Here is a 55,648-nt window from a genome sequence, read left to right as displayed (position 1 = left end):
GGCGAAATCGATCGACATGTCCGCGTCGATCAGATGCGCCGTCGAAAACGGCCAGCTACGCACCAGATAGTACAAATGCGTCGAGCAGTGCGAGAAGAGCGCCTGCCCGTTCGACATCAGGAAATTAAAGACGCCGTATTGCGTGATGCCGCGCGTGAGTTCGGCGAGCGCATCGAAAAGCTCTTCGAGCGGCGGCTGTGAGCACGGAAAAGCGCGGCGCAGACCTTGCAGCAGTGTGCAGAATGCGAGCTCGCTGTCCGTCGTGCCGACCGGCTGGTACACACCGGTGAGTTCGGGCGAATGGCCTTTGAGATCGCCGTTGTGCGCGAAGATCCAGTGCCGGCCCCACAACTCGCGCATGAACGGATGGCAGTTCTCGAGCAGGATGTGCCCCTGCGTCGCCTTGCGGATATGCGCGATCGTGTTCTTCGACTTGATCGGATAACGCTTGACCATGTCCGCGAGCGGCGAACTGGCCGACGACTGATGATCGATGAACAGCCGGCAGGCCTTGTCCTCGAAGAATGCGATGCCCCAGCCGTCGGCATGATGATCAGTGACGCCGCCGCGCGCCGCGAAACCGGTGAACGAGAACGTCACGTCGGTCGGTTCGGCGCAGTTCATTCCGAGAAGTTGGCACATGATGCTGGGGCGGGCGGCTTGTGGCCTGTTGTTACAATACGTCCGACAAGCATATCACCGAGGCCGAGCCGAAAAAAACGCGCATCCGCTCACAAACGCGCGCGTTGTGGAATTTCCACGGCGATTTTTTCCTCTCCTTGCGTGGACTTGCGACATTCCAACGTTTCCCCGTCATCACGCCATGTCCGCTACCTCATCCTCGCCCAATTCGCTCACGATCGCGCGCCCCGACGACTGGCATCTGCACGTGCGCGACGGCGCGACGCTCGCGGCCGTCCTGCCGCACACGGCGCGCCAGTTCGGCCGGGCGATCATCATGCCGAACCTGAAGCCGCCCGTGACGACGACGGAGATGGCCGCGGCTTACCGCGAGCGCATCCTGGCCGCGCTGCCGAAAGAGGGCGCCGGCGCGCGCTTCGAGCCGCTGATGACGCTCTATCTCACCGACAACACGCCGCCCGACGAAATCCGCCGCGCCAAGGCGAGCGGCTTCGTGCATGGCGTGAAGCTGTATCCGGCGGGCGCGACGACCAATTCCGACGCGGGCGTGACGGATCTCGGAAAGTGCGCGACGACGCTCGAAGCGATGCAGGAATCGGGCATGCCGCTTTTGGTGCACGGCGAAGTGACCGATGGCGACATCGACGTTTTCGATCGCGAGAAAGTGTTCATCGATCGCGTGATGACGCCGCTGCGCCGCGATTTTCCGGCGCTGAAGGTCGTGTTCGAGCACATCACGACCAAGGATGCGGCGGACTACGTGCGCGAGGCCGAAGGACCGATCGGGGCAACGATCACCGCGCATCATCTGCTCTACAACCGCAACATCATGCTGGTCGGCGGGATGCGCCCGCATTATTACTGCCTGCCGGTATTGAAGCGCGAGACGCATCGCGTGGCGCTGGTCGAGGCGGCGACGTCGGGCAATCCGCGCTATTTCCTCGGCACGGACAGCGCGCCGCATCCGAAAGGACTGAAGGAGCATGCGTGCGGCTGCGCGGGCTGCTACACGGCGCTGCATGCGCTCGAGCTCTACGCCGAAACCTTCGACAAGGCCGGTGCACTCGACAAGCTGGAAGGCTTCGCGAGCTTCCACGGCGCGGACTTCTACGGTCTGCCGCGCAGCAAGGAATCGGTGACCCTCGAACGCGGATCGTGGACGCTGCCCGCCGAATTCACCGCGGGCGACACGACGATCGTCCCGCTGCGCGGCGGCGAGTCGATCAACTGGCGCTTCGCGGACGCACACTAAGCACGCGAACGTGAGCGCGGGTTTCGCCGATATCGACTGGGCGCGGCCGTGGCTCGCGTCCATCGAAGCGCGCGGCAGGCGCTGGCAGACGGCGGCACTTGTCGGGTATGACGAATATCTCGCGGTATTGAACGAAGACGCGGCGGCGGCCTCGCCTGTCACGGGGCGGGGCAAGCCGCTCGCGTTCATCGCGCAGGAAGAACTGCCGGCCGGCGCTTCTTACGAAGGTCACATCGCGCAGACGGGCCGCGTGCCGACGCGCCACAATCTCCACGATTTCTTCAATGGCTCGATGTGGTTCGCGTATCCGCGCATCAAGGCGGCGCTCAACGCGCGACAGGCCGAGCAGATCGATGCGCTCGGCATCGGCCCGACGCGCGGCGGCGTGCGCGACGCACTCACGCTCTTCGACGAGAACGCTGTGCTTTTCGCATGCGCCGATGCATCGCTTGCCGACGCGCTGCGCGGCTTCGGCTGGCGCACCCTGTTCGCCGACGAGCGCACGGCGTGGGGCACGCGCTGCGAGGCCCGCATCTTCGGACACGCGTTGCTGGAGAAACTCGTCGCGCCGTACAAGGCTTGCACGGGACACGCATGGATCGTCGACGTTCCCGCCGACTATTTCTCGCTCGACGATGCCGCGCGCCGCGCGCTGCTCGACGAACGTGTAGCGCAACGCCTGAGCGCCGGTCCGCTCGACAGCCGCGCCTTCGCGCCGCTGCCCGTTCTGGGCGTGCCGGGCTGGTGGGAGGCGAACGCATTGCACGATTTCTATGACGACGTTTCCGTGTTTCGCCCCGGCCGCCGATTCCGCGGATGTTAAAATCGTAAGTTGCAAAGCGGGCCAGGCAATCGCGGCTTCGACGGTTTCGGCCGGAGAGGGCGAGGAAAGTCCGGACTCCACAGGGCAGGGTGATGGCTAACGGCCATCCGTGGCAACACGCGGAACAGGGCAACAGAAAGCAAACCGCCGATGGCTTCGGGCGCAAGTCCGGAGATCAGGTAAGGGTGAAACGGTGCGGTAAGAGCGCACCGCGGACGTCGCGAGACGTTCCGGCACGGTAACCTCCACCCGGAGCAATTCCAAATAGGCAGGCGTGCATCCTCGCGATGCAGGACGGGGCCCCCGTTCGTCTGCGGGTAGGAAGCTTGAGCGCGTCAGCAATGGCGCGTCTAGAGGAATGATTGCCACGCGCGTCTGCTTTCGGGCGGCGCGTGCACAGAATCCGGCTTATCGGCCCGCTTTGTAATCGTTCAAAAGAGAAGAGCCGGCGTCTCGCGACGTCGGCTCTTTTCGTTTCGGCTTGCGAGCGGCTTACGCTTCGACGATGTCGAACGAATGCGTGAGCTCCGCCGTCTTCGCGAGCATGATCGACGCCGAGCAGTACTTGTCGTGCGACAGATTGATCGCGCGCTCGACGGTCGCCGGGTTCAGGTTCTTGCCGGTCACGGTGAAGTGAAAGTGGATCTTCGTGAAAATCTTCGGGTCTTCGCTCGCGCGGTCGGCCTTCAACGTGACCGAGCAGCCCTGGATTTCCTGCCGGCTTTTCTTCAGGATCATCACGACGTCGTAGGCCGTGCAGCCGCCGGTGCCGAGCAGCACCATTTCCATCGGGCGCGGCGCGAGATTGCGGCCGCCGCCTTCCGGCGCGCCATCCATATTGACGAGGTGGCCGCTTCCTGTTTCCGCGGCGAAGGCCATGCCGTCTTGTCCCATCCAGCTAACTTTGCATTCCATGCTCAGGCTCCAGCTGCTCAGCGCTTCGTTATACAGAGGCTTCATTGTAGCGGTTCAAGGATTTTCCATAGGTCGCTGCTTACGAGCATCTACCGGTTGACGAAGCGAAAATCGACGTGGCGCTTCCTTCGACGACGATGAAGGCCTCAGTCGAGGAGGACTTCTAACGCGACCAATCGCCGAAGCTATGGCTGATTATTTTGATAAGCGATTGAATTTAATGAATAATTTATCGGCGAGTGGATCGATGTGAAATTTCAAATTATGAGATTCGCTTTCACCATGCAAATCTTCTTGCCTTGCAGCATGACCGTGCCTATACTCGTTCCTGTCTCCTCCACCTCCTCCTTTGGTGGATTAAGCCCGAGCCAAGTTGCTCGGGCTTTTTTTCGTCCATCGCGCCGGCAGACGCAAATCTTTGACGCGGGCGCCACATTCCCTTTATAATTCAAAGTTCTCTTCGCCACACGCCCGCGGAGAGAGGCTTGTGAGAGCCTGCACGCGTCGGGTTTTGCTGCTTTTGGCTACCTGAGCGCTCATATAAGCAGGGCCGAACAAGGCACAGTTCAAGGGCAATTCAAATTTTTGGATCGATCATGAAGACGTTTTCCGCAAAAGCCGAAGAGGTGACGCGCGAATGGTACGTGATTGACGCGACGGATAAGGTTCTCGGCCGTGTCGCCAGCGAAGTGGCACGCCGTCTTCGCGGCAAACACAAGCCTGAATTCACTCCGCACGTCGACACCGGTGATTTCATCATCGTCGTCAATGCCGGCAAGCTGAAGGTCACCGGCAACAAGACCACGGACAAGAAGTACTATCGTCACTCGGGCTACCCGGGCGGCATCTACGAAACGACGTTCGGCAAGATGCAAGAGCGTTTCCCGGGCCGCGCGCTCGAGAAGGCTGTCAAGGGCATGCTTCCGAAGGGTCCGCTCGGCTACGCGATGATCAAGAAGCTGAAGGTCTACGCCGAAGCAACGCATCCGCACACGGCTCAACAGCCTAAAGCGCTCGAGATCTAAGGGGAGCCCACATGATCGGTAACTGGAACTACGGTACGGGCCGCCGCAAGAGCGCCGTCGCTCGTGTCTTCATCAAGTCGGGCAAGGGCGACATCGTCGTCAACGGCAAGCCCATCGCCGACTACTTCTCGCGTGAAACGTCGCTGATGATCGTGCGCCAGCCGCTCGAACTCACGAACCACGGCACCACGTTCGACATCAAGGTCAACGTGTCGGGCGGCGGTGAAACGGGTCAGGCCGGTGCGGTTCGCCACGGCATCACCCGCGCGCTGATGGACTACGACGCAACGCTCAAGTCGCAACTGTCGAACGCTGGCTTCGTCACCCGCGACGCGCGTGAAGTGGAACGTAAGAAGGTCGGTTTCCACAAGGCACGCCGCCGCAAGCAGTTCTCGAAGCGTTAAGCGCTTCTCGCCGGGCCGGTTCCGGCGAAGCTGCGAAAGCCGCCCGCACTTTCATGTGCCGGCGGCTTTTTCGTTTTGGCGCGCGCGGCCGCAAACGCGTCGAATTTTCATTTAGCCCATTGATTCTATGGACATTCGGCACGATATTGAGATCAGCCCTACAATAGCGGTTAGAAGCTTAATTGGAGAGTTCGAATGAGCGCTGTCAGCGACACCCCCACGACCGAAATGCCGATGCCGTTCGTCTTCACCGACGCGGCTGCGGAGAAGGTCAAGCAATTGATCGACGAAGAAGGCAATCCGGATCTGAAGCTGCGCGTGTTCGTGCAAGGCGGCGGATGCTCGGGTTTCCAGTACGGTTTCACGTTCGACGAAGAAGTCAACGAGGACGACACCGTGATGGACAAGGCGGGCGTGCAGTTGCTCGTCGACTCGATGAGCTATCAGTATCTCGTCGGCGCGGAGATCGACTACAAGGACGACCTCAACGGCGCCCAGTTCGTCATCAAGAATCCCAACGCCACCACGACTTGCGGTTGCGGTTCGTCGTTCTCGGTCTGAGCACGAATCAATCGATGTGAGCGAATCGGAGCCTGCGGGCTCCGTTTTGTTTTTGGGCGCGACTTCAGTGCGGATAGATGGCGCCGAGCACGCGCGGGCCAGCCGCGCCCGTCACCGCGGGCAAGTTGCCCGCCTCGCGCGCGACGCAGCGCATCGCAAGCCACGCGAAGGCAAGCGCTTCCACCTGCTGAGGCGGGACGCCGAGCGCGTCGGTCGTCATCACGGGCACGCCCGCGACGCCGTTGTCTTCGAGCGCCTGCTGGAGCATCTTCATCAAGACCGGGTTGCGCGCGCCGCCCCCGCACACGTACACGGCGCGCGTGTCCGATGCGTGACGCGCGATTTCACGGGCGACGGTCGTCGCGGTGAGGGCGGTGAGCGTCGCCTGGACATCGGCGGGCGCGAGGATCGCGAACGCCGCGAGCTTGGCGTCCATCCACGCCGGATTGAACAGATCGCGGCCCGTGCTCTTCGGCGGCGCTTGTTCGAAAAACGGTTCGTCGAGCAGCGCGTTCAGCAGCCGCTGGTTCATCCGGCCTTGAGCCGCGAACTGTCCGCCATCGTCGTACGCGCGCTGCGTGTGGCGCAAAGCCCATTCGTCGATCAGCGCATTCGCCGGGCCGCAATCGAAGCCGCGCACTTCGCCGTTTGCCGCGAGAATCGTAATGTTGCTGATGCCGCCCAGATTGCACACGACGCGCGTCTCGTTCTTCTCGCCGAATACCGTAGCGTGAAACGCCGGCACGAGCGGCGCGCCCTGGCCGCCGGCGGCGACGTCGCGGCTGCGGAAATCGGCGACCACGTCGATGCTGGTCATCTCCGCGAGCAGCGCGGGATTGTTGATCTGACGCGTGTATCCCTTTTCCGGCCGATGCCGCACCGTTTGCCCATGCACGCCAATCGCACGCACCTTTGCCGCCGAGTAGCCGCTCATGCTCTGTAGCTCGTGGCAACAGACGGCGTAGCGCGTCGCGAGCGCATTCGCCGCGAGCGCCTCGCGTTCGAGCTCGTTGTCGCCGGGCGACTGCAGTTCGAAGAGCGCATCGCGCAAGCCTTTCGAGAAGGACACATGCGCCTCGCCGAGCACGACGGGCGGTTTTCCCGTCGCGAACTGCACCGCGACGCCGTCCACGCCGTCCATGCTGGTTCCGGACATCAAACCGAAGTACACGCCGTCCGCCTTGCCGGTTTCGATTACCTCGGTTTTCTTTCCCACGCTGCTCTCCTCTTCGATGCCGTGTTGCCGGTTCGCCCGATAAGCGGCGATTATCCGCGTTACGGAGCGAATCGTTAAGATGCGTCTGGCGCTCATCCGTATCGCGCGGCGCATTCCGAATGGGCCGAACGAGCGTAAAAAGGCCCGATTCGAAACGAAACGGCGCGAGCGGCCGCGTCATCGCGTAAAATCCTGAGCCTGAACAAGCAATTGCGCGCGATTTCATCATTTTCCGCGCGCCGCTTTCCTGACGCGATACCTCCGCCGGCCACGCCGGTTCGCAGCGCCGGCCCGCCGAAGCGCTCGTCATCGAACCCTTTTGACTTCACAAGCCGCAAGCATGACCACTGATTCCAACGCGCCCAGCTTTCCGATCACCGACGACGTGAAAAACGCGCTCGCCATCGCCAAGCGCGGCTGCGACGAACTGCTGATCGAAGAAGAGTTCGCGCAGAAGCTCGCCAGAAGCGCCGCCACGGGCAAGCCGCTGCGCATCAAGCTCGGTCTCGATCCGACCGCGCCCGATATCCACATCGGCCATACGGTCGTGCTGAACAAGATGCGCCAGTTGCAGGACCTCGGCCATCAGGTCATTTTTCTGATCGGCGATTTCACGTCGCTGATCGGCGATCCGTCGGGCCGCAACGCGACGCGTCCGCCGCTCACGCGCGAGCAGATCGAGACCAATGCGAAGACGTATTTCGAGCAGGCGGCGCTCGTGCTGGATCGCGAAAAAACCGAGATTCGCTACAACAGCGAATGGTCGATGCCGCTCGGCGCCGACGGCATGATCAAGCTGGCGTCGCGTTACACCGTCGCGCGCATTCTGGAGCGCGAGGACTTTACCAAGCGTTTCCAGAGCGGCGTGCCGATCTCGATCCACGAATTTCTGTATCCGCTGATGCAGGGCTACGACTCTGTCGCGCTGAACGCCGACCTCGAACTCGGCGGAACGGACCAGAAATTCAACCTGCTCGTCGGCCGTGAATTGCAGAAGCAGTATGGCCAGGAGCAGCAGTGCATTCTGACGATGCCGCTGCTCGAAGGCCTCGACGGCGTCGAGAAGATGTCGAAGTCGAAGAACAACTATGTCGGCATCAGCGAGAAGCCGACCGAGATGTTCGGCAAGCTGATGAGCATTTCGGACGTGCTCATGTGGCGTTACTTCGAACTGCTGTCGTTCCGTCCGATGAGCGAAGTGGAAGCCTACCGGCGCGAAGCCGAGGGCGGGCGCAATCCGCGCGACTTCAAGGTGATGCTTGCGCAGGAAATCGTCGCGCGCTTCCACTCGCAGGCGGATGCGGAGCGCGCGCTCGACGATTTCAACCACCGCGCGAAAGGCGGCGTGCCGGACGATATTCCGACGGTGACGCTCGCAGGCGCGCCGGTCGCGATCGGCCAGTTGCTGAAGCAGGCGGGCCTCGTGCCGTCGACGAGCGAAGCGCTGCGCAACATCGAGCAGGGCGGCGTGAAGATCGACGGCGCGACCGTCTCCGACAAGGGACTGAAGATCGAGGCGGGCGAGTTCGTCGTGCAAGTGGGCAAGCGCCGCTTCGCGCGCGTCACGCTGACCGCGTAAATCGATGATCGCGCTCATTCAGCGTGTGAAGCGCGCCGATGTGCGCGTGGGCGAGCGCGTGACCGGCGCGATCGACGCGGGCCTGCTCGCGCTCGTCTGCGCCGAACGCGGCGACAACGAAGCCGCGGCCGACAAGCTGCTCGCGAAGATGCTCGCATACCGCGTGTTCAGCGACGCCGCCGGCAAGATGAACCTTTCCGTCTCGAACATGGACGGCGCGGGCCGCGCGGGCGGCGTCTTGCTGGTCTCGCAATTCACGCTTGCCGCGGATACGTCGAGCGGCCTGCGCCCGAGCTTCACGCCCGCCGCGCCGCCGGATGAAGGCAAGCGGCTGTTCGAATACTTCGTCGAACAGGCACGCGCGAAACATCCGGTCGTCGAGACGGGCGAGTTCGGCGCGGACATGCAGGTCTCGCTCGTGAACGACGGGCCCGTCACCTTCTGGCTGCAAGTGCGGCCCTGATCTGGTATGCCTATGACGACACAGGTCTTTTTCATTCGACACGGCGAAACCGACTGGAATCGCATCAAGCGCATTCAGGGGCATATCGACATTCCCTTGTCCGGGCACGGGTTCCTGCAGGCCGAACAGCTCGGGCAGCGTCTTGCGCGCGAAGGCCGCATCGATGCGGTCTATTCGAGCGATCTGCAACGCGCGCGGCAGACAGCGCGGCCGTTCGCGGATGCGCTCGGGCTCGACGTGCGGTTGTCGGAGGGATTGCGTGAACGGTTCTACGGCGCGTTTCAGGGCCACGACAGCGACGAAATCAGCGACAAGTTTCCCGCTGAGTACGTCGAATGGCAGACGCGCGATCCCGGTTTCTCACCGCCGGGAGACGGCGAATCGCAGCGCGTGTTCTATCACCGGGTCGTGCATGCGATGGAGCCGATCTTGGCCGCGCATCAGCAGGGACGCATCGCGGTCGTCGCGCACGGCGGCGTGCTCGATTGCATCTATCGATTCGCGATGAAGCTGTCGCTGCAGGAGCCGCGCAACTGGCCGCTGCTCAATTGCAGCGTCAATGTGGTGGACTATGAGAACGGCGGCGCGAGGGTCGTCTCGTGGGGCGACATCACGCATTTGTCGACCGATACCGACGACGACAACTTCCGCAAGCGCGCCTAGCCGTTGCTGGTATCCCAAAGATCGCGAATCGGGCCCGCGTCCGGCGCAGCAATGCCGAAGTGCCGGTACGTGAGCATCGTCGCGACGCGTCCGCGCGGCGTGCGCTGCAAAAAGCCCTGCTGAATCAGATACGGCTCCAGCACGTCTTCGATCGTATCGCGCTCTTCGCCGATGGCCGCCGCGAGGTTATCCACGCCGACCGGCCCGCCGTCGAACTTGTGCAGGATCGCTTCGAGCAGCTTGCGGTCCATCAGGTCGAAGCCGACGGGATCGACGTCGAGCATCTTCAGCGCTTTATCGGCGACGTCGGCGGTGATCATGCCGTCCGCTTTCACTTCGGCGTAATCGCGCACGCGGCGCAGCAGGCGGTTCGCGATACGCGGCGTGCCGCGCGAGCGCTTCGCGATTTCCAGCGCGCCCTCCGGCACGATCTCAGCCTTCAACAGCGAGGCCGAGCGCGCCACGATGCGCGCCAGTTCGCTCGCGTTATAAAACTCCAGCCGCGACACGATGCCGAAGCGGTCGCGCAACGGATTCGTCAGCATGCCCGCGCGCGTGGTCGCGCCGACGAGCGTGAACGGCTGCAAGTCCAGCTTCACGCTGCGCGCGGCCGGCCCTTCGCCGATCATGATGTCGATCTGATAGTCCTCGAGCGCCGGATACAGAATTTCCTCGACGACCGGCGAAAGCCGGTGAATCTCGTCGATGAAAAGCACGTCGTTTGCTTCGAGATTGGTGAGCAGCGCCGCGAGATCGCCCGCGCGCTCCAGCACCGGCCCCGACGTCTGCCGCAGATTCACGCCCATTTCCCGCGCGATGATATGCGCGAGCGTAGTCTTGCCGAGACCCGGCGGCCCGAACAGCAACACGTGATCGAGCGCTTCGGAACGACGCTTGGCCGCTTCGATGAAGATTTCGAGCTGGCCGCGCGCCTTTTCCTGCCCGATGTACTCATCGAGCTTGTGCGGACGCAGCGCGCGCTCGAATGCTTCCTCGTTCGGCGAGACGGGCGTGGCCGAGATGACGCGTTCGGCGGCGAGTTTGTCGGTTTCGATCATTTTGCGATTGTACAGCGAGGTTTCTCGCGGGGAATCTGGCCGAACGGCCTAGGCCGTCGCGCACCTGATTCGCAAGCGCGGCTTCTTCGCGACCACGTCCCCCGACGTTGTCCGCTCGCGGGCGCTCGTTGAAGAGATCATCGCGCGAATGTGATTTTATGTTAAAAATCAATCGATTGCCTGCTTTTCGGCTACTACTGCGTTGAGGCTGTCCAGTAGAATCCTCCTTCGTAGAAAGACTGGCGAGCGGGCATTCGGAAATGCGATCTAGCGGGTAGGTCGGTAGCCTTGCCGCCGCATATACCGAACAGACTTAGTAGTGCCAAGTACTGCGACGGGTCGCCATCGCCTCACCTGCAACGCCCGCCGCCAACGGGCCCAGTTACGTTTGTTTCGACATGAAGCGCCAAGTCATACACGTTTTCAACGGCTTTCACAGCCTTTACGGTGGCAGTGAGCTCGAGGCACTCGCACTCGCCGATCAACTGCGCGCACAGGGCACTGTGAAGCTGTGGGCGATTTCCGCTCGCAGTTCGGCCCGACTTCGCGAGCAGTACGGGATCGAGCGTATGACGCTCGGGCATGCGGGGCGTCTGCGCTTTGGTTCCGAAGCTGGATCGAGCGGTCGCGCGGGAGCCGATACTTACGTGTTCGTCGGTGCGCACTGGCGTAACAAACTTTGGCCGTATGTCATTCCCGCACCTCGGCGGCTCATTTACGTGTTCAACACGTTCCATCCGAAGATTCTTTCGCTGACGTCGCAACATCCGATGCTGTTGCGGTGGCCGAAGACGGAATATGTCTTCATCTCCGATTTCCAGAAGATCCTGCTCGACACGCCCGGTGTCGTTCATCCATCGCCGATCGACGTCGCTTGCTTCACACCCGCCAAGAAGGTCGCCAACGCAAGCCCGGTGATCGGTCGGCTGAGCCGCGACTTCCTCGGTAAGCACGATTTGGAGGACTTGGCGCTCTATCGTGAGTGGTCGGGCGATGGTGTTCAAGTGAGGTTGCAAGGTGCCACATGCCTTGCCGATCGAATCGCGCCCGGCGCGCATCTCGAACTCATGTCTGAAGGCGCGATGCCCGCAGCCGATTTTCTCCGCACGCTCGACATCTTTTACTACCGCACCGGTAGTATGGTCGAAACTTTCGGACGCGTCGTGGTGGAGGCGATGGCCTGCGCATTGCCTGTGGTCTGTCATCGGCGGGGCGGCTACGCGGACACCATCCGCCACGGCGAAAATGGTTTCCTCTTCGATACGACGGAAGAAGCACGGCAGATAGTGCGCGAGCTTCTGCTCCGGCCGGACTTGCGTGCACGCATCGGCGCCAACGCGCGACGTACGGTGGAAGCACTGTATTCGTGCGGCGAGCTGGCACGCCGCTCGCAGTTCTATCACGGCCACGCAATCGCTCAGGAGGTCGCCTGAGGCGAGCGCACACGTGTCATTGACGTTTTCCAATCGGCCGAGCCCGCGACGTGCGTCCTCTTGGCCACTGATGTTCGCACGATGTTCGGCGGTGCTCTCAATCGCCGCCATACCGGTTTCTACCGCGGGCGTCAATCTTGCGACCGGCATCTTGCTAGCCTTTGCACTCTGCTCGCCTGAGGCATGGCGGGCGCTGCCCGGGCTCGTCAAGTCGCCGGCAGTCGTAGCCGCCGTGGCGCTTTTCGTGGCGCTCGGCGCAAGCCTCCTCTACACGCCGGCGGACATGAGTGAAGCGGTCGACATCCTGCTCAAGTATCGCAAGCTGCTGCTTCTCCCTGTTCTCCTCCTCGTTTTTCAGGGGGAAGAGTGTTTGAAGTGGGGCCGTGCGGCCGTCTGGGCGCTCTTTGCCACGCTTACCCTCGCGATGGTGCTGACCTACACGAATTTCTTCGGCTGGACCGCCGTCGGTCCGATGCACGGGACTCAAGGTCCTGTAAGCAAGCCGTGGGTTTTCAAGGATCACATCTCGGGCGGGCTGATGATGGCCTTTCTCGCGTATCTGTCGATGGCGCTCAGCGAAGCTGCGGCCAAGCCTGCCTGGCGCCGGCTGCTCTATCTGAACGCGCTCCTCGCGCTGGTCAATGTGCTGCTCGTGCTGCAAGGTAGAACAGGCCAGGTCGTGGCAATCGTCTATATCGTGGTGTACATGGCGCGATGGCTGACGCGACTGCATAGGGAGCGCGTCGATCGCGTGCGTGCCGGCGCGACGCTCATTGTTTTGATGGTCTGCACGACGCTCGCGTATCACGCATTCACGGCCGGGGATTCGCGTCTAGCCCATACAGGCCGGGAAATCGCCAGCTTCCGACAGAGCAATGCGGTCACGTCCGCAGGCGTGCGATTCGAGTTTTACCGCCGAAGTATCGAGCTATTCGCGGAGCGGCCGGTCGCCGGCTACGGCGTCGGCAGCGTGCTGCCCGAGTTCGAGCGTTTCGCAAAGAACCAAACGGGTGGGGACGCCGTCATGGCCAGCAATCCGCACAATGAATTTCTGTTGATGGGTGTGCAGCTTGGCTCGATAGGTATCGCGCTTTTTCTCTGGTTACTCATCGCGCTTTATGGAGAATGCCGGCGGATCGATCCACTTGCGCAGACCATCGTTTTTGGGTACCTGATCGCGTTTTGCGTAGGTTGCCTCGCCAATTCTCTGTTGCTCAATTTCACCGAAGGTAATCTCTTCGTCTTGCTGAGTGGGATTCTGATCTACAGCGGACGCTTGGAGTCGATAAAAAAGACAAGCTGACGCTTGTCGTCTGATGCCGGCGAGCAGTCATCTCGCCACATCCGTCAGTTGCATCGATCTTGCGCGATCGAATGCGTGGTCGAACGCAGCCTATACGAGCGCTTCACGTTCCGCTCGTTTGTCCAGGCCGCGTCTCAAGCGTCACGCTTTCGACAGCGCCTTCAGCGCGAGCTTGATGCCCTCCGACACGCCCGTTCCGGCTGGTACGTTCTTGATCGCGGCGAGCGCTTCCTTCTCGGAGTAGCCGAGCGCGAGCAGCGCGTTGAGGATGTCCGATGCGTGATCGGACTGCGACACCGTGCTCGCGATCGCGCCGAGGTCCGCGCCGAGCTTGCCTTTCAGTTCGAGCAGCAGGCGCTCGGCCGTCTTCTTGCCGATGCCCGGCACGCGCGTCAATCGCGCGGCGTCCTGCGTCGTGACCGTCTGCGAAAGCTCGTGCACGCTCATGCCGGAGAGCACCGCGAGCGCCATGCGCGCGCCGATGCCGCTGATCTTCAGCAACTCGCGGAACGTCGAGCGCTCCTGCGCGGTGAGAAAGCCGTACAGCAGATGCGCGTCCTCGCGCACGATCAACTGCGTGAGCAGCACGACCTTTTCGCCCGCATTCGGCAGGTTGTAGAAGGTGCTCATCGGCACGTCGATTTCGTAACCGACGCCGTTGCAGTCGACGAGCAGATGCGGCGGATTTTTTTCCAGCAAAACGCCGGCGATGCGACCGATCATGGTTGGATATTCGTAGAAAAGATTGAGCCGCGCGGCTATCCGATGAGACGCCCGCGCCGCACGCGCAAGCCCTTCTTCGCGAGCCCCGGCGCGATTCCGCCCAGCGCCGCGAGACCCGTGCCGCCGTGCGCGTGACAGATGGCCATGCCGAGCGCGTCGGCGGCGTCGGTGCCGGGCACGCCAGAGAGGCTCAGGAGACGCACGACCATCTGCTGCATCTGTTCCTTGGTCGCGCGTCCGTAGCCCACGACGGCCTGCTTCAGTTGCAGCGCGGTGTATTCGGCCACCGGCACGCCGCTCGCGACGAGCCCGCAAATCGCGGCGCCGCGCGCCTGCCCGAGCAAAAGCGTCGATTGCGGATTCACGTTGACGAAGACTTTTTCGATGGCCGCCTGATCCGGATTGTGCTGCGCGATGAGCGTCGAGATGCCGCTGAAAATGGTGTTGAGGCGCGAAGGCAGATCCGCGTCGGCCGTCTTGATGACGCCGCTCGTCACGTAGTTGAGCGTGTGCCCCGTCTTGTCGATGATGCCGAAGCCCGTCACGCGCAGGCCGGGGTCGATGCCAAGGATTCTCATTCGTCGTGTCGTGCGTGCCGGCTTTTGCGGGCGTTCAAATCAAAAAGGCCTGTTTGCGCCTTCCGAAGCGCAAACAGGCCAATCTTAAATGAACCTACCGCGATTAATGACGGAAATGGCGCGTGCCCGTGAAAATCATCGCGATATTGTGCTCGTCGGCGGCGGCGATCACCTCGTCGTCGCGCATGGAGCCGCCCGGCTGGATCACGCAGGTCGCGCCCGCGTTCACGACGACATCGAGGCCGTCGCGGAACGGGAAGAACGCATCCGACGCCACCGCCGAGCCGTTCAGCGTCAGCCCCGCGTTCTGCGCCTTGATGCCCGCGATGCGCGCCGAGTCCACGCGGCTCATCTGGCCCGCGCCGACGCCCATCGTCATGCCGTTCGCGCAGAACACGATCGCGTTCGACTTCACGTACTTCGCCACGCGCCACGCGAACATCAGATCGTCCATTTCCTTCGGCGTCGGATGGCGCTTCGTCACGACACGCAGTTCGTGCGGCTGCACGTTCTTCGCATCGAGCGATTGCACGAGCAGACCGCCGCCGACACGCTTCAGGTCGAACGCGTTGTGGCCGTCGCCGAGCGCGATCTGCAGGAGACGCACGTTCTGCTTCGCCGCGAACACGGCGCGCGCCGCCTCGCTGAACGAAGGCGCGATCAGCACTTCGACGAACTGCTTGGCCACGGCCTGCGCCGCCGCTTCGTCGACTTCACGATTGAACGCGATGATGCCGCCGAACGCGGACGTCGGGTCCGTCTGGAATGCCTTCGAGTACGCTTCGGCCGCGTTCGCGCCGACCGCCACGCCGCACGGATTGGCGTGCTTGATGATGACGCACGCGGGCGCATCGAACGTCTTCACGCATTCCCACGCGGCGTCCGAGTCGGCGATGTTGTTGTACGACAGCTCCTTGCCCTGCAACTGCTCGTAATTGGCGAGCGCGCCGGCGGGAACGGACAGATCGCGATAGAACGCCGCGCTCTGATGCGGGTTCTCGCCGTAGCGCAGGTCCTGCACCTTGTCGAACGCGAGATTGAACGTCGAGGGGTACGTGTTGCGGTTCGAATGCTGCAGCTCTTCGGTCAGGCTCGTCAGATAGTTCGTGATCGCGCCGTCGTACTGCGCGGTGTGCGCGAACACCTTCGTCGCGAGACGGAAGTTCGTCTTGTAGCCGACGGAATTGTTGTTCGCGCGCATTTCATCGAGCACGGCCGAGTAATCCGCCGGATCGACGACGACGGTCACATCGCGGTGATTCTTCGCCGCCGAGCGCAGCATCGTCGGGCCGCCGATGTCGATGTTCTCGATCGCGTCTTCGAGCGAGCACTCTTCCTTCGACACCGTCTGCACGAACGGATACAGATTCACGACCAGCAGATCGATGGTCGGAATGTCGTGCTTTTCGAGTGCCGCCATGTGCTCGGGCAGGTCGCGGCGCGCGAGAATGCCGCCGTGAACCTTCGGATGCAGGGTCTTCACGCGCCCGTCGAGCATTTCCGGAAAACCGGTGTAGTCGGCCACCTCGGTCACGGGCAGGCCCGCGTCGGCGAGCAATTTCGCCGTGCCGCCGGTCGAGAGGAGCTTGACGCCGAGCGCCGACAGCGATTTCGCGAAATCGACGATGCCGGATTTGTCGGAGACGGAGAGGAGCGCTTGCTTGATCATGATGAACACTGAAACCGAAAAGGGAAACCAGGCCGGACCAAGGCGCGCGCCTCAGTCCGATGAATCAAATCAATCCGTGCTGCTGAAGCTTCTTGCGTAACGTGTTGCGGTTGATGCCGAGATACTCGGCCGCGAGCGATTGGTTTCCGCCCGCCTGCTCGAGCACCACCTCGAGCATCGGTTTTTCCACGCACGAAATCACCATGTCGTAGACGTCGTGCGGGTTGGAGCCGTCCAGGTCCTGAAAGTAGTTGTCGAGGCTCTGGCGGACGCATTGTTCGATGTTATGTCTGCTCATGCGGCAATCAGTCGGTCTGTCGTGTTGTTGAGCCCGCCGCACGATTCTTCCCCGTCCGCGTTCTCGGCGTCACCGGACTCGTCCACATAGACGAGACGGTCCGACAACGCCTTTTGCGCGTCAAAGAATTCGTTGACAGCGAGCAATTGTTCTTTGGTCGTGTCCAGCGTATTCATCCGGTGCCGGAAGGTGTTGGCGCCGGAAAGGCCGCGAGTGTACCAGCCGATATGCTTGCGCGCAGTCCGAACGCCCGTGAATTCCCCATAAAAGGCGTAGTGATCCTCGAGATGCTCGTTCATCACTTGCTGGATCTCGTCGATGCGCGGCGGCGGCATGCGCTCGCCCGTCTGCAGAAAATATTCGATCTCGCGAAACAGCCACGGACGGCCCTGCGCCGCGCGGCCGATCATGATGGCGTCGGCGCCGGTCGCGGCGAGCACCTCGCGCGCTTTTTCGGGCGTGGTGATGTCGCCGTTCGCGACGACCGGAATCTTCACCGATGCCTTCACCGCCGCGATGGTTTCATATTCCGCGTCGCCCTTGTAGAGATCGGCGCGCGTGCGGCCGTGGACCGTGAGCATCGAAATGCCCGCTTCCTGCGCGATCCGCGCGATGGTGAGCGCGTTCTTGTTCTCGCGATTCCACCCGGTGCGAATTTTGAGCGTGACGGGCACCGCGTCCGGGCCCATGCCGACCGCCTGCACCACCGCCTCGACGATGCGCGCGACGAGCGGCTCGTTCTGCAGCAGCGCCGAACCGGCGGCCACGTTGCACACTTTCTTCGCCGGGCAGCCCATGTTGATGTCGATGATCTGCGCGCCGTTCGCGACGTTGTGGCGCGCGGCTTCGGCGAGCATCTGCGGATCGGCGCCGGCGATCTGCACCGAGATCGGCTCGACCTCGCCCGCGTGGTTGGCGCGGCGCATGGTCTTCTCGCTTTTCCACAACTGCGCGTTCGACGCGACCATCTCCGACACAGCGTAGCCCGCGCCCATGCGCTTGCAGAGCTGCCGGAACGGGCGGTCGGTGACGCCTGCCATCGGTGCGACGAACAGGTTATTGCGCAGAACGTGTGAACCGATTGTGGGCATGAAGGCTAAAAGATCCGCGCTGCCGATGCCGGCGAAAGCCGCGTCAGGCGGATGCAACGTTGCTGAAGGGGAAACAGCTATTTTAACGCGAACAGCGTGCTGAAATTAAGAGCAATCGCATGCAAGTCATTAAATCTTCTATGAAAGAACGGGCGTTCATAGAGGATAAGTGCCTGAACTTGCAGTAGACGATTGCCCTTTTTGCGTGCTGGATCAGCGGCGCTGGCCGAACATCATCTGGCGGGCGAGCGCGGTTTTTACCGGCGGGAGAAATTCGAGCGCGGTGAGCGCGAGGCCGCGCATCGCCGCGAACGGCGGGAAATCGACCGTGAAGATGCGCGCGAGCGTGTCGGTGGCGCCGATCGTCAGACGACGGTCCAGCGCGCGGCGCTGAGCGAAACGAGCCAGCGCGAGCGGGCGCGGTCCGTCGGCGGACAGTGCGTCGGTGAGCGCGAGCGCATCGCGCAGGCCGAGATTCAGACCCTGGCCCGCGACGGGATGTAGCGTCTGCGCGGCATTGCCGATTGCGACGGTGCGCCGCTCGACGAGCACGTCGAGCGCGCTCAGCCCGAGCGGGAACGCGGCGCGCGACGCGATTCGCGTGAAGCGGCCCATGCGCGTGCCGAAGGCGCCGCCGAGCTCGGTGAGGAAAGCGTCGTCGTCAAGCTGCATGCGGCGGGCGGCTTCATCGGGCGAGGAGCACCAGACGAGTGCGTAATCCGCGTGACGCTGGCCGCCGCAGGGCAACAGCGCGATCGGCCCTTCGCTGGTGAAGCGCTCCCACGCGACATTCGCGCGCGGATCAGACACGCTCACCGTGCCGACGATGGCCGTCTGCCCGTAATCTCTCGCGCGGCGCTCGTCGGACTGCTCGCCTTTCTGATAAAGCCCGCCTTCGGCGTTCACGAGCACTTTCACACGGATCGCGCGCTCGCCGCTCCGGGATTGCAGCGGCAGCGTGACGCCGTCGTTGTCCTGCAGCGGCGTGAGCGCGGACGTGTCGGTGAGCCAGTCGACTTTGGTGGCGCGGACCGCGTCGGCGAGCGCGCCGACGAGCGAGCCGTAGCGCACCACATAGCCCAGTTCGGGCAACTCGTGCTCGTCGTGTTCGATCAGCGTGCGGCCGAAGTGCCCGCGCTGTGACACGTGGATGCGGCGGATCGGCGTGGCGTCGCCGGGAAAGCCGAGCGGCTGGAGCATCACCCGGCTGCCGTGCGACAGCGCGAGCGCGCGCGGATCGTTGATGGCGGCTTCGGGCGTGCGCGCGTCGATCAGCGCGATGGACAGCCGCGAAGTCGCGCTGCGCCGCGCGAGCCAGCCCGCGAGCGCGAGCCCGACCGGTCCCGCGCCGACGATGGCGATGTCGAAATCGAAATGCGGCTCGATGCCGTGAACGTCGCTCATGGTCAGTTTGAGTTCGATTCGCGCATCAGCGCTTCGATTTCATCGGCGGCGACGGGCACTTCGCGCGTGATCAGCTCGCAGCCGTTTGCCGTGACGATGGCGTCGTCCTCGATGCGGATGCCGATATTCCAGTACTGCTCCGGCACGTCTTCGGCGGCGCGCACGTAGAGACCCGGCTCGATCGTCAGGGCCATGCCGGGAACGAGCGTGCGCCAGGCTCGCGCGCCTTGCTCGTCGAGCGGACCGTCGGCTTCGCGATATTCGCCCGCGTCGTGCACGTCCATGCCGATCCAGTGTCCCGTGCGATGCATGTAGAAGCGCGCATAGGCCCGTTGCGCAAGGACGTCGTCGACGCCGCCGAACTTCGCCTTTTCGAGGATGCCGGTGTCCAGCAAGCCTTGCGACAGCACTTTCAGTGCGGCCTGATGCGGCGCGTCGAAGCTGACGCCGGGCCGCGTGGCGTCGACGGCAGCGGTCTGGGCGGCGAGGACGATATCGTAGAGTTCGCGCTGCGCCGGGGTGAAACGGCCGCTCGCGGGAAAGGTGCGCGTGATGTCGGAAGCGTAGCCGTCGAGCTCGCACGCGGCGTCGATCAGAATCAGGTCGCCATCGCGCGCGATCGCGTTGCCGGCCGGATAGTGCAGCACGCAGGCGTTCGCGCCCGCCGCGACGATCGATCCGTACGCGGGGGCCTGCGCGCCGTGGCGGCGGAACGTGTAGAGCAGTTCGGCTTCGATCTCGTACTCGCGCATGCCGGGGCGGCATGCGCGCATCGCGCGACGGTGCGCCTCGGCCGAAATCGATGCCGCGCGGCGCATGATGGAGATTTCGTGCGCGTCTTTCACCAGGCGCATTTCGTCGAGAATCGGCAGCAAATGCGCCGCGCTGCCGGGGGCGCGCACGCCGGTGCGGCTTTGCGCGCGCACGGCGGCGAGCCAGCCGCGCACTTGCGCATCGAGTTCCGCCGAGGTGCCGAGCGCGTAATGCAGCGCGGGCTTGTCGGCGATCAGGCGCGGCATTTCCTCGTCGAGTGCGTCGACGGGCAACGCAGCGTCCAGACCGAACGCGTCGCGCGCGGCGTCGGGGCCGTAGCGGAAGCCTTCCCACGTTTCGCGCTCCGCGTTCTTCTCGCGGCAGAAAAGGATCGACGCGGGCTCGCCGTCCTTCGCGCTTGCGTTCAGCACGAGCGTGGCGTCGGGTTCGTTGAAGCCCGTCAGATAGTAGAAATAGCTGTCGTGACGGAAAGGGTAGTCCGTGTCGCGGTTGCGCATGACTTCCGGCGCGGTCGGCACGATGGCGATGCCGCCGCCACGCGCGCGCAGTGCGGCGAGCACGCGCTCGCGACGCGCATGGTAGATATCGACGGCGATGGGACTGGCGAGTTCGGTCGGTGAGTTCATGCGCCGATTGTAGCGCCGGCTTCGCGATGACGGCACTCGGCCATTCGGCCTAATGGCGCGGCGGACGACCGCGCCGCATACTCATTCGCCAGCGGGACGGTTGCGCACGCTGCCCGCGATCAGATCGAAGCGGAACAGTCGGCATTCGAGCGCGCCGTTGAACAGCGGCGTTTTCGTCGATTCGCGCAAGCGCAGCAGGCCCGGCAGCTTGCGGTCGGACGTGAGCACGTAGGCGCGCCATCCGGGAAAGCGCTGCTTGAGCGCGTTGCCGAAGGAGACGAAGAACTCGGTGTCGGCGGGATCGGGCTGCGCGCGGGCGAAGGCGTCGTCGTCTTCGCGGCGGGAACGCGCCGTATCGCGGATCTCGCCGCGCGGGCCGCGTCCGCGCACTTCGATCCGCTCACCGTACGGCGGATTGGCGAGCAGGATGCCGGGTGCGTCGGTCGGCGGGACCATGTTGCGGGCGTCGACCTGCTTGAGCGAGAGATCGGTGATGCCGGCGCGGCTCAGGTTCGCGCGCGCTTTTTCGAGCATGTCGCCCGAGATGTCGCTGCCGAAAATGTTCAGCTCGGCTTGCGACGCGCGCGCGGCGCGGCGCTGTTCGAGCGCGGCTGTCTTGAGCTTCTGCCACATGCCCGAATGAAACGGCTTCAGCTTTTCGAAGCCGAAACGACGGTCGTTGCCCGGCGCGATGTTGAGCGCCGTTTGCGCCGCTTCGGCGAGGAAAGTGCCGCTGCCGCACATCGGATCGAAGAGCGGCGTGCCGGGCGTCCAGCCGGTGAGACGCAGGATGCCCGCCGCGAGATTTTCGCGCAGCGGCGCGGCGCCCTTGTCCAGACGCCAGCCGCGTTTGAAGAGCGGCTCGCCGGACGTGTCGAGATAGAGCGTGCACTCGTTCACCGTGAGGAACGCGAATACGCGGACGTCGGGCTGCGCGGTGTCGATGCTCGGGCGCGCGCCGGCGACATCGCGCAGGCGGTCGCAGACGGCGTCTTTCACGCGCAGCGTCGTGAATTCGAGGCTTTTCACCGGCGACTTGATCGCGGTGAGATCGACTCGCATCGTCTGGCTGGGCGTGAACCATTGCTCCCAGCGTTGGCGATGCGTGAGTTCATAGATGTCCTGCTCGCTGCGATACGGGCCTTGCGCGACTTTCAGAAGCACGCGGCTCGCGATGCGCGAATGCAGATTCGCCGCCATGCCCGCGACCCAGCCGCCCCGGAAGTGCACGCCGCCGGGCACTTGAGCGCCGACGATCAGCGATCCGCCACCCGACAGCGGCGCGTTCGCCACATACCGTTCTCCGATCTCCGTGAGCTCGGCGGCGAGCGGCGCTTCGAGACCGCGCGGGCAGGGGACAAACCAGTCGAAGAGAGGGGAGGACATGAGCTGCTTTTTCGGACGAGTAAAGGCGGTATTGTACGCGGGGTGGCACGGCGGGCATGTGCTGTTGCTTCATCGTCGGAAAAAGAAAGCGCCAGCTCCCTTGCTGTGCGGAAGCTGGCGCAACGGTTCGGCAGCGTCGAACCGAAGCGGCGATTACTCCACCGCCTTCATCATCTCTTCCACCACCTTCTTCGCGTCCCCGAACACCATCATCGTCTTGTCCATATAGAACAGTTCGTTGTCGAGGCCGGCGTAGCCCGCCGCCATCGACCGCTTGTTCACGATGATCGTCCGTGCCTTGTACGCCTCCAGAATCGGCATGCCGGCGATCGGCGATTTCGGATCGGTCTTCGCGGCCGGATTCACCACGTCGTTCGCGCCGAGCACCAGCACCACATCCGTCTGACCGAACTCGCTGTTGATGTCCTCCATCTCCTGCACCATCTCATAGGGGACTTCGGCTTCGGCCAGCAGCACGTTCATGTGCCCCGGCATCCGTCCGGCAACCGGGTGAATCGCGTACCGCACGTCGATGCCTTTCTCGACGAGCTTGTCCGTCAGCTCCTTCAGCGCATGCTGCGCGCGAGCCACGGCGAGGCCATAACCCGGCACGATCACCACGCTTTCGGCATTGCCGAGCATGAACGCGGCATCGTCGGCGGAACCGGATTTGACCGGACGCTGCTCCGCCGATCCACCCGCCGTCGCACCGCCTGCCTCGCCCCCGAACCCGCCGAGAATCACGTTGAAGAACGACCGGTTCATCGCCTTGCACATGATGTACGACAGAATCGCACCGGACGAGCCGACCAGCGACCCGGCAATGATCAGCATCGGATTGTTCAGCGAGAAGCCGATGCCCGCCGCCGCCCAGCCCGAGTACGAGTTGAGCATCGACACGACCACCGGCATGTCCGCGCCGCCGATCGGAATGATGATCAGCACGCCCAGCGCGAACGCGATGATCGTCATGATGATGAACGGCAGCCACGACTCGGTGAGCATGAAGATCACGCCGAAGCCGACCATCGCGATGGCGAGCAACAGGTTGATCAGATGCTGCCCCGAATACGTGACCGGCGCGCCCTGAAACAGCCGGAACTTGTACTTGCCCGAGAGCTTGCCGAACGCGATCACCGAACCCGAGAACGTGATCGCGCCGACGAACGTGCCGATGAACAACTCGACGCGATTGCCGTACGGAATCGGCTCGCCGAGCGGCGCGAGTCCGAACGCCGCGGGTTCGGCAACCACGCCATACGCAATGCACACCGCCGCGAGACCGATCAGCGAGTGCATCGCCGCGACGAGCTCGGGCATCTTGGTCATCTCGACCTTCGCCGCGATATACGCGCCCGCGCCGCCGCCGATGATCAGCGCGACGAACAGCAGCGACAGCCCGAGCGCCAGATTCGCTTCGAGATACGCGGCCTGCTTCACGATCAGCGCGAGCGTGGTGAGAATGGCGATCGCCATCCCCGCCATGCCGAACGTGTTGCCGATGCGCGCGGTCTTCGGATTGGACAAGCCCTTCAGCGCCTGGATGAAGCATACCGAGGCGACGAGATACAGGAGAGTAACGACGTTCAGACTCATTTACGCGCCCTCCTTGCTCGTGATCTTCTTCGGTTCCTTCTTCTTGAACATCTCGAGCATTCGCCGTGTGACGAGAAAGCCGCCAAACACGTTCACCGCCGCGAGCAGCACCGCGAGCGTGCCGAAGAACTTGCCCGCCGCGCCGACCGTGAGGCCGACCGCGAGCATCGCGCCGACGATGACGATCGCCGAGATCGCGTTGGTCACGGCCATCAGCGGCGTGTGCAGCGCGGGCGTGACGTTCCACACCACGTGGTAGCCGACATAAATGGCCAGCACGAAGATGATGAGGTTGATCACCGTGTGATTGATGACATCCATGATTTTTCTCCGTGTCAGGCCGCGGCACGCGCGACTTGACCGTCGCGGCACTGGAGCGTGGCCGCGACGATGTCGTCCGCGAGATCGATGTTGAGCGTGCCTTCCTTCGTCAGAATGAGCTTGAGGAAGTCCAGAAGATTGCGGGCGTAGAGCGCGGAGGCATCGGCGCCGACCATCGAAGCGAGATTCGTGTGGCCGACGATATGCACGCCGTGCTTCATCACCACCTGATCGACTTCGGTGAGCGGGCAGTTGCCGCCTTTCTTGCCCTCGAACTCGGGTCCGCGTCCGGCGGCGAGATCGACGATCACGCTGCCCGGCTTCATGTGCTTGACCGTTTCGACGGAAATGAGCGTCGGCGCGGGACGGCCGGGGATCAGCGCGGTCGAGATCACGATGTCCGCCGCCTTCGCACGTTCGTGCACCTGCGCCGCCTGCCGCGCGAGCCAGCTTGCGGGCATCGGTCGCGCGTAACCGCCGACGCCAACCGCCGCCTCGCGTTCCTCGTCGGTTTCGAAGGGCACGTCGACGAACTTCCCACCAAGTGATTCGATCTGCTCCTTCACGGCGGGACGCACGTCGGACGCTTCGACGACCGCGCCGAGACGCTTGGCCGTCGCAATCGCCTGCAGGCCCGCGACGCCCGCGCCGAGCACGAGCACGCGCGCCGCTTTCACGGTGCCGGCGGCGGTCATCAGCATCGGCATGAAGCGCTGGTAATACTGGCAGGCCATCAGCACCGCCTTGTACCCGGCGATGTTCGCCTGCGACGAGAGCACGTCGAGACTTTGCGCGCGCGTCGTGCGCGGAGCGGCTTCGAGCGCGAACGCGGTGACGTTCGCGGACGCGAGCCGCGCGGTGTTCTCGGTGTTGAAGGGATCGAGCATGCCGATGAGCACGGCGCCCGGCTTGAGCATCGCCAGTTCGCTTTCGCTCGGCGATTGCACCTTGAGGACGATCTCGGCGGAAAAGGCCGTCGCGGCATCGACGAGATCCGCGCCCGCCTGAGCGAACGCATCGTCGATATAGCTTGCCGGCAAGCCCGCGCCGCTCTGGACAGAAACGCGATGTCCTTGGGCGACGAGCTTTTTGACCGTTTCGGGCGTAGCGGCGACGCGCGCCTCGTTCGCCCGCGTTTCAGCAGGCACTCCGATGTGCATCTTGTAATCCTCCTGTCTTTGTTGCTCCCGTCACCCGGTCAAGGGATCAGGAAGGCTTAAGGCTGAGTTTTATTTCAAATGCTGGAACTGACGGCTATCGCAACTGTAACCGAAGATTGCACGCGCAAGAATCCGATCCGGAACTTGTTATGCATGTCAGTGCGTCAGCGCTTACCCTTAGGACGCTCGCGCGGGATCGTCGCCGGGACGGTAAAATATCTCACCATGAAATCAGATACTTGGGCCCCCCACGTTACGGTGGCTGCGATCGTCGAACGGGACGGGCGCTTTCTCGTCATCGAAGAGCACACATCGGCAGGGCTGCGAATCAACCAACCGGCCGGTCACCTCGAAGCGGGCGAAACGCTCGTCGAAGCGGTGATCCGGGAAACGTTCGAGGAAACGGCGCATCGCTTCGAGCCGGAAGCGCTCGTCGGCGCGTATATGACGCACTTCGCGCGGCCGGGGCGCGACGTCACGTATCTGCGCTTCACGTTCTGTGGCAAGTCGCTCGGAGAAGCGGCCGGTCGTTCGCTCGACGAAGGCATCGTGCGCGCGATGTGGCTCACCGCCGACGAGTTGCGGTCGTCCGTGGACCGGCACAGGACGCCGCTCGTGATGAAGTGCGTCGACGATTACCTGTCCGGGCGGCGCGTGCCGCTCGATTTCATTCATACGCATTCGGTCGCGCCGGTGGTGCGGGCGTGATATCCCTATGAGCAAGCAAAAAGTAGTGGTGGGCATGTCGGGCGGCGTGGATTCGTCGGTGACGGCATGGCTTCTGAAGGAGCAGGGCTACGACGTCGTCGGCCTCTTCATGAAGAACTGGGAAGACGACGACGACGGCGAATATTGCTCGACGCGGCAGGACTGGATCGACGTGGTGTCGGTGGCCGATCTGATCGGCATCGATGTCGAGGCCGTCAACTTCGCCGCCGAATACAAGGACCGCGTGTTCGCGGAGTTCCTGCGCGAATATTCGGCCGGCCGCACGCCCAATCCGGACGTGCTCTGCAACGCCGAAATCAAGTTCAAGGCATTTCTCGACCACGCGATGTCGCTCGGCGCGGAAACCATCGCGACGGGGCACTACGCGCGCGTGCGCGAGCATGACGGGCTGTTCCAGTTGCTCAAGGCCACTGATTCGACCAAGGATCAGTCGTACTTTCTGCATCGGCTGAATCAGGCGCAACTGTCGAAGACGCTGTTTCCCCTCGGCGAAATCCCGAAGACGAAAGTACGCGAGATCGCCGCGCAGATCGGTCTGCCGAACGCGAAGAAGAAGGATTCGACCGGCATCTGCTTCATCGGCGAACGGCCGTTCCGCGACTTTCTGAACCGCTATCTGCCGACCAAGCCCGGTCCGATGAAGACCGCCGACGGCAAGACGGTCGGCGAGCATATCGGGCTCGCGTTCTACACGTTCGGGCAGAGAAAGGGCATCGGCATCGGCGGCGCGAAGGACGGCAGCGGCGAACCGTGGTTCGTGGCCGGCAAGGACATGGCGACGAACACGCTCTATGTCGTCCAGGGCCACGATCATCCGTGGCTCCTGTCGCCGACGCTCGTCGCGGGCAACACGAGCTGGGTCGCGGGCTTCGCGCCGGAAGAGGGCGTGGCGTGCGGCGCGAAGACACGCTATCGGCAACAGGATGCCGCGTGCCGTTTCGCGAATGAGGACGGCGGCCGTTTCGCCCTTCATTTCGACGACGCGCAGTGGGCCGTGACGCCGGGTCAATCCGCCGTGCTGTACCAGGGCGATGTGTGTCTGGGCGGCGGCATCATCGAGCACGCGGCGGCGGGGCAGGAATCACTGCGGGCGGTGGCACTCGCCGCCGCGCGTTAGCCTCGCCGGCAAGCCATCGCGCGACGAGCCCCGATCCCGGTCGGGGCTTTTTATTTGTCACCGGTCCGATAAAAACTTTTTTGATACAAGCGCTTGACCGTCTATCTAGCGGTAGATAAATTACGCACAACGAATGCAGGGACAATGCCCGAAATGGACAAGAACACGGTACGCGAAGCGCTGCTGGACCATGCTCAGACGTTCTTGATGACGCGCGGCTACAACGGATTCAGCTATCGCGACCTGTCCGGGCGGGTCGGCGTGAAGACGTCGAGCATCCACTATTACTTTCCGACCAAGGAAGATCTCGCGCTCGAGGCGGTGAACGCGTACAGCGCGGACGTGATGTCGTCGATCTACGCAATCGACAGTTCCGCGACGGCTGACAAGAAACTCGATAGATATACCAAGCTGTTCGGGCGGATCATCGGCGACGGCAATCAGATCTGCCTGTGCGGCATGCTCGCGGCGGACATCGAATCGTTGCCGGAGAAGGTGCGGCACGCGGTGCAGTCGTTCTATAAGGCCAACGAGAACTGGCTCGCGAAAGTGTTGGCCGAGGGTGAAGCGCAGGACACGCTCGATGCCGGCGGGAAACCCGAGGCCGCGGCACGCACCTTGTACGCCGCATTCCAGGGAAGCTTGCTCGCAAGCCGTCTGTTTCAGACGCGCGCCCGGCTGGAAGAAGTCGCAGATGCGTTTCGGCGGTAGATAAGCCTGTGGATAACCTTGTGAAAAACGAGTGCATTCGGTTGCGATTATCTACCGTCGAGTAGATAGATTTTGGCGAATTCAGGCAGTTTTCGTACCTGCTGCGACCTAACGTCCGTTGATATGGCCATTAGAGCGAGTTTCTTGGCGGGAAATAGCGGTCGGATCGGAATTACGGCCTTTCGTCTGATCGGTTATCTATCTAGCAGTAGATTCAATTTGGAAACCGCTACCCACATAGACGCAACCACCGTCGCTGGCGACGACGGTGGTTGCGCTGTTCGCGAAGAAAAAATCAGACGGGCGCGGTATCGACGAACGACTGGCGTTGCGAGATGCGCGCGTAGTATTTGTCGAGATTCGGATGCGCGTCGCGCCAGTTCAGGTCGGACATGCGGAAATCGAGATAGGCGAGCGCGCAGCCGCACGCGATGTCGGCGAGCGTAAAGCGGTTCGCCGAACACCACTGCTTCGAGCCGAGGCCGCGCGCCATCGCGCGCAAGCCGTCTTCGATCTTGTGGCGCTGGCGCGTGATCCACTTCTCGCTGCGATGTTCCTCTTCACGCAGCACGCCTTCGAGACGGATCAGCACGGCGGCGTCGAGCATGCCGTCGGCGAGCGCTTCCCAGCAGCGCACCTCGGTACGCTCGCGACGTTCCTGCGGCAGCAGCTTGCCGACGGGCGTGAGCGTATCCACGTATTCGCAGATGACGCGCGAATCGAAGACTGCTTCGCCGTCGTCCAGGATGAGGCACGGCACCTTGCCGAGCGGGTTGTAGTCGTGGATCTTCGAATCGGATGCCCAGACGTCCTCGAGCACCAGTTCGCAGTCGATTTTCTTTTCCGCCATGACGATCCGCACCTTGCGGACGAATGGACTGGGTCGCGAACCGATCAGTTTCATCATCTAATTTTCACGGTTGATTCGAAATGCGGGCGTCGACGATCTTAACCGGGCGCGCACGAACCATCGGCAAATTAGAGATAGCGGCGTTCGACAATGTCGCCTGCCGACAACAAGCGAAGCAGCGCGCGACTCAGCTTCGCCGCGGCGGAAAGAGCACGGGCAGCGGATTCGCGAGCATGCGGCGACCGACTTCGCGTCGCAGCGCGCTTGTGCGGCGCGGGCCGAAACGGCGGGAGCGCGGCGCGAGCGTGAACGCGAGCCCGAAGCTCACACCAACGTTCAGCACGCCCGTCGAGATCACGCCGATGCGATACGCGCCGCGTCTGCCGAACGTGAGGCGCAGCCGCCGATGCTAGGCGATGACTTCGCCGACGCGCTGCAGTACGAATCAGTTGTCGGCCCAGCGCACGAGCAGGTTCGACGACCACAGCAGCACGCCGGTCAGTGCCGCTAGAGCGGCGTAACGCCGAAGATCGAGAACGACTCAAGCGTCTGGTGCGCGGTCTGAGGCGAGATGATGCTCTCGCCGAAGAAATGCGCCAAAGCCAGTTGAAGCATGAAACAGACTGGCGTGACAGCCGCGACATTGCCGAAGATCGCTGCGGCTTACGTACGCATCAGGGAGATCATCGAGTTCGCGGCGCATTTCACTGCGCGCTGGCAGTGGCTGCCGTGTCCGTCGAAGGACACGGCAGAACCGGCGCGGCAGCGGGCGTCTTGCTCGCGCCGCTCTTGCCCTTCGCGGCGGCGGACGACGCGCTGGCGGTCGCGCGCGGCAAGGAACCGAGGCTGCGCACGCCGGCGGAGATGGCGGAGGCGAGTTCGTCGACCGCCTTGCGATGACCGTCGACGAGCGCGTCGTAACCCGCATCCACGCGTTCCTCGGCGACCGTCCGGCACGTCAGCACGATATCGGAGCCGGCGGCGCGCACGCTCCATACGGCGTCGATCACGGCCTGCGAGCCCGGCCACGATTCGAAACGCCGCACGTTCACCTTCACGCGATACACCGGCACCGATTCCGGATGCGGTGTGCCGTAGACGTCGATTGCGCCGAGCCGCTGCGTGAGATCGGCGGACAGCGCGCGCCGCACTTCGTCGCCGGGCAGCGACGCCCAGCGCTCCTCTTCGAGCACGCGCACCTGCGCGGGACTCGTCTGCACCACCAACTGATTTTTCGCGACCTGCTGCGGCATGTCGACGGGTGCGAGCTCGAAATAGAACGCAGTGGAAGAGGACGGCACGGAACGCGCGTCGCCGCCGCCGAGCGTGTAGAAACGGCTCGTCGGCGAGGCGCAGGCGGCGAGCATCGCCGCCGCGCCCAGGGTCAAGATCAACGAGCCGAACTTCATGGTTTGTCTCCCGATTTTCCGCGCAAGAGCGATTCCGGATTCCGTTCCAGATAGTCCGCGAGCGAATTGAGCGATTGAAGCGTGCGCGTGAGTTCCTGCAACGCCTGATGCACATCCGACTGAAGCGGCGAATCCGACTGCAGCGTCGATTGCGCCTGGCCGAAGGTCTTCTTCGCCTGCACGAGCGTGTCGTGCATTTCCGGCATGACTTCGCGGTCGAGCCTGTCGAACAGCGCATTGGCGTTCTTGAGCGAACCGTTCAGATTCGTGCCGATCTCGTCGAACGGAATCTTGTCGATCTTGCGCGCGATGTCCGCGATCTGCAGTTGCAGCTCGTCGAGCGTGTTCGGGATGGTCGGCAACTCGATCGGATCGGTGTTGGCGGTCACTTGCGCGGGCGGCGCCTTCGGGAAGAAGTCGAGCGCGACATACAACTGGCTCGTCAGCAGGTTGCCGGTGCGCAACTGGCCGCGCAGGCCGCGCTTCACGAGCATTTGCAGCATGTCCTGGCTCGCCATCGTACCTTGCTGGGGCAACGCATGCTTCGCGCGTCTGCCGAGGCGTTCGGGATACAGATCGATCGTGACCGGCATCATGAAGGAGTGCGACTTCTGATCGTACTGCACGCCGATGCCCGTGACCTGCCCCAGAACGATGCCGCGGAAATCGACCGGCGCGCCGACCGACAACCCGCGCAGCGACTGGTTGAAGTTCATCACGACATGCACGGCGTCGCCGTCGGGATCGCGCATCGCGTCGGTCTGATCGCCGGCGAGGCGGAAGGTCGCATTGTTCTGCGCTTGCGGGCCGGATTGCTGGTTCGCCGGCGTCTGGAATGCGATGCCGCCCAGCACGACCGTCGCGAGGGACTGGGTGTTGAGCGTGAAGCCGCTCGAATCGAGTCGAAGATCGACGCCGCTCGCATGCCACCAGCGCGAGTTGGTGCCGACGTACTGATCGTAGGGCGCGGTGACGAACACCTGGAGCGTGACGCCGGTGCCGTCCTTGTCGAGCGAGAACGCGACGACCTGGCCGACCTGCACGCGCCGGTAATACACCGGCGAGCCGATATCGAGCGAGCCGAGCGATTCGCCGTGCAGCGTGAAGGTGTGGCCTTTTTGATCGCCGGTGACGGCGGGCGGCGTCTCGAGGCCGATGAAATAGGTCTGGTCTTCGGTGGACTTGCCCGCATCGACGCCGATATAGGAGCCGGAAAGCAGCGTCGACAGGCCGGTCACGCCGCTTGCCGCGACGCGCGGGCGCACGATCCAGAAGCGCGTGTCCTTGACGGCGAAATCGGTGGCTTCCTTCGTGAGCAGCACATCGACGAGCACGCGCGAATGATCCTTCGACAGCGTGATGGTTTTCACCGTGCCGATATCGACGTCCTTGAATTTCACCTTCGTCTTGCCGGGTTCGAGACCTTCGGCGGAAACGAAGCTGATGGTCACGGTCGGCCCGCGGCTCGACACCGTCTTCACGACGAGAATCACGCCGATCAGCGCGGCGACGAGCGGAATGACCCATACGAGCGAAGGCAGCCAGCGGCTGCGCGGTTCGATCACGGGTTCGGGCAGGTTCGGCGGCAGGCCGCCGCCACTCTTGCCTTTGTCGCCATTGCGGTTGTTACCGGCGGATGGCGCCGGCTGCTTCGGGTCGTCCGGACCTTGGGCACTAGTCATGTTTCTTTCCTGACGGTTCTATGTTGTCCCAGATGAGGCGCGGGTCGAATTGCATGGACGCGATCATCGTCAGCACGACAACCGACGCGAACGCGAGCGCGCCCGGCCCCGGTGTGATGACGGCGAGCGACTTGAAGCGCACGAGCGCGATGGTGAGCGTGATCACGAAGACATCGAGCATCGACCAGCGGCCGATTCCCTCGACGATGCGAAAGAGCGTCGTGCGCTGACGCGGCTGCCATCTGGAGCGCCGCTGCACGCTGATGGTGAGAAAGGCGAGCGTCACGAGCTTGAGCATCGGCACGAGAATGCTGGCGATGAAAATCACCGCGGCGAGCGGATAATCGCCGTCGTTCCAGAAGAGCGCGACGCCGCTCATGATGGTGTCGTCCTCGGAGCCGAGGATCGACGCCGTGTGCATGATCGGAAACAGGTTCGCCGGAATATAGAGAATCGCCGCGCTGATGAGCAGCGCCCAGGTGCGCGCGATGCTGTCCGGGTGGCGCGCGTGCACGACCGCGTCGCAGCGCGTGCACCTTTGTTTCTCCACGGTGTGCGCGAGCGGCTGCACGAGCCCGCACGCATGGCAGGCGACGACGTTCGAGCGCGACGCCGTGGTGTAGTGCGACTCGCTGGCGCGCTCGTCCATCATCGGATCGATGGGATCGTTCATGATTTCTGCCTCGCTTCAGAGGTGATGCGCTCGGGATCGTTCGCCCGACTCGTCGCGCCGCGCGCATCGAGCCTGCTCGCGATATCCCACAGCGCGCGCGGATCGAAACTCACGACCACCGCGAACATGAGCGTCAGCGCGCCGAACGCGAACAGCGCCGCCTCGGGAATCACGCGCGCGATGCTCACCATCTTCACGAGCGTGACGAGCACGCCGAGCATAAAGACTTCGATCATGCCCCACGGACGCACGAACTGAATGCCGCGCAGAAGCGCGTTGAAGCCGGGCGGCACGTAGCCGGAGCGCAGCGGCAGCAGCACATAGAGCAGCGCGAGCAATTCGCACAACGGAAACAGAATGGTCGAGCAGAACACGAGCACCGCCATGATCTCCATTTGCTCGTTCCACAACGCGACGATCGCACCGATGAGCGTGGTCTCCGACGTGAGCCCGTTCGCGTCCAGCTCGACGATGGGAAAGCCCTGCGCGATCACGAACGTGAAGAGCGCGGCGAGCGTCATCGCGCTGATTTTGTCGAGATTCGACGAGATGCTTCGATACAGCAGCGAGCCGCAGCGCGGGCATTTTGCCGACGTGCGCTGAGGCAGTGCACGTTTGTGGAAGAGCGCGTCGCATTCGTGACACGCGATCAGGTCGTCCGGTTGGTTCGCTTTCATGGTCGAGGCCCGATGCGTGTCGAGCGATTGAGTCGGGCGCCGCGAGGACCGGCTCCGACGGGAGCTTAGCAAACAGCGGGCCAGCGAAAATGTAAGCAGCATGGTATCAAATGGCGAGTCGGCGGCGGATTGAGCCGAAGCTTCTTTACGCACGGAATGAAACCGCCGGTCCGCTCGTTAATACCTTGATGCCGGAATCCGTTGTGGCTCGCGCCGCTTCGTCGCGTGTTCATCGACCGTTGCACGCGTGGAATAGTTCGTTGCATGCACGGCACGCGAACGCCCGGAAAGACGCTTCCGAAGCCCGGAAATCCTTGTCAGGACTGGGGTTGCGTATTTTGCGCAGGCGCTTTTGCGCGCGCTGGCAATTCGTTATCGTTGATGTAGCATGGCGGCCTTGAAGACTTGTCGTCGGCCGGCGACAGGCCGGGCGACATCGAACACATGGGTGAAAGCAATATGGAAAGCACCGCAAACATCGCGGCGACAGCACCGGCGCAACGATACAGCGCCACCGCGATCGGCCTGCACTGGCTGATCGCATTGTTGATCGTGGGCGGCTTCTGGCTCGGCTGGATCATGACCGACATCCCGGGCATCACGCCGACCAAGCTCAAATACTTCTCGTGGCACAAGTGGATCGGCGTGACGGTCTTCGCGCTCGCGCTGCTGCGCCTCGTCTGGCGGGCCACGCATCAGGCGCCGTCGATGCCCGATGGCATGCCGCGCTGGCAACAGGGCGCGGCGCATCTCACGCACTTCCTGCTCTATGTGCTGATGCTCGTGATTCCCGCGTCGGGATATCTCTACAGCTCGGCGGCGGGCATTCAGGTGGTGTATCTCGGCGTGCTGCCGTTGCCGACGCTCATCGGACCGGACAAGGCGCTGAAGGCGACGCTGCGCATCGTGCACGTCGCGCTGAATTACACGTTGCTGTTCTTCGTCGTAATGCACGTGCTCGCTGCGCTGAAGCACCATTTCGTCGATCGCGACGGCTTGCTCGCTCGCATGCTGCCGTTTCTCAAGTGAGCGCGTCGCATTGTTTCCTTGCCGTTGGCAGCACGTTTCCCGACGGCTGATTGTTATCGCGTTCTTATGATTTCCAATACCGGTTTGTTCGATCGAACTGTTTGAATAGGGCACACATGAAAGTGAAACTCAATCGTTGGATGCTGGCTACGGCTGCTTCGCTCGCGCTGATCGCCGGCGCGCACGCGCAGGTGGACATGAGCAAGAGCACGGTGATCGTCACCTCGAAGCAGATGAACGTGCCCACCGACGGCAAGTTCAACAAGTTCAGCGCGCAGATCGCCTTCGATCCGGCGAAGCCGACCGCGGGCACGGCGAGCATCACGATCGACACCGGCAGCTACGACCTTGGCGACGACGACTACAACAAGCAAGTGCGCGGCGCGGAATGGTTCGACGCAACCAAGTATCCGACCGCGACCTTCGTTTCCAGCGCGATCGCGCCGGCGGGCGGCAACAAGTACAACGTGACCGGCAAGATCACGATCAAGGGCAAGTCGCAGACGGTCACGGTTCCAGTGACGGTCACGCAGCAGGGCGCGACCGAAGCCTTCGACGGCACGCTGCCGATCAAGCGCACCCAGTTCGATGTCGGAACGGGTGAATGGAAAGATACGTCGATCGTCGCGGACGACGTCGTCATCAAGTTTCACATCGTTGCCGCGAAGAAGTGAGCGGTGTTTTTGTCACACACGACGCATATTCAGCGTATCTGGTTAGTCAGGAGAAGAACTTGAAAAAGCTTTCGATCATCGCCGCGGGCGCGCTCGCACTGGGTCTGTCGTTCGGCGCGATGGCCGCCGACACGTACAAGCTCGACCCGAACCACACCTATCCGAGCTTCGAGGCCGATCACTTCGGTGGCGTGTCGACGTGGCGCGGCAAGTTCAACAAGAGCAGCGGCGAAGTCACGCTCGATCGCGCGGCGAAAACCGGCACGGTCAACGTGACGATCGACGTGGCGTCGGTCAACACGGGCAACGTGAAGCTGGACGAGCATCTGCAGAAGGCCGAGTTCTTCGACGTCGCGAAGTATCCGACGGCCGAGTACAAGGGCACATCGATCAAGTTCGACGGCGACACGCCTTCGGAAGTGATCGGCACGCTGACGATGCACGGCGTGACGAAGCCGATCAACCTGAAGATCGAGAGCTTCAAGTGCTTCATGAACCCGATGATGAAGAAGGAAGTGTGCGGCGTCGAAGCGACGACGACCTTCGATCGCGGCGACTTCGGGATGGATTACGGCAAGTCGTATGGTTTCAGCCTGAAGACGGTGCTGCATATCCAGGCTGAGGGCGTTAAGCAGTAAAACTGAAGCACGTTGCCAAAAGCAAAGCGGCCGGTCTGTGAAGACCGGCCGCTTTTTTACGTCCCGGGATAACGCGTGGCGCTCAGACCTGTGCACCCGCATTCGGGTCGTTCGGATCGTACTTGTCCTTCTTGTCCTTCACGAGATCCTCGCGCTTTACGCCGAACCACATCGCGAGCGCCGCCGCGACGAACACCGACGAGTAGATGCCGAACAGAATACCCACGGTCAGCGCCAGCGCGAAGTAATGCAGCGTCGGGCCGCCGAAGAAGAACATCGACAGCACCATCATTTCCGTACAGCCGTGGGTGATGATGGTTCGCGACATCGTGCTCGTGATCGCGTGGTCGATCACTTCCTTCACGGTCATCTTGCGCTGCTTGCGGAAGGTTTCGCGAATCCGGTCGAAGATAACCACCGACTCGTTCACCGAATAGCCGAGCACCGCAAGAATCGCCGCCAGCACCGAGAGCGAAAACTCCCACTGGAAGAACGCGAAAAACCCGAGAATGATCACCACGTCGTGCAGGTTGGCGATGATGCCCGCGACCGCGTACTTCCATTCGAAGCGGAACGACAGGTAGATCACGATGCCGATCACCACGCACGCGAGCGCGAGCAGGCCGTTCGTCACGAGTTCCTTGCCGACCTGCGGACCGACGAACTCGACGCGCTGCAGCTTCACGCTGGCGTTGTCGGCCTTGAGCGCCGTCATCACCTGATCGCTCTGCTGCGCAGAGGTCAGGCCCTGCTTGAGCGGCAGACGAATCAGCACGTCCTGCGACGTGCCGAAGTTCTGCACTTGCGCATCGGGATAGCCGAGCCTGGACATCGACGCGCGCACCGGCTCCAGTTGCGCGGCTTGCGGATACTGCACCTCGACGACCGTGCCGCCGGTGAACTCCACCGACAGATGCAGTCCGCGATGCACGAGGAAAAACACGGCCACTAGGAACGTCACGAGCGAAATCACGTTGAAAATCAACGCGCGCTCCATGAACGGCAAGTCGCGGCGGATACGGAAGAATTCCATTTGCTAGTTCTCCGGACTCAGCGGATTCAGCGGGACTCGCCCGGTTTCTGTTGATCGATGCCGGGGCCCGAACGGCGGCGCACCGTCGGCTTGCCCGTGCGCGCTTGCGCTTGAGCTGCCGGGCGCGGCGCGGGCGCGGCGGTCTTGGTCTTGCCCTTCGCGGTCTTCACGATTTCATCGACGGGCGATTCGTCGCCGCGTTGCGCCGCGAGATAGGCGGCCGCGGCAGCTTCGGCATTCGTGCCTTCCGGACGCCACACCTGACCAATCGCGAGCGACTTCAGCTTCTTCTTGCCGCCGTACCACAGGTTCACGAGGCCGCGCGAGAAGAACACCGCCGAGAACATCGACGTCAGAATGCCGATACAGTGCACGACCGCGAAGCCGCGCACCGGGCCCGAGCCGAACGCGAGCAGCGCGAGGCCGGCGATCAGCGTCGTGACGTTCGAGTCGAGAATCGTCGCCCAGGCGTGCTTGAAGCCTTCCTGGATCGCGGTCTGCGGCGGCGCGCCGTTACGCAGCTCTTCGCGGATGCGTTCGTTGATCAGCACGTTCGCGTCGATTGCCATACCGAGCGCGAGCGCGATAGCCGCGATGCCCGGCAAGGTCAGCGTCGCCTGCAACAGGGAGAGCACCGCGACCAGCAGCAGCAGGTTCACCGACAGCGCCAGCATGGAGAACACGCCGAACAGCAGGTAGTACGCGATCATGAAGACGGCGATCGCGGCGAAGCCGTAGGTCACCGAATCGAAACCCTTCTTGATGTTGTCAGCGCCGAGGCTCGGACCGACCGTGCGTTCCTCGATGATGTCCATCGGCGCCGCGAGCGAACCGGCGCGCAACAGCAGCGCGAGATCGGTCGCGGCCTGCGGCGTCGGCTGGCCGGTGATCGAGAAGCGGTCGCCGAGCTCGGACTGGATGGTCGCGACCGTCAGCACTTCGCCCTTGCCCTTTTCGAACAGCACCATCGCCATCGGCTTGCCGATGTTGTCGCGCGACACCGCCGACACCGCGCGGCCGCCGGCCGAATCGAGACGGATGTTGACCGACGGGCGCTGATGCTCGTCGAAGCCCGCCGACGCGTCGATGATGCGATCGCCGGTGAAGATCACCTGCTTGCGCAGGAGCACGATGCGATCGCCCTGCTTGAACGCTTCGTCGCCGGGCGGCACGGCATCGTTCGGGCCGATGTAGGTGTTGACCGGATCGGCGAGGCGCGCTTCGAGCGTCGCCGTGCGGCCGATGATGTCCTTCGCCTTCGCGGTGTCCTGCACGCCCGGCAACTCGACCACGATGCGGTCCGAGCCCTGCTGCTGGATCACCGGCTCCGCGACGCCGAGTTCGTTCACGCGGTTATGCAGCGTCGTGATGTTCTGCTTGAGCGCGCTGTCCTCGACGGTCTTCTGCGTACCCGCCGAGAACGTGCCGACGACCTGGAAGCCGTCGCCGCCCTGGCGCGTCGTCCATTGCAGTTCGGACACGCCGGTCTGGAGCAGCGTGCGCGCGTTGTCCGCGCTCGACTGATCCGAGAAATTCACGACGACCGACTGCCCGACGCGGTTCACACCGCCATCGCGGACATTCCGGTCGCGCAGATATGTGCGCGCGTCGGCGGCGTCGGAGTCGAGCTTCTTGTTGAGCGCGCCGGCCATGTCGACCTGCAGCAGGAAGTGCACGCCGCCGCGCAGGTCGAGACCGAGGTACATCGGCAGCGCGTGCAGGGCCGTCAGCCAGCGCGGCGAGGCGCTCTGCAAGTTCAGCGCGACGATGTACTGCGGATCGCTCGGGTCGGTGTTCAGCGTTTTCGAAAGCAGGTCCTTCACGTGCAATTGCGTGTCGGTGTCCTTCAGACGCACGCGAATGTTCGCGTTCAGCTGCGAGTTGTCGAACGTGACTTCGTCGGCCTTGATGTTGCTCGCGGCGAGCGCGGCTTCGACGTTCGAAAGCGTCGTCGAATCGAGCTTGACCGTGGCCTTGCCGCTCGACACCTGAACTGCGGGCGCTTCGCCGAAGAAGTTGGGGAGCGTGTACACGAGGCCGATGACGAGCGCCACCAGCATCACGACATACTTCCAGAGGGGATAACGATTCATGGGAATGGCCGACCGGAAAGTTGGCTTCGGAGGAGAGGGCGTCCGGCGTTATGCGCGACGAGCCGGTCGGGAAGACTCGGATGGCTCGGTGTGCGAGGCCGCGCCGGACGCGGTGGAACGAGTGGCCTTACAGCGACTTGATCGTGCCCTTCGGGAGAATGGTCGTCACGGCCGCCTTCTGGATGGTGATTTCCGTGCCTTCGGCGATTTCCACGCCCACGTACGCATCCGTCACCTTCGTGATCTTGCCGACGATGCCGCCGTTCGTCACCACTTCATCGCCCTTGGCCATGGCGGCGAGCATGTTGCGATGCTCCTTCTGACGCTTCATCTGCGGACGGATCATGATGAAGTACAGCACCGCGAACATCAGGATCAGCGGCAGGAAGCTCATCAGGCTCGATTCCGCGCCACCGGTTGCGCCTTGTGCAAAGGCATTGGAAATGAACGACACGTTGGTCTCTCCGTTAAAACGTCACAAATACGTTCGAAATACTCGAATAGAAATTAGCCCGCTATTCTACCACTCGCCCATGCCGCGAGACTCCGGGAATGCGCTTTGTCATCAAGCCGTTACGGCGCGGTTTTACCGGATACCGACGGCATTTGCCGCAAGTGACAGAAAGGCGATTGTAATGCTGGATCGCGTGTTCTCGATTGTTCTCGATCGTTCGATGGCGAATTCAATCGACGCCGCGCGCGCGATGCTCCGCAAAGGTCTTGCGGAATGCTTCGAAAGAATGATTTTCGATCGATTCGCGCACTTCGCCGATCAGCTGCAGGTAGTAATGCAGGTTGTGGATCGTGTTCAGTTGCGCGCCGAGAATTTCGCCGACGCGATGCAGATGGTGCAGATAACCGCGCGTGAAGTTCTGGCACGTGTAGCAGGCGCAGGATTCGTCGAGCGGCTTCATCGAGTTCTTGTGCGTCGCGTTCTTGATCTTGAGATCGCCGAACCGCGTGAAGAGCCAGCCGTTGCGCGCGTTGCGCGTGGGCATCACGCAGTCGAACATGTCGACGCCCGCCGCGACGCCCGCGACGAGATCCTCCGGCGTGCCGACGCCCATCAGATAGTGCGGCTTGTCCGCGGGCAGCTTCGGACCGATGTGATTCAGCACGCGCATCATGTCTTCCTTCGGCTCGCCGACCGAAAGCCCGCCGATCGCGAATCCGTGAAAGCCGATGTCCGACAGCCCCGCGAGCGATTCGTCGCGCAGGTCTTCGAACATGCCGCCCTGCACGATGCCGAACAGCGCATTCGGATTGCCGAGCCGGTCGAACTCGTCGATGGAGCGCTTCGCCCAGCGCATCGACATGCGCATGGAATCCGCGGCGTCCTTGTGCGAGGTCGGAATGCCGTTGGTCGCGTAGGGCGTGCATTCGTCGAACTGCATGACGATGTCGGAGTTCAGCACCTTCTGGATCTGCATCGACACTTCGGGGGAGAGGAAGAGCCGGTCGCCGTTGATCGGCGACGCGAACGTGACGCCTTCTTCAGTGATCTTGCGCAGTTCTCCCAGCGAAAACACCTGAAAGCCGCCCGAATCGGTCAGAATCGGCCGGTTCCAGCCCATGAATCTGTGCAGGCCGCCATGCGCGGCAATGACTTCGAGGCCAGGACGCAGCCACAGGTGGAACGTGTTGCCGAGGATGATCTGCGCGCGAATCTCTTCGAGCTCGCGCGGCTGGATCGCCTTGACGGTGCCATAGGTGCCGACCGGCATGAAGATCGGCGTTTCGACGACGCCGTGATTGAGTGTGAGCCGGCCGCGGCGCGCCTGGCCATCGGTCGTCAGCAATTCGAACTTGAGCCCGTTTTCGGGCGGAGTGTGGTGACCTGCGGTCATCTTCGGATGCTCCTGCAACCGGAGAACAGTCCGGCGCAAAGGGGTTGAGAAAGCTTATTTCTGCCGCGTCAGCAGCATGGCATCGCCATAGCTGAAGAAACGGTATTTCTGTTCGATCGCGTGGCGATACGCGTCGCGGATCGTATCCATGCCCGCGAACGCGGAGACGAGCATCAGCAGCGTCGACTTCGGCAGATGGAAGTTCGTCACGAGCCGGTCGACGACGCGAAATTCGTAGCCCGGCGTGATGAAGATGTCGGTTTCGGCCTGGCTGCCGGCGAGCGGGCGTCCAGCAACCGCCGCATCGCGCGCGGCGGCTTCGAGCGCGCGCATCGACGTCGTGCCGACCGCGATCACCTTGTTGCCGCGCGCCTTCACCGCCGAAATGCGATCGACGAGCGCTTGCGGCAGGTCGTACCACTCGCTGTGCATCTTGTGCTCGGCGATATTCTCGACGCGCACCGGCTGGAACGTGCCGGCACCGACGTGCAGCGTCAGGGTCGCGCGCTCCACGCCGCGGTTTTCGAGTTCCGCGAAAAGCGCGTCATCGAAATGCAGACCGGCGGTCGGCGCGGCCACCGCGCCCGGATTCGCCGCATACACGGTCTGATAGCGCGTCTCGTCGTAGGCGTCGGCGTCGTGCTCGATGTACGGCGGCAACGGCAAGCGCCCGAACTGCTCGATGAGCGTCAGGCATTCCGCCGGGAAGTGCAGCGTGTAGAAAGGCTCGACGCGAACGCCCACGGTCACGTCGAAGGCCTCCGCGAGGCGGATCACGCTGCCTTCGGCCGGGCTCTTGCTGGCGCGGATCTGCGCGAGCGCCGTGGTCGCACCGGTCAGCCGCTCCACCAGCACTTCGACGCGTCCGCCGCTGGCCTTCTGGCCGAAGAAGCGCGCCTTCAGGACTTTGGTATCGTTGAACACCAGCAGATCGCCCGGCGCGAGCAGGCCGGGCAGCTCGGAAAAACGCCGGTCGACGAGCGTGGCGGGCGTGGCGCGATTGTCCACCTCGAGCAGACGGCTTGCGCTGCGCTCGGCGAGCGCGCTCTGCGCGATCAGCTCGGGCGGCAGATTAAAATCGAAATCAGAAAGCGTGAACATGGCGTGACCGGGTGATGCAACTCAGGCGCGAACAGGATGCGAAAAAAGCGCAATCGCGCCGAACAAACCTCATATTGTACTTGCGAAGAGAGTCAATGCCCTTGTCCGACCGCCGCGTAGCCGCCTCGACCGATCCGCTGGCCATGGAGGAAAGCGACGCGCCGCGTGCCGCCGCGCCGGCGAAAAAGAAGGCGAAAACGGACGACAAGCCGAAACCGGTCGTCAAGACGGCGGACAAGCTCGCCAGGCTCGGCCTGAAATCCGACATCGATCTCGTCCTTCATCTTCCGATGCGCTACGAGGACGAAACCTCGCTCACGCCTGTAGGCGAGCTGATTCCGGGCGATGTCGCGCAGACCGAAGGCGTCGTGTTCGACAACGAAATCGCCTATCGTCCGCGCCGGCAGTTGCTCGTGAAGATCCACGACGACGCCGGCGACGAACTCACGCTGCGCTTTCTCAATTTCTACGGTTCGCAGGTCAAGCAGATGGCGATCGGCGTGCGCCTGCGCGTGCGCGGGGACGTGCGCGGCGGCTTCTTCGGACTGGAGATGGTGCATCCGGCGGTGCGTCCCGTCGGAGACGACACGCCGCTGCCGCAAGCGCTGACGCCGGTCTATCCGTCCACGGCGGGCATTTCGCAGGCGTATTTGCGCAAGGCGATCGATTCCGCGATCTCGCGCGTGTCGCTGCCGGAACTGCTGCCCGAGCCGATCGCGCGGGCGCATCTCGCGCCGCTGAACGTGCCTGGTCTGCTCGATGCCGTCAAGACGCTCCACCATCCGCGCGCCGATTCCGACGAAACCGCGCTCATCGACGGCACGCATCCGGCGTGGACGCGCATCAAGTTCGAGGAATTGCTCGCGCAGCAACTGTCGCTCAAACGCGCGCACGAAGAGCGGCGCACGCGCGCCGCGCCCGCGATGCCGCGCCGCTTGCCGGACGACGACGCGTCGCTCGTCGTGCGCCTGCTGCGCGCGCTGCCGTTCGCGCTGACCGGCGCGCAGCAGCGCGTGGTCGCGGAAATCGCGGGCGAACTGACGCTCGCGCATCCGATGCAGCGTCTGCTTCAGGGCGATGTCGGCAGCGGCAAGACGATCGTCGCGGCGCTGGCGGCGGCGCAGGCCATCGACGCCGGTTATCAGGCCGCGCTCATGGCGCCGACCGAAATTCTCGCGGAGCAGCATGCGCGCAAGCTGCGCGGCTGGCTGGAGCCGCTGGGCGTCACGGTCGCGTGGCTCGCGGGCAGTCTCAAGGCGAAGGAAAAACGCGCCGCGCTCGAAGCGGCGGCGCTCGGCACGGCGAAGCTTGTCATCGGCACGCACGCGATCATTCAGGACGCGGTGGAGTTTGCGCGCCTCGGGCTCGTGATCGTCGACGAGCAGCATCGCTTCGGCGTCGCGCAGCGGCTCGCGTTGCGCGCGAAGGCGCTCAACGCGGCGGACGGCAGGCAGGACTTCCAGCCGCATCAACTGATGATGTCCGCGACGCCGATCCCGCGCACGCTCGCGATGACCTACTACGCCGATCTCGACGTCTCGACCATCGACGAATTGCCGCCCGGCCGCACGCCGATTCTCACCAAAGTGGTCTCGGACGGCAGGCGCGACGAGATCATCGGACGCGTGCGCGAGGCGGCTTTGACCGGACGGCAGGTGTACTGGGTCTGCCCGCTGATCGAGGAAAGCGAGACGCTGCAGCTTCAGACTGCCGTCGAGACGTACGAAACGCTCGTCGGCGCGCTGCCGGAACTGCGCGTCGGGCTGGTTCACGGCCGGCTCGCGCCCGCCGAGAAAGCCGCGGTGATGGACGCGTTTTCGCGCAATGACGTGCAGTTGCTCGTCGCGACGACGGTGATCGAAGTCGGCGTGGACGTACCCAACGCGTCGCTGATGGTGATCGAGCACGCGGAGCGCTTCGGCCTCGCGCAGTTGCATCAGTTGCGCGGGCGCGTGGGACGGGGCAGCGCCGCGTCCGTCTGCGTGCTGATGTACTCGAATCCGCTGTCGCAGACGGCGCGCGCGCGCCTGCAAACGATGCGCGAAACGACCGATGGCTTCGAGATTGCCCGGCGCGATCTCGAAATTCGCGGTCCCGGCGAGTTTCTCGGCGCGCGCCAGTCGGGCGAAGCGATGCTGCGCTTCGCCAGTCTCGAAAACGACGGCTGGCTGATCGAACCGGCGCGCGCGGCCGCCGATCAGATGCTCGCCCAGTTTCCCGACGCGGTCACGCGTCATCTCGCGCGCTGGCTCGGCGCGCGGGAGCACTATTTGAAGGCGTGAAATGAACTCGCGCGAGCCGTGTCGGTCCCTATTTAACCGGCGCGGATGGCGATTCGGCAAAAGTTGTCGAACGGCGGCTGGCAGGTGTATAACTCAAACCTATTGAATCAATGTATTTCATTGGCCTCCAATGACCCTCACTGAACTGAAGTACATCGTCGCGGTCGCGCGCGAACGGCATTTCGGCCGCGCGGCGGAGGCGTGCTTCGTCAGCCAGCCGACCCTGTCGGTGGCCATCAAGAAGCTCGAAGACGAACTCAACGTGCAGATCTTCGAGCGCGGCACGAGCGAAGTCAGCGTGACGCCCATCGGCGAGCAGATCGTGACGCAGGCGCAGCGCGTGCTCGAGCAGACGCTTGCCATCAAGGAAATCGCCAAGCAGGGCAAGGACCCGCTCGTCGGGCCGCTGCGTCTGGGCGTGATCTACACGATCGGGCCGTACCTTCTCCCGACTCTGGTCAAGCAGATGATCAAGTCGGTCCCGCAGATGCCGCTGATGCTCCAGGAGAACTACACGCTCAAGCTGATCGAACTGCTGAAGCAGGGCGAAATCGATGTCGCGATCATGGCGCTGCCGTTTCCCGAAACGGGTCTGATGGTGCGCGCGCTCTACGACGAGCCGTTCGTCGTCGCGATGCCGTCGGGCCACGCGTGGGAGAACCGGCCGAAGATCGATCCGGACGATCTCAAACAGGAAACGATGCTGCTGCTCGGCAGCGGTCATTGCTTCCGCGATCACGTTCTCGGCGTGTGCCCCGAACTCATGCGTTTTTCGCAAAACGCGGACGGCATCCAGAAGACCTTCGAAGGTTCGTCGCTGGAGACGATTCGCCATATGGTCGCGAGCGGCGTCGGCATCACGGTGCTGCCGCGCATGTCGGTCAGCGAGGTGAAGCCGCACGCCGCGGGCATCGATTCGGGCCTGCTCAGCTACGTGCCGTTCGACGAGCCTGTGCCGGACCGGCGCGTCGTGCTCGCCTGGCGCAAGAGCTTCACGCGCATGCCTGCCATCGACGCCATTTGCGAAGCGATCGCCAATTGCGATCTGCCGGGCGTGAGAAAGCTCGACATGCCTGTCGCCGTGAACTAGGCGATCACGCTTCCCCCAACAACGCCGCGCTCTGGCAACGGAGCGCGGCGTTTTGCTTTCTGCGCCATCGCGCGCGGGCAAAACATTCGTGAGCGTTGACCTATCGCATATATAAATTTAATCGATTTATAGATATCAATAGTATGAGTTAGGATTTCTTCACCGTCGATCTGATCCGACGTCACGAGACAGAGGATTTCATGCACACCACGAATTTTTTCGACCGCTGGGACGGCCTTCGCGATATCGCGGTTTCGATCCTCGCCGATTTCGCCCGCGTCGCGTGAATGCACGCGGCCCTTCATCTAACGCAAACTAAAAAAACAGGAACATCACGATGACGACTCAACGACTCACCACTGCCGCAGGCGCACCTGTCGGCGACAACCAGAACTCGCAGACCGCCGGCCCGCGCGGTCCCGTCACGTTGCAGGACTTCTGGCTCGTCGAGAAGCTCGCGCACTTCGACCGCGAAGTGATTCCCGAGCGCCGCGTGCACGCGAAAGGCTCCGGCGCGTTCGGCGCGTTTCGCGTGACGCACGACATCTCGCGCTACACGAAGGCGAAGCTGTTCGCGGAGATCGGCAAGGAAACGTCCGTCTTCATGCGCTTCTCGACGGTCGCGGGCGAGCGGGGCGCAGCCGACGCCGAGCGCGACGTGCGCGGCTTTTCGATCAAGTTCTACACGGAAGAGGGCAACTGGGACGTCGTCGGCAACAACACGCCGGTGTTCTTTATCCGCGATCCGCTGAAGTTTCCCGACTTCATCCACACGCAAAAGCGCGATCCGTACACGAACCTTCGCAGCAACGTCGCAGCGTGGGATTTCTGGTCGCGTCATCCGGAATCGCTGCATCAGGTGACGATCCTCATGAGCGACCGCGGCATTCCGAAGAACTACCGTCAGATGCACGGCTTCGGCTCGCACACGTTCTCGTTCATCAACAAGGACGGCGAGCGCTTCTACGTGAAGTTCCACTTCAAGTCGCAGCAGCCGCTCGAAAACTACACGGACGCCGAAGCGGCCGCCGTGATCGCGAGCGATCGGGAGAGCGCGCAACGCGATCTCGTCGAGCACATCGACAACGGCAATTTCCCGCGCTGGAATTTTCGCATTCAGGTGATGACGGAGGAAGAAGCCGCGAAGTCGAAGGTGAATCCGTTCGACATCACGAAGGTGTGGTCGCACAAGGACTATCCGCTGATCGATGTCGGCGTGATCGAGTTGAACCGCAATGCGCAGAACTACTTCGCGGACGTGGAGCAGGCCGCGTTCTCGCCGGCGAACGTGGTGCCGGGCATCGGCTTTTCGCCGGACCGGCTGTTGCAGGGGCGTCTGTTCTCGTATGGCGACACGCAGCGCTATCGCCTCGGCATCAACCATCACCAGATTCCGGTGAATGCGCCGCGTGCGCCGATCGCCAATGCGTTCCATCGCGATGGCGCGATGCGCACCGACGGCAATCTCGGCGGCCGCGTGAACTACGAGCCGAACCGTTACGGCGAATTCGCGCAGGACGTGAACGCGAACGAGCCGCCGCTCGTGGGCGGCATGGTGTATCGCTACGACCATCGCGAGGACGGCGATTACTACAGCCAGCCGGCCGCGTTGTTCAGGCTTTTCGATGAGGCCCAGCGCGAACGATTCTTCGGCAATATCGCGCGGCACATTCACGGCGTGCCGAACGAGATCGTCGTGCGGCAGATCGAACATTTCCGCCGTGTCGATCCGGCTTACGCGCAGGGCGTGATCGATGCGCTCGCGAAGCTCGGCCAGATTGTCGACGAGGAAAATGCCGCCGCTGTCTGACAGAGGCGCCTTTAAGCACGGGAGAAACATCATGTCTCAAGCGTTGAACCATATCGCGCAGGCTGTCGATCAGATCGAAGCGACGAGCGTTCGGGCATCGCGCGGCGTGCGCGTCGCGATCGCATTCGGCATCGTCGCGGCGGGCTATGGGCTCGTCGTCGCGAGCGCTGTGGTCGGCGCCTGAGCGTGATCGGCGGCGCGGGTTGCGTCATCGAGGCGCAATGAATCGTTCCCCGTTTCTACGATAAACTGTCGGACGCTCGAAACGCCGCGCGGCAAGAGCTTGGGCGCGGCGTTCGCACCGGTCGAATCACTCTCTCACGGAGTCATCATGGCGAAGAAAGGCACGGCACCTGCCGTCAATATCGGCATCAGCGACAAGGACCGCAAGAAGATCGCCGATGGGCTGTCGCGGCTGCTGGCCGACACGTACACGCTGTATCTGAAGACCCACAACTTTCACTGGAACGTGACGGGTCCGATGTTCAATACGCTGCATCTGATGTTCGAGACGCAATACAACGAACTCGCGCTCGCGGTGGATTCGATCGCCGAACGCATTCGCGCGCTGGGCGTGCATGCGCCGGGCAGCTATAAGGAATTCGCGAAGCTGTCGTCGATTCCGGAAGCGGACGGCGTGCCGGCGGCCGAAGAAATGATCCGCCAACTGGTGGAAGGTCAGGAAGCCGTGGTGCGCACCGCGCGCGAAATCTTTCCGGCGACCGAAGCCGCCAACGACGAGCCGACCGCCGACCTGCTCACGCAACGCATGCAGACGCACGAGAAGACCGCGTGGATGCTGCGCGCGATGCTCGCCTGAGCGTTCGCCGTTTCGAAGCGATGAAACCCCGCCCTGACGCGGGGTTTTTGCTTTTGAGGAGCGTCGGACGCGCTGTTCTAAAATAGGCGCATCGCGTCCTTCTGCATCGACTTTCGCCATGCTCGCCCGTCTCCCGCTCTACATGCGCCTCGTGCGCCTCGACAAGCCCATCGGCAGCTTGCTGCTGCTGTGGCCGACGCTCAATGCGCTGTGGATCGCCTCGGAAGGCCGCCCGTCGCCGATGCTGCTCGTCATCTTCGTCATCGGCACGATCCTGATGCGCTCGGCGGGTTGTGCGATCAACGACTACGCGGATCGCGACTTCGACCGGCACGTGAAGCGCACGGCGGAGCGGCCGATCACGTCGGGCAAGATCAAGGCATGGGAAGCGGTCGCGCTCGCGGCGGCGCTCGCGCTCGTCGCGTTCCTGCTGATCCTGCCGCTCAACACGCTCACGAAGGAACTGTCGGTGTTCGCGCTGTTCGTCGCGGGCTCGTATCCGTTCACCAAGCGCTTCTTCGCGATCCCGCAGGCGTATCTCGGCATCGCGTTCGGCTTCGGCATTCCGATGGCCTTCGCCGCCGTGCAGAACCACGTGCCGATGCTCGCGTGGATCATGCTCGCCGCGAATGTGTTCTGGTCGGTCGCGTACGACACCGAATACGCGATGGTCGATCGCGACGACGACATCAAGATCGGCATTCGCACCTCCGCGCTCACCTTCGGACGCCATGACGTGCTCGCGGTGATGCTCTGCTACGCGGCGATGCTCGCGATCTACGTCGGGATCGGCATTGCGCTCGGCTTCGGCTGGCTCTACTGGATCGGCTGGATCGCGGCGGCGCTCTGCGCGGTGTATCACTACGGGCTGATTCGCAACCGCGAACGAATGGCGTGCTTCGCCGCGTTCAAGCACAACAACTGGCTCGGCGGGATGCTGTTCGCGGGCATCGCGCTGCATTACGCGCTGGCCTGAAAAACAAACGGCAGCCTGTGAGGCTGCCGTTTTTGCGTGAATCCGGTGCGTTTGCTCAAGCGCCGCCCAATTCGTCTCCCATCTCTTTTGCCCGCGCTTGTGCCGCCAGCGCGCCGCGCACGATGGCATCCTTCACGCCTTGCGCATCGAACGATGCGAGCGCCGCCGCCGTCGTGCCGCCCTTCGACGTCACACGCTCGCGCAGCACGCTCGCCGGCTCGCCGGATTGCGCCGCGAGTTGCGCCGCGCCGGTGAAGGTCGCGACCGCGAGCGCGCGGCCTTGTGCCTCGTCCATGCCGAGCTGGCGCGCCGCTTCCTGCATCGCTTCGATGAAATAGAACACGTACGCGGGGCCGCTGCCGGAGATCGCGGTGACGGCGTCGAGCTTTGCTTCGTCGTCGAACCATACGGCCGTGCCAACCGCTTCGAGCACTTGCGACGCCAGCGCTTTCGCCGCATCGGTCACTTCGGGCAACGCGGCGAGGCCGGTCACGCCCATGCCGATCAGCGCCGGCGTGTTCGGCATCGTGCGCACGATCTGCGTGTAGCCGTTCAGCCAGCGCGAGAGATCCGTCGCGCGGATGCCGGCCGCAATGCTGATGACGATCTGCTTCGTCAGATGCGGCGCGAGTGCTTCGGCCACGCTCTTGAGCACCTGCGGCTTCACGGCGAGCACGATCGCGTCGTAACCGGCGAGCTTCGCGTCGACAGCCGCGCCCGTCGCGATGCCGAACTCCTTCGCCGTACGCTCGCGCGCTGCGTCGTTGATGTCGACGGCGTAGATATCCGCCGCCGCCGTGCCGCGCTTGACGAGACCGCCGATGAGCGCCGCGGCCATGTTGCCGCCGCCGATGAATGCAATTTTCATGTTGAGGGTGAGGTCAGGTGGTGTAAGTACGCGCGCCGAAAATCGCGGTGCCGATGCGCACCATCGTCGCGCCTTCGAGCACGGCGGCTTCGAGATCGGCGGACATGCCCATCGAGAGCGTGTCGAGATCGAGGCCGCCGGCGCGCAGCGTGTCCATCAGTTCGCGCAGGCGCGCGTGCGGCCGGCGTTGCGCATCGAGTGTTTCAGCGGGTTCGGGAATCGCCATCAGGCCGCGCAGCGCCAAGCCGGGCAGCGCGGCCACCGCATGAGCGAGCGCGGCGGCGTCGTCCGGTTCGACGCCGCTCTTCGACGCCTCGCCGCTCACGTTTACCTGCACGCACACGTTGAGCGCGGGCGTGCCCGGCGGACGCTGCGCGGAGAGCCGCTCGGCGATCTTCAGCCGGTCGACGGAATGCACCCAGTCGAACTGCTCGGCGACGACCTTCGTCTTGTTCGATTGCAGCGGCCCGATGAAATGCCATTCGATTTCGCCGCGCAGATCGGCCAGCTCCGCGATCTTCGCGATGCCTTCCTGCACGTAGTTCTCGCCGAACGCGCGCTGGCCGGCTTCGAAGGCGGCGCGCACGTCGTTCGCAGGAAAGGTCTTGGACACGGCCAGCAGCCTGACGGAGGCCGCATCGCGCGACGCGTCGTGCGCCGCCTTCGCGATGCGCTGCCGGACTTCTTCGAGATGTTGAGCGATGGACATGCTTGGGCGTGGGGCAATCGAGCCACTCATTATACGAAGCGGCATCAGCCGTACAGCAGATGCTCCAGCAACTGGATCCAGTGCGTGACGGGCGTCGACGTGCCGCTTTGCAAATGCGCGATGCAGCCGACGTTCGCCGACACGATCAACTGCGGCTCCAGTTTTTCCAGTCGGTCGAGCTTCTGGTTGCGCAGCGTGTACGAGAGCTTGGGCTGCAGGACCGAGTAGGTGCCCGCCGATCCGCAGCACAGATGGCTGTCGGCAGGCAGGCGCACTTCGAGTCCCAGCGCGGTCAGCAGATGCTCGACGCGTCCGCGAATCTGCTGCCCGTGCTGCAGCGTGCACGGCGGATGGAATGCGACCGTGTGCACGCCGCGCCGCCGCGCGAGCCCGACGAGCTCTTCTTCGTACATCGGCAGGATTTCGGCGAGATCGCGCGTCAGGTCGACGATCTTCTGCGCTTTTTCCGCGTAAGCCGGATCGTTGCGCAGCAGATGCGCATATTCCTTCACCGTCGCGCCGCATCCCGACGCGTTCATCACGATCGCCTCGACGCCGCTTTCCACGTAAGGCCACCAGGCGTCGATGTTGTTGCGCACGTCGTCGAGCGCGTCGTCGTTGTAGCCCAGATGCAGGCGGATCGCGCCGCAACAGCCCGCGCCGGGCGCCGTGACCGTTTCGATGCCGAGCGCGTCGAACACGCGCGCGGTCGCCGTGTTCACGTTGGGCATCATCGCCGGTTGTACGCATCCGGCGAGCATCAGCATCTTGCGTTCGTGCTTGTTCGTGGGCGCGGCGAGCAGCCGCTCGGGCACCGGAATCTTCGCGCGCAGCTTGCGCGGGAGAATGCCGCGGAACTGCTGGCCGAGCTTCATCGCGGGCGTGAAGAGCGTGCTGTTCGGCAGGAAACTCGCGAGAAAGCGACGCTGCAGGCGATGGCGCATCGGCCGCTCGACCTTTTCTTCGACGACCTTGCGCCCGATCTCGACGAGCCGCCCATACTGCACGCCCGACGGACACGTGCTTTCGCAATTGCGGCAGGTGAGGCAGCGGTCCAGATGCAGTTGCGTGCTGCGCGAGACCGGCGCGCCTTCGAGCATCTGCTTCATCAGATAGATGCGCCCGCGCGGCCCGTCGAGCTCGTCGCCGAGCAACTGATACGTCGGGCAGGTCGCCGTGCAGAAGCCGCAATGCACGCACTTGCGCAGGATGGCGTCGGCTTCGTCGCCATCGGCCGTGCCGCGGATGAATTCGGCGAGATTGGTTTGCATCGAGGCGCCTAGAAGTCGGGATACAAACGCGCGCGGTTGAAGATGCGCGCCGGATCGAATGCGGCTTTCAATCCACGATGAATCTTCATCAGCGGCGCGGGCAGGGGTGTAAAGACGCCCGCGTTGCGGTCGTAGGCGGAGCCGGCGCGGAAGATCGTCGCGTGGCCGCCCGCCTGCTTCGCGCTGATGCGCACGGTTTGCGGATCGGTGTCGGTGATCCACCAGCGTTGCGCGCCGCCCCATTCCATCAGTTGCGCGCCCGGCAGATGCAGCGGCTCGGCGATCGACGGCAACGCGAGCCGCCACAGCGCCGAACGCGGCTCGATCACCGCGAAGAACGGGTCGGTCTGCTCGCGCATGCCGATCCAGAATCGATCCGCCTCGACTGCATCGACGACTTCGCCGCCGAGCGTGTTGCGCGCGGTTTTCACGGCGGCCTCCGCGCCCGCGAGACGCAGCGCGAGCGTGCCGTCGCGCCACGCGCTGCCGCAGATCGGCAGTGGATGGCCGCCCCATTCGTTGAGCTTGCGCACGCCGTCGGTCGCGTGCATGTCGAATTTCAGCGTGGCTTCGGCGACGGGGCGCGGCAGCACCTTGATCGACAGTTCGAGAATCAGCCCGAGCGTGCCGAGCGATCCGGCGAGCAGGCGCGACACGTCATAGCCCGCGACGTTCTTCACCACTTGCCCGCCGAAGTGCAGCACTTGTCCGTGGCCGTTCATGACGACCGCGCCGAGCACGAAATCGCGCGGTGCGCCGGTCCACGCGCGGCGCGGGCCCGCGAGCCCGGCGGCGATGCATCCGCCGAGCGTCGCATTGCGCCCGAAGTGCGGCGGCTCGAACGGCAGCATCTGATTGTGTTCTCTCAGTGCCGCTTCGATTTCGGCGAGCGGCGTGCCGCTCTTCGCGGTGATGACGAGTTCCGCCGGATCGTAGGCGATGATGCCGCGATAGGCGCGCGTGTCGAGGATCTCTCCCTGGAGCGTCTGACCGTACCAGTCCTTGGTGCCGCCGCCGCGAATGCGCAGCAGCGTGCCGGTTTCGGTGGCCCGGGCGATCCGCTCCGACCAGCCGGCGACGATGTCGTCCTGTTCCATGGGTGTTCCGCTTGTTCGTCGATCTCGGTATTCGACTTCTGTGTTCGGCTTTCTGACGCCTGTCCGGTCGATTGTACCGGCCGCTTAACGTCGTCGCACTCGTAGAAACATGGATAGCGGAACGCGCGCCGCGCTTCGTCCGGGTTCAGAAGCGCGGCAATTCGGGATGCGGCAACAGTCCGCCGCGCACATGCATCTTGCCGTACTCGGCGCAGCGCGCGCGCGTCGGGATGCCCTTGTCGGGGTTGAGCAGGCCCGGCGGATCGAACGCGCGCTTCACGGCGAAGAACGCGTCGCGCTCTTCCGGCGAGAACTGCACGCACATCGAATTGATCTTTTCGATGCCCACGCCATGCTCGCCCGTCACGGTGCCGCCCAGCTCGACGCAGCACTCCAGGATGTCGCAGCCGAACGCCTCGGCGCGATGCCATTCGTCGAGATCGTTGCCGTTGAACAGAATCAGCGGGTGCATGTTGCCGTCGCCGGCATGGAACACGTTGATGCAGCGCAGCGCGTACTTCTTCTCCATCTCTTCGATGCGCGCGAGCAGCGGCCCGATCGAGCGGCGCGGCACGGTGCCGTCCATGCAGTAATAGTCCGGCGAGATGCGGCCCGCCGCCGGAAACGCGTTCTTGCGGCCCGACCAGAACTTGAGGCGCTCGGTTTCGGAGCGCGAAATCTGGATGCGCGATGCGCCGTGCTCGCGCAGCACGGCCGTCATGCGCACGATTTCCTCGGCGACTTCGTCATGCGTGCCGTCCGATTCGCACAGCAGGATCGCGGCGGCATCGAGGTCGTAGCCGGCGTTCACGAACTCCTCGACGGCGCGCGTCGCCGGTTTGTCCATCATCTCCAGACCGGCCGGAATGATGCCCGCCGCGATGATCGCCGCGACCGCGTTGCCGCCTTTCACGACATCGTCGAAGCTCGCCATGATGACCTGCGCCGTCTGCGGCTTCGGGATCAGCTTGACGGTGATTTCGGTGACGATCGCGAACATGCCTTCGCTGCCGATCAGCACCGCGAGCAGATCGAGGCCGGGCGCATCGGGGCCGAGCGAGCCGAATTCGACGACATCGCCGTCCATCGTCACCGCGCGCACGCGCAACACGTTGTGGACGGTGAGGCCGTATTTCAGGCAGTGCACGCCGCCGGAGTTTTCGGAGACGTTGCCGCCGATGGTGCATGCGATCTGCGACGACGGATCGGGCGCGTAGTAAAGGCCGAAGGGCGCGGCGGCTTCCGAAATGGCGAGGTTGCGTACGCCGGGCTGCACGGTCGCGGTGCGCGCATACGGGTCGACTTCGATGATCTTGCGAAAGCGCGCGAGCGACAGCACGATGCCGTGGCGAATCGGCATTGCGCCGCCGGAGAGGCCGGTGCCCGCGCCGCGCGGGACGATCGGAATGGCGAGGCGCGCGCAGATCTGCACGACGCGCTGCACCTGCGCTTCGGTTTCCGGCAACGCGACGGCGAGCGGCAGGCGCCGGTACGCGGCGAGGCCGTCGCATTCATACGCGGCGGTGTCTTCTTCCCGAAAGAGCAGACAATGCGTCGGCAGCACGGCCATCAGCGCCTGCACGACTTCACGCTGACGCGCGGCGAGTTGATCTTCGGTCAACTCGGGCGCGTCCTCGTGCGGCAGATTGGGCGACATTTGCTCGGGTTTGAGCTCGTCGGGTGCGTTCACGTCTCCTCCTTTTGATGCCTGCGCGGTCAGCGCCGCCTGTTCCATCCGTGCATCTTGCGCGACTTCGTCAGCCTTCGAAAGTGAAGATTTTCCCCGGGTTCATCAGGTTCTTCGGATCGAGCGCCTGTTTGATGGCGCGCATCGTGTCGACGGCGTCCTCGCCATGTTCCTCGACCAGAAAGCCCATCTTGTGCAGCCCGACGCCGTGTTCGCCGGTGCAGGTGCCGCCCATCTTCAGCGCACGCCGGACGATGAGCCGATTGATGCGCTCGGCTTCTTCCAGTTCTTCGGGTTTGGCGGGATCGAGCAGCATCGCGACGTGGAAGTTGCCGTCGCCGACATGGCCGACGATCGGGCTCGGCAAGTACGAGCCCTGCAAGTCCTTCTCCGTTTCCTCGACGCATTCGGCGAGCCGCGAGATCGGCACGCAGACGTCGGTGGTCACCGCGCGACAGCCGGGCTTCAGTTGCAGCATCGCGAAGTAGGCGGAATGGCGCGCGTTCCAGAGACGGCTGCGGTCTTCGGGGCGCGTCGCCCATTCGAAGTCTTCGCCCTTGTTCTCGGCGGCGATGTCCTGCACGGTCTGCGCCTGTTCCTTGACGCCGGATTCGGTGCCGTGGAATTCGAAGAACAGCATCGGCGATTCGCGCAGCGTCAGGTTCGAATGACGGTTGATCGCGCGCACGGCGAGCTTGTCGACGAATTCGACGCGCGCGATCGGCACGCCCATCTGGATCGTTTCGATGACGGCGCGCACGGCGTCGCCCATCGACGGGAAAGCGCACACGGCCGCCGAGATCGCTTCGGGCTGCGGATAGAGGCGCACGGTGATTTCGGTGATGACGCCGAGCGTGCCTTCCGAGCCGACGAAAAGGCGCGTGAGATCGTAGCCCGCCGACGATTTGCGCGCGCGCGTGCCGGTCTTGATGATGCGGCCATCGGCGAGGACGACGGTGAGCGCGAGGACGTTCTCGCGCATCGAGCCGTAGCGCACGGCGTTGGTGCCGGAGGCGCGCGTCGCGGACATGCCGCCGATGCTGGCGTCCGCGCCGGGATCGATCGGGAAGAAGAGGCCCGTGTCCTTGAGCGCTTCGTTCAGTTGCTTGCGGGAGATGCCGGGCTGCACGGTCACCGTGAGGTCTTCGGCGTTGATCGCGACGATCTGGTTCATCTCCGACAAGTCGATGGAGACGCCGCCTTGCACCGCGAGCAAGTGGCCTTCGAGTGAGGAGCCGTTGCCGTAGGGGATGATCGGAACGTCGTGCTCGGCGCAGAGTTTGACGATGCTCTGGACTTCATCGGTGCTGCGCGCGAACACGACGGCGTCGGGGAGTTGCGGATCGAACGGCGATTCGTCGCGGCCGTGGTGTTCTCGGACGGCTTGCGCGGTCGAGACGCGGTCGGCGAATTGCTGCTTCAGGGCATCGAGAAGCGCGGCGGGGAAGGGGCGTTTCTGGAGCGCCTGATGTTCGGTGGGGTGATTCACGTGCTTGTCTCCGGGCGGTGCGGCTTTGCGTTCTTTGGCTTGCGCGCTTGGTACGGGCGTTGCGCGTTTTCGCGTGATGCTTTCGGTCTGGGCGTTCTTCTGGTTTGCTCGTTTGAGACTCGGCGCGAAAACCGTACGGTGTTCATCTCATTTTACGCCGTCGGGACGAAGGCCGGCGGGGCGGGGTTTCGGGCACGGGCGCGTGCCTATAATGGGTCGGGGTTTTTGTCTGCTTTGTCTGCTTTGTCTGCTTTGTCTGCTTTGTCTGCTTTGTCTGCTTTGTCTGCTTTGTTTGCTTTGTCTGCTTTGTATGCTTTGTCTGC

56 protein-coding genes and 1 other RNA gene (1 of these 57 cut by a window edge) are annotated in these 55,648 nt (G+C 63.5%); 23 read left to right on the top strand and 34 right to left on the bottom strand.

Going from position 1 to position 55,648, the window contains the following annotated elements; genetic code table 11:
* On the bottom strand, positions 1-642 hold the 5' portion of the coding sequence (locus U4Y90_RS30110; protein WP_321800111.1) for a class II glutamine amidotransferase. 261 nt of this gene lie to the left of the window's left edge; 642 of the gene's 903 nt are visible here — the first part of the coding sequence; its start codon is at positions 640-642; its stop codon lies beyond the left edge, outside the window.
* A gap of 181 nt (positions 643-823) precedes the next feature.
* On the opposite strand from U4Y90_RS30110, the gene pyrC reads away from it, so the two are divergent.
* The 3 genes from pyrC to rnpB all read left to right on the top strand — a co-directional run bounded on the left by pyrC (position 824) and on the right by rnpB (position 3,144).
* Positions 824-1,894, top strand: coding sequence for a dihydroorotase (gene pyrC / locus U4Y90_RS30105; RefSeq protein WP_321800109.1), 1,071 nt, complete (start codon positions 824-826; stop codon positions 1,892-1,894).
* A gap of 10 nt (positions 1,895-1,904) precedes the next feature.
* A complete protein-coding gene (locus U4Y90_RS30100; RefSeq protein WP_321800108.1) occupies positions 1,905-2,717 on the top strand; it encodes a DUF3025 domain-containing protein in 813 nt (270 codons plus the stop codon).
* A 13-nt stretch (positions 2,718-2,730) separates the two neighbouring features.
* Positions 2,731-3,144, top strand: an RNA gene (gene rnpB, locus U4Y90_RS30095) — RNase P RNA component class A.
* Positions 3,145-3,209: 65 nt separating this feature from the next.
* Here the strand turns inward: rnpB and U4Y90_RS30090 are convergent.
* Entirely contained in the window at positions 3,210-3,632 is a 423-nt protein-coding gene (locus U4Y90_RS30090) for an OsmC family protein (RefSeq protein ID WP_321800107.1), read from the bottom strand.
* A gap of 596 nt (positions 3,633-4,228) precedes the next feature.
* Here U4Y90_RS30090 and rplM point away from each other — a divergent pair.
* From rplM to erpA, 3 genes are all read left to right on the top strand, one after another.
* A complete protein-coding gene (gene rplM, locus U4Y90_RS30085; RefSeq protein ID WP_008351572.1) occupies positions 4,229-4,657 on the top strand; it encodes a 50S ribosomal protein L13 in 429 nt (142 codons plus the stop codon).
* Between the two features lie 11 nt (positions 4,658-4,668).
* Positions 4,669-5,061: a 30S ribosomal protein S9 gene (rpsI, locus tag U4Y90_RS30080; protein ID WP_061117817.1), complete on the top strand. Its 393-nt coding sequence runs from the start codon at positions 4,669-4,671 to the stop codon at positions 5,059-5,061.
* A 195-nt stretch (positions 5,062-5,256) separates the two neighbouring features.
* On the top strand, positions 5,257-5,622 hold the full coding sequence (gene erpA / locus U4Y90_RS30075) for an iron-sulfur cluster insertion protein ErpA (RefSeq protein WP_321800103.1): 366 nt from the start codon (positions 5,257-5,259) through the stop codon (positions 5,620-5,622).
* A 64-nt stretch (positions 5,623-5,686) separates the two neighbouring features.
* Here the strand turns inward: erpA and U4Y90_RS30070 are convergent, their stop codons facing one another.
* Positions 5,687-6,817, bottom strand: coding sequence for an anhydro-N-acetylmuramic acid kinase (locus U4Y90_RS30070; RefSeq protein ID WP_321800147.1), 1,131 nt, complete (start codon positions 6,815-6,817; stop codon positions 5,687-5,689).
* Positions 6,818-7,178: 361 nt separating this feature from the next.
* On the opposite strand from U4Y90_RS30070, the gene tyrS reads away from it, so the two are divergent.
* The 3 genes from tyrS to U4Y90_RS30055 are packed head-to-tail and all read left to right on the top strand — an operon-like array spanning position 7,179 to position 9,543.
* A complete protein-coding gene (gene tyrS / locus U4Y90_RS30065; RefSeq protein ID WP_321800102.1) occupies positions 7,179-8,417 on the top strand; it encodes a tyrosine--tRNA ligase in 1,239 nt (412 codons plus the stop codon).
* A 4-nt stretch (positions 8,418-8,421) separates the two neighbouring features.
* On the top strand, positions 8,422-8,880 hold the full coding sequence (gene dtd, locus U4Y90_RS30060) for a D-aminoacyl-tRNA deacylase (protein WP_321800100.1): 459 nt from the start codon (positions 8,422-8,424) through the stop codon (positions 8,878-8,880).
* Positions 8,881-8,892: 12 nt separating this feature from the next.
* Positions 8,893-9,543 carry a histidine phosphatase family protein gene (locus U4Y90_RS30055; protein ID WP_321800098.1) on the top strand — a complete coding sequence of 217 codons (651 nt, stop codon included), beginning with the start codon at positions 8,893-8,895 and terminating at the stop codon, positions 9,541-9,543.
* Here the strand turns inward: U4Y90_RS30055 and ruvB are convergent.
* On the bottom strand, positions 9,540-10,601 hold the full coding sequence (gene ruvB / locus U4Y90_RS30050) for a Holliday junction branch migration DNA helicase RuvB (RefSeq protein WP_321800096.1): 1,062 nt from the start codon (positions 10,599-10,601) through the stop codon (positions 9,540-9,542). The two genes, U4Y90_RS30055 and ruvB, sit on opposite strands and share 4 nt — an antisense overlap.
* 398 nt (positions 10,602-10,999) lie before the next feature.
* Between ruvB and U4Y90_RS30045 the strand changes: the two genes are divergently transcribed.
* Both U4Y90_RS30045 and U4Y90_RS30040 read left to right on the top strand, forming a co-directional pair.
* The gene (locus U4Y90_RS30045) at positions 11,000-12,034 is read left to right on the top strand and encodes a glycosyltransferase family 4 protein (protein ID WP_321800094.1); all 1,035 of its coding nucleotides are present in this window, start codon (positions 11,000-11,002) and stop codon (positions 12,032-12,034) included.
* A gap of 91 nt (positions 12,035-12,125) precedes the next feature.
* A complete protein-coding gene (locus tag U4Y90_RS30040; RefSeq protein WP_321800092.1) occupies positions 12,126-13,337 on the top strand; it encodes an O-antigen ligase family protein in 1,212 nt (403 codons plus the stop codon).
* Positions 13,338-13,478: 141 nt separating this feature from the next.
* Here U4Y90_RS30040 and ruvA read toward each other — a convergent pair whose 3' ends face one another.
* The 11 genes from ruvA to U4Y90_RS29985 form a co-directional block, all read right to left on the bottom strand.
* Positions 13,479-14,060, bottom strand: a complete 582-nt coding sequence (ruvA, locus tag U4Y90_RS30035; protein WP_321800090.1) for a Holliday junction branch migration protein RuvA — start codon at positions 14,058-14,060, stop codon at positions 13,479-13,481.
* A gap of 35 nt (positions 14,061-14,095) precedes the next feature.
* The gene (gene ruvC, locus U4Y90_RS30030) at positions 14,096-14,638 is read right to left on the bottom strand and encodes a crossover junction endodeoxyribonuclease RuvC (RefSeq protein ID WP_061132929.1); all 543 of its coding nucleotides are present in this window, start codon (positions 14,636-14,638) and stop codon (positions 14,096-14,098) included.
* A 103-nt stretch (positions 14,639-14,741) separates the two neighbouring features.
* The gene (gene purH, locus U4Y90_RS30025) at positions 14,742-16,307 is read right to left on the bottom strand and encodes a bifunctional phosphoribosylaminoimidazolecarboxamide formyltransferase/IMP cyclohydrolase (protein WP_321800087.1); all 1,566 of its coding nucleotides are present in this window, start codon (positions 16,305-16,307) and stop codon (positions 14,742-14,744) included.
* 64 nt (positions 16,308-16,371) lie between these two features.
* Positions 16,372-16,605, bottom strand: coding sequence for a Fis family transcriptional regulator (locus U4Y90_RS30020; RefSeq protein WP_008351548.1), 234 nt, complete (start codon positions 16,603-16,605; stop codon positions 16,372-16,374).
* Positions 16,602-17,696 (bottom strand): tRNA dihydrouridine synthase DusB, encoded by a 1,095-nt coding sequence (gene dusB / locus U4Y90_RS30015; RefSeq protein ID WP_321800082.1) that lies wholly within the window; start codon positions 17,694-17,696, stop codon positions 16,602-16,604. The genes U4Y90_RS30020 and dusB overlap by 4 nt, the downstream gene beginning before the upstream one ends.
* Positions 17,697-17,909: 213 nt before the next feature.
* Positions 17,910-19,100: a UbiH/UbiF/VisC/COQ6 family ubiquinone biosynthesis hydroxylase gene (locus U4Y90_RS30010; RefSeq protein WP_321800080.1), complete on the bottom strand. Its 1,191-nt coding sequence runs from the start codon at positions 19,098-19,100 to the stop codon at positions 17,910-17,912.
* Between the two features lie 2 nt (positions 19,101-19,102).
* Complete coding sequence (locus U4Y90_RS30005; RefSeq protein WP_321800079.1) at positions 19,103-20,500, bottom strand: aminopeptidase P N-terminal domain-containing protein; 1,398 nt, start codon at positions 20,498-20,500, stop codon at positions 19,103-19,105.
* 81 nt (positions 20,501-20,581) lie between these two features.
* Entirely contained in the window at positions 20,582-21,886 is a 1,305-nt protein-coding gene (locus U4Y90_RS30000; protein WP_321800077.1) for a class I SAM-dependent RNA methyltransferase, read from the bottom strand.
* A 153-nt stretch (positions 21,887-22,039) separates the two neighbouring features.
* Positions 22,040-23,482: an NAD(P)(+) transhydrogenase (Re/Si-specific) subunit beta gene (locus U4Y90_RS29995; protein ID WP_321800076.1), complete on the bottom strand. Its 1,443-nt coding sequence runs from the start codon at positions 23,480-23,482 to the stop codon at positions 22,040-22,042.
* Positions 23,483-23,803: an NAD(P) transhydrogenase subunit alpha gene (locus U4Y90_RS29990; protein ID WP_008351539.1), complete on the bottom strand. Its 321-nt coding sequence runs from the start codon at positions 23,801-23,803 to the stop codon at positions 23,483-23,485. It lies immediately after the preceding gene.
* Between the two features lie 14 nt (positions 23,804-23,817).
* Positions 23,818-24,963 (bottom strand): Re/Si-specific NAD(P)(+) transhydrogenase subunit alpha, encoded by a 1,146-nt coding sequence (locus U4Y90_RS29985; RefSeq protein WP_321800075.1) that lies wholly within the window; start codon positions 24,961-24,963, stop codon positions 23,818-23,820.
* Between the two features lie 225 nt (positions 24,964-25,188).
* Between U4Y90_RS29985 and U4Y90_RS29980 the strand changes: the two genes are divergently transcribed.
* From U4Y90_RS29980 to U4Y90_RS29970, 3 genes are all read left to right on the top strand, one after another.
* Complete coding sequence (locus U4Y90_RS29980; protein ID WP_321800074.1) at positions 25,189-25,671, top strand: NUDIX hydrolase; 483 nt, start codon at positions 25,189-25,191, stop codon at positions 25,669-25,671.
* A gap of 7 nt (positions 25,672-25,678) precedes the next feature.
* Entirely contained in the window at positions 25,679-26,809 is a 1,131-nt protein-coding gene (gene mnmA, locus U4Y90_RS29975; RefSeq protein ID WP_321800073.1) for a tRNA 2-thiouridine(34) synthase MnmA, read from the top strand.
* Positions 26,810-26,962: 153 nt separating this feature from the next.
* Positions 26,963-27,520: a TetR/AcrR family transcriptional regulator gene (locus U4Y90_RS29970; RefSeq protein WP_321800072.1), complete on the top strand. Its 558-nt coding sequence runs from the start codon at positions 26,963-26,965 to the stop codon at positions 27,518-27,520.
* Between the two features lie 295 nt (positions 27,521-27,815).
* Here the strand turns inward: U4Y90_RS29970 and U4Y90_RS29965 are convergent, their stop codons facing one another.
* The 7 genes from U4Y90_RS29965 to U4Y90_RS29945 all read right to left on the bottom strand — a co-directional run bounded on the left by U4Y90_RS29965 (position 27,816) and on the right by U4Y90_RS29945 (position 32,811).
* Positions 27,816-28,427, bottom strand: coding sequence for a glutathione S-transferase family protein (locus tag U4Y90_RS29965; RefSeq protein WP_321800071.1), 612 nt, complete (start codon positions 28,425-28,427; stop codon positions 27,816-27,818).
* Positions 28,428-28,557: 130 nt separating this feature from the next.
* A complete protein-coding gene (locus tag U4Y90_RS36205) occupies positions 28,558-28,728 on the bottom strand; it encodes a hypothetical protein (RefSeq protein WP_415749429.1) in 171 nt (56 codons plus the stop codon).
* Positions 28,729-28,877: 149 nt separating this feature from the next.
* Positions 28,878-29,024, bottom strand: a complete 147-nt coding sequence (locus U4Y90_RS36200; protein WP_415749430.1) for a hypothetical protein — start codon at positions 29,022-29,024, stop codon at positions 28,878-28,880.
* Between the two features lie 50 nt (positions 29,025-29,074).
* Entirely contained in the window at positions 29,075-29,779 is a 705-nt protein-coding gene (locus tag U4Y90_RS29960; protein WP_321800070.1) for a PqiC family protein, read from the bottom strand.
* Complete coding sequence (locus U4Y90_RS29955) at positions 29,776-31,461, bottom strand: intermembrane transport protein PqiB (protein ID WP_321800068.1); 1,686 nt, start codon at positions 31,459-31,461, stop codon at positions 29,776-29,778. The genes U4Y90_RS29960 and U4Y90_RS29955 overlap by 4 nt, the downstream gene beginning before the upstream one ends.
* Positions 31,454-32,134, bottom strand: a complete 681-nt coding sequence (locus U4Y90_RS29950) for a paraquat-inducible protein A (RefSeq protein WP_321800066.1) — start codon at positions 32,132-32,134, stop codon at positions 31,454-31,456. Before U4Y90_RS29950 ends, U4Y90_RS29955 begins: the two co-directional genes overlap by 8 nt.
* Positions 32,131-32,811, bottom strand: coding sequence for a paraquat-inducible protein A (locus U4Y90_RS29945; protein ID WP_321800065.1), 681 nt, complete (start codon positions 32,809-32,811; stop codon positions 32,131-32,133). The genes U4Y90_RS29950 and U4Y90_RS29945 overlap by 4 nt, the downstream gene beginning before the upstream one ends.
* 459 nt (positions 32,812-33,270) lie before the next feature.
* Between U4Y90_RS29945 and U4Y90_RS29940 the strand changes: the two genes are divergently transcribed.
* From U4Y90_RS29940 to U4Y90_RS29930, 3 genes are all read left to right on the top strand, one after another.
* Positions 33,271-33,840, top strand: coding sequence for a cytochrome b (locus tag U4Y90_RS29940; RefSeq protein ID WP_321800064.1), 570 nt, complete (start codon positions 33,271-33,273; stop codon positions 33,838-33,840).
* 116 nt (positions 33,841-33,956) lie between these two features.
* Positions 33,957-34,514 (top strand): YceI family protein, encoded by a 558-nt coding sequence (locus U4Y90_RS29935; protein WP_321800063.1) that lies wholly within the window; start codon positions 33,957-33,959, stop codon positions 34,512-34,514.
* Between the two features lie 59 nt (positions 34,515-34,573).
* Complete coding sequence (locus tag U4Y90_RS29930; RefSeq protein WP_321800062.1) at positions 34,574-35,152, top strand: YceI family protein; 579 nt, start codon at positions 34,574-34,576, stop codon at positions 35,150-35,152.
* A gap of 82 nt (positions 35,153-35,234) precedes the next feature.
* On the opposite strand, the gene secF is transcribed toward U4Y90_RS29930, so the two are convergent.
* From secF to queA, 5 genes are all read right to left on the bottom strand, one after another.
* A complete protein-coding gene (gene secF / locus U4Y90_RS29925; protein ID WP_321800061.1) occupies positions 35,235-36,185 on the bottom strand; it encodes a protein translocase subunit SecF in 951 nt (316 codons plus the stop codon).
* Positions 36,186-36,211: 26 nt separating this feature from the next.
* A complete protein-coding gene (gene secD / locus U4Y90_RS29920) occupies positions 36,212-38,278 on the bottom strand; it encodes a protein translocase subunit SecD (protein WP_321800059.1) in 2,067 nt (688 codons plus the stop codon).
* A 127-nt stretch (positions 38,279-38,405) separates the two neighbouring features.
* Positions 38,406-38,732: a preprotein translocase subunit YajC gene (gene yajC / locus U4Y90_RS29915; RefSeq protein WP_008351510.1), complete on the bottom strand. Its 327-nt coding sequence runs from the start codon at positions 38,730-38,732 to the stop codon at positions 38,406-38,408.
* Positions 38,733-38,961: 229 nt separating this feature from the next.
* On the bottom strand, positions 38,962-40,125 hold the full coding sequence (gene tgt / locus U4Y90_RS29910) for a tRNA guanosine(34) transglycosylase Tgt (RefSeq protein WP_321800056.1): 1,164 nt from the start codon (positions 40,123-40,125) through the stop codon (positions 38,962-38,964).
* Positions 40,126-40,179: 54 nt separating this feature from the next.
* A complete protein-coding gene (gene queA, locus U4Y90_RS29905) occupies positions 40,180-41,226 on the bottom strand; it encodes a tRNA preQ1(34) S-adenosylmethionine ribosyltransferase-isomerase QueA (protein WP_321800054.1) in 1,047 nt (348 codons plus the stop codon).
* Between the two features lie 95 nt (positions 41,227-41,321).
* On the opposite strand from queA, the gene recG reads away from it, so the two are divergent.
* Both recG and U4Y90_RS29895 read left to right on the top strand, forming a co-directional pair.
* A complete protein-coding gene (gene recG, locus U4Y90_RS29900) occupies positions 41,322-43,508 on the top strand; it encodes an ATP-dependent DNA helicase RecG (RefSeq protein ID WP_321800053.1) in 2,187 nt (728 codons plus the stop codon).
* 130 nt (positions 43,509-43,638) lie between these two features.
* Entirely contained in the window at positions 43,639-44,598 is a 960-nt protein-coding gene (locus U4Y90_RS29895; protein WP_106854749.1) for a hydrogen peroxide-inducible genes activator, read from the top strand.
* Here the strand turns inward: U4Y90_RS29895 and U4Y90_RS29890 are convergent.
* Positions 44,595-44,891, bottom strand: a complete 297-nt coding sequence (locus U4Y90_RS29890; RefSeq protein WP_321800050.1) for a hypothetical protein — start codon at positions 44,889-44,891, stop codon at positions 44,595-44,597. The genes U4Y90_RS29895 and U4Y90_RS29890 overlap by 4 nt on opposite strands.
* Before the next feature lie 44 nt (positions 44,892-44,935).
* On the opposite strand from U4Y90_RS29890, the gene U4Y90_RS29885 reads away from it, so the two are divergent.
* The 4 genes from U4Y90_RS29885 to ubiA all read left to right on the top strand — a co-directional run bounded on the left by U4Y90_RS29885 (position 44,936) and on the right by ubiA (position 48,204).
* Positions 44,936-46,408: a catalase gene (locus tag U4Y90_RS29885; protein WP_321800048.1), complete on the top strand. Its 1,473-nt coding sequence runs from the start codon at positions 44,936-44,938 to the stop codon at positions 46,406-46,408.
* Positions 46,409-46,439: 31 nt separating this feature from the next.
* Positions 46,440-46,592, top strand: coding sequence for a hypothetical protein (locus U4Y90_RS29880; RefSeq protein ID WP_321800047.1), 153 nt, complete (start codon positions 46,440-46,442; stop codon positions 46,590-46,592).
* Between the two features lie 147 nt (positions 46,593-46,739).
* On the top strand, positions 46,740-47,228 hold the full coding sequence (locus U4Y90_RS29875) for a Dps family protein (RefSeq protein WP_106854747.1): 489 nt from the start codon (positions 46,740-46,742) through the stop codon (positions 47,226-47,228).
* A 118-nt stretch (positions 47,229-47,346) separates the two neighbouring features.
* Positions 47,347-48,204, top strand: coding sequence for a 4-hydroxybenzoate octaprenyltransferase (gene ubiA / locus U4Y90_RS29870; protein ID WP_321800044.1), 858 nt, complete (start codon positions 47,347-47,349; stop codon positions 48,202-48,204).
* 55 nt (positions 48,205-48,259) lie between these two features.
* Here the strand turns inward: ubiA and proC are convergent, their stop codons facing one another.
* From proC to U4Y90_RS29840, 6 genes are all read right to left on the bottom strand, one after another.
* The gene (proC, locus tag U4Y90_RS29865; RefSeq protein WP_321800043.1) at positions 48,260-49,072 is read right to left on the bottom strand and encodes a pyrroline-5-carboxylate reductase; all 813 of its coding nucleotides are present in this window, start codon (positions 49,070-49,072) and stop codon (positions 48,260-48,262) included.
* A 13-nt stretch (positions 49,073-49,085) separates the two neighbouring features.
* On the bottom strand, positions 49,086-49,781 hold the full coding sequence (locus U4Y90_RS29860; protein ID WP_321800041.1) for a YggS family pyridoxal phosphate-dependent enzyme: 696 nt from the start codon (positions 49,779-49,781) through the stop codon (positions 49,086-49,088).
* Between the two features lie 44 nt (positions 49,782-49,825).
* Entirely contained in the window at positions 49,826-51,052 is a 1,227-nt protein-coding gene (gene glcF / locus U4Y90_RS29855) for a glycolate oxidase subunit GlcF (protein ID WP_321800040.1), read from the bottom strand.
* An 8-nt stretch (positions 51,053-51,060) separates the two neighbouring features.
* Positions 51,061-52,149 (bottom strand): glycolate oxidase subunit GlcE, encoded by a 1,089-nt coding sequence (gene glcE, locus U4Y90_RS29850; RefSeq protein WP_321800038.1) that lies wholly within the window; start codon positions 52,147-52,149, stop codon positions 51,061-51,063.
* A gap of 145 nt (positions 52,150-52,294) precedes the next feature.
* Positions 52,295-53,806 (bottom strand): FAD-linked oxidase C-terminal domain-containing protein, encoded by a 1,512-nt coding sequence (locus tag U4Y90_RS29845; protein ID WP_321800145.1) that lies wholly within the window; start codon positions 53,804-53,806, stop codon positions 52,295-52,297.
* Positions 53,807-53,906: 100 nt separating this feature from the next.
* The gene (locus U4Y90_RS29840; RefSeq protein ID WP_321800037.1) at positions 53,907-55,325 is read right to left on the bottom strand and encodes an FAD-binding oxidoreductase; all 1,419 of its coding nucleotides are present in this window, start codon (positions 55,323-55,325) and stop codon (positions 53,907-53,909) included.
* Positions 55,326-55,648 lie beyond the last annotated feature (323 nt).

Source organism: Caballeronia sp. J97, from assembly GCF_905220305.1.
Classification (GTDB): Bacteria; Pseudomonadota; Gammaproteobacteria; order Burkholderiales; family Burkholderiaceae; genus Caballeronia.
The sequence above is the reverse complement of the archived record's forward strand: the minus strand, read 5'-3'. Positions and strand labels throughout refer to the sequence as shown.

Excerpts from the sequence above, each read along its gene's own strand:
- pyrC (WP_321800109.1), top strand. The coding sequence starts at position 824 with ATGTCCGCTACCTCATCCTCGCCCAATTCGCTCACGATCGCGCGCCCC.
- U4Y90_RS30090 (WP_321800107.1), bottom strand. The coding sequence starts at position 3,632 with ATGGAATGCAAAGTTAGCTGGATGGGACAAGACGGCATGGCCTTCGCC.
- rplM (WP_008351572.1), top strand. The coding sequence starts at position 4,229 with ATGAAGACGTTTTCCGCAAAAGCCGAAGAGGTGACGCGCGAATGGTAC.
- rpsI (WP_061117817.1), top strand. The coding sequence starts at position 4,669 with ATGATCGGTAACTGGAACTACGGTACGGGCCGCCGCAAGAGCGCCGTC.
- erpA (WP_321800103.1), top strand. The coding sequence starts at position 5,257 with ATGAGCGCTGTCAGCGACACCCCCACGACCGAAATGCCGATGCCGTTC.
- tyrS (WP_321800102.1), top strand. The coding sequence starts at position 7,179 with ATGACCACTGATTCCAACGCGCCCAGCTTTCCGATCACCGACGACGTG.
- dtd (WP_321800100.1), top strand. The coding sequence starts at position 8,422 with ATGATCGCGCTCATTCAGCGTGTGAAGCGCGCCGATGTGCGCGTGGGC.
- U4Y90_RS30055 (WP_321800098.1), top strand. The coding sequence starts at position 8,893 with ATGACGACACAGGTCTTTTTCATTCGACACGGCGAAACCGACTGGAAT.
- ruvB (WP_321800096.1), bottom strand. The coding sequence starts at position 10,601 with ATGATCGAAACCGACAAACTCGCCGCCGAACGCGTCATCTCGGCCACG.
- U4Y90_RS30045 (WP_321800094.1), top strand. The coding sequence starts at position 11,000 with ATGAAGCGCCAAGTCATACACGTTTTCAACGGCTTTCACAGCCTTTAC.
- ruvA (WP_321800090.1), bottom strand. The coding sequence starts at position 14,060 with ATGATCGGTCGCATCGCCGGCGTTTTGCTGGAAAAAAATCCGCCGCAT.
- ruvC (WP_061132929.1), bottom strand. The coding sequence starts at position 14,638 with ATGAGAATCCTTGGCATCGACCCCGGCCTGCGCGTGACGGGCTTCGGC.
- purH (WP_321800087.1), bottom strand. The coding sequence starts at position 16,307 with ATGATCAAGCAAGCGCTCCTCTCCGTCTCCGACAAATCCGGCATCGTC.
- U4Y90_RS30020 (WP_008351548.1), bottom strand. The coding sequence starts at position 16,605 with ATGAGCAGACATAACATCGAACAATGCGTCCGCCAGAGCCTCGACAAC.
- dusB (WP_321800082.1), bottom strand. The coding sequence starts at position 17,696 with ATGCCCACAATCGGTTCACACGTTCTGCGCAATAACCTGTTCGTCGCA.
- U4Y90_RS30010 (WP_321800080.1), bottom strand. The coding sequence starts at position 19,100 with ATGAGCGACGTTCACGGCATCGAGCCGCATTTCGATTTCGACATCGCC.
- U4Y90_RS30005 (WP_321800079.1), bottom strand. The coding sequence starts at position 20,500 with ATGAACTCACCGACCGAACTCGCCAGTCCCATCGCCGTCGATATCTAC.
- U4Y90_RS30000 (WP_321800077.1), bottom strand. The coding sequence starts at position 21,886 with ATGTCCTCCCCTCTCTTCGACTGGTTTGTCCCCTGCCCGCGCGGTCTC.
- U4Y90_RS29995 (WP_321800076.1), bottom strand. The coding sequence starts at position 23,482 with ATGAGTCTGAACGTCGTTACTCTCCTGTATCTCGTCGCCTCGGTATGC.
- U4Y90_RS29990 (WP_008351539.1), bottom strand. The coding sequence starts at position 23,803 with ATGGATGTCATCAATCACACGGTGATCAACCTCATCATCTTCGTGCTG.
- U4Y90_RS29985 (WP_321800075.1), bottom strand. The coding sequence starts at position 24,963 with ATGCACATCGGAGTGCCTGCTGAAACGCGGGCGAACGAGGCGCGCGTC.
- U4Y90_RS29980 (WP_321800074.1), top strand. The coding sequence starts at position 25,189 with ATGAAATCAGATACTTGGGCCCCCCACGTTACGGTGGCTGCGATCGTC.
- mnmA (WP_321800073.1), top strand. The coding sequence starts at position 25,679 with ATGAGCAAGCAAAAAGTAGTGGTGGGCATGTCGGGCGGCGTGGATTCG.
- U4Y90_RS29970 (WP_321800072.1), top strand. The coding sequence starts at position 26,963 with ATGGACAAGAACACGGTACGCGAAGCGCTGCTGGACCATGCTCAGACG.
- U4Y90_RS29965 (WP_321800071.1), bottom strand. The coding sequence starts at position 28,427 with ATGATGAAACTGATCGGTTCGCGACCCAGTCCATTCGTCCGCAAGGTG.
- U4Y90_RS29960 (WP_321800070.1), bottom strand. The coding sequence starts at position 29,779 with ATGAAGTTCGGCTCGTTGATCTTGACCCTGGGCGCGGCGGCGATGCTC.
- U4Y90_RS29955 (WP_321800068.1), bottom strand. The coding sequence starts at position 31,461 with ATGACTAGTGCCCAAGGTCCGGACGACCCGAAGCAGCCGGCGCCATCC.
- U4Y90_RS29950 (WP_321800066.1), bottom strand. The coding sequence starts at position 32,134 with ATGAACGATCCCATCGATCCGATGATGGACGAGCGCGCCAGCGAGTCG.
- U4Y90_RS29945 (WP_321800065.1), bottom strand. The coding sequence starts at position 32,811 with ATGAAAGCGAACCAACCGGACGACCTGATCGCGTGTCACGAATGCGAC.
- U4Y90_RS29940 (WP_321800064.1), top strand. The coding sequence starts at position 33,271 with ATGGAAAGCACCGCAAACATCGCGGCGACAGCACCGGCGCAACGATAC.
- U4Y90_RS29935 (WP_321800063.1), top strand. The coding sequence starts at position 33,957 with ATGAAAGTGAAACTCAATCGTTGGATGCTGGCTACGGCTGCTTCGCTC.
- secF (WP_321800061.1), bottom strand. The coding sequence starts at position 36,185 with ATGGAATTCTTCCGTATCCGCCGCGACTTGCCGTTCATGGAGCGCGCG.
- secD (WP_321800059.1), bottom strand. The coding sequence starts at position 38,278 with ATGAATCGTTATCCCCTCTGGAAGTATGTCGTGATGCTGGTGGCGCTC.
- tgt (WP_321800056.1), bottom strand. The coding sequence starts at position 40,125 with ATGACCGCAGGTCACCACACTCCGCCCGAAAACGGGCTCAAGTTCGAA.
- queA (WP_321800054.1), bottom strand. The coding sequence starts at position 41,226 with ATGTTCACGCTTTCTGATTTCGATTTTAATCTGCCGCCCGAGCTGATC.
- recG (WP_321800053.1), top strand. The coding sequence starts at position 41,322 with ATGCCCTTGTCCGACCGCCGCGTAGCCGCCTCGACCGATCCGCTGGCC.
- U4Y90_RS29895 (WP_106854749.1), top strand. The coding sequence starts at position 43,639 with ATGACCCTCACTGAACTGAAGTACATCGTCGCGGTCGCGCGCGAACGG.
- U4Y90_RS29885 (WP_321800048.1), top strand. The coding sequence starts at position 44,936 with ATGACGACTCAACGACTCACCACTGCCGCAGGCGCACCTGTCGGCGAC.
- U4Y90_RS29880 (WP_321800047.1), top strand. The coding sequence starts at position 46,440 with ATGTCTCAAGCGTTGAACCATATCGCGCAGGCTGTCGATCAGATCGAA.
- U4Y90_RS29875 (WP_106854747.1), top strand. The coding sequence starts at position 46,740 with ATGGCGAAGAAAGGCACGGCACCTGCCGTCAATATCGGCATCAGCGAC.
- ubiA (WP_321800044.1), top strand. The coding sequence starts at position 47,347 with ATGCTCGCCCGTCTCCCGCTCTACATGCGCCTCGTGCGCCTCGACAAG.
- proC (WP_321800043.1), bottom strand. The coding sequence starts at position 49,072 with ATGAAAATTGCATTCATCGGCGGCGGCAACATGGCCGCGGCGCTCATC.
- U4Y90_RS29860 (WP_321800041.1), bottom strand. The coding sequence starts at position 49,781 with ATGTCCATCGCTCAACATCTCGAAGAAGTCCGGCAGCGCATCGCGAAG.
- glcF (WP_321800040.1), bottom strand. The coding sequence starts at position 51,052 with ATGCAAACCAATCTCGCCGAATTCATCCGCGGCACGGCCGATGGCGAC.
- glcE (WP_321800038.1), bottom strand. The coding sequence starts at position 52,149 with ATGGAACAGGACGACATCGTCGCCGGCTGGTCGGAGCGGATCGCCCGG.
- U4Y90_RS29845 (WP_321800145.1), bottom strand. The coding sequence starts at position 53,806 with ATGTCGCCCAATCTGCCGCACGAGGACGCGCCCGAGTTGACCGAAGAT.